Genomic DNA, 53,898 nt, shown 5'->3' on the forward strand with positions numbered 1-53,898 from the left:
GAACGCAAAGCCGATCTCGACCAGTCGAAAGCCATCGAGTTGATGCTCGCCCAACCCTCGATGATCAAGCGCCCGGTGCTTGATCTCGGTGACCGAACCCTGATTGGCTTCAAGCCAGATATCTACGCGGCCGCCCTCAAGTAAGCAGCCCGTTCAATTTGTTAGAGGTATTCACATGTCCACTACCCTGTTCAGCCTGGCCTTTGGTGTCGGCACGCAAAACCGTCAAGGCGCATGGCTGGAAGTGTTTTACGCGCAGCCACTGCTCAATCCGTCGGCCGAATTGGTTGCGGCCGTAGCGCCTGTTCTGGGTTACAGCGAAGGCAACCAGGCCATCACGTTCACCACCACCCAGGCCTCGCAAATGGCTGACGCGCTGAAAGGCGTCGACTCCGTTCAGGCCGCGCTGCTGACCCGTCTGGCCGAAAGCCACAAGCCGCTGGTCGCGACTTTGCTGGCTGATGACGCGCAATTGTCGTCGACCCCAGAGGCTTACCTCAAACTGCACCTGCTGTCCCATCGTCTGGTCAAGCCGCACGGCCTGAACCTCGCCGGGATTTTCCCTTTGCTGCCGAACGTCGCCTGGACCAGCCAGGGTGCGATAGACCTGGCCGAGGTCGCCGAGCGTCAACTGGAAGCTCGTCTGCGTGGCGATCTGCTGGAAGTGTTCTCGGTCGACAAATTCCCGAAAATGACCGACTACGTGGTCCCGGCCGGCGTGCGTATCGCCGATGCTGCCCGTCTGCGCCTGGGCGCTTACGTGGGTGAAGGCACCACCGTGATGCACGAAGGTTTCGTCAACTTCAACGCCGGCACCGAAGGCCCTGGCATGATCGAAGGCCGTGTGTCTGCGGGCGTGTTCGTCGGCAAGGGTTCGGACCTGGGCGGCGGCTGCTCGACCATGGGCACCCTGTCGGGCGGCGGCAACATTGTGATCAAGGTCGGCGAAGGCTGCCTGATCGGTGCCAACGCGGGTATCGGCATCCCATTGGGCGACCGCAACACCGTCGAGTCGGGCCTGTACGTCACCGCCGGCACCAAAGTCGCGCTGCTGGACGAAAACAATGCGCTGGTCAAAGTGGTCAAGGCTCGTGAGCTGGCCGGTCAGCCGGACCTGCTGTTCCGTCGCAATTCGGAGACCGGTGCGGTGGAATGCAAAACCCACAAATCGGCTATCGAACTGAACGAAGCGCTGCACGCTCACAACTAAGCACAGCATCACAACCGATCACCTGACCCGTGTAGGAGCGAAGCTTGCTCGCGATGGGGCCCTTGAGGCCACCAAAAGCTTCGCGAGCAAGCTTTGCTCCTACAAGGTTTGGCATACCTGCCCATGTTCACCAGGGCCGCATTCCATGATGATTCCCTCCCCCTGGCGCGCCGATTTTCCAGCTATCGCCGCGCTGCAACGGCAAGACCAGACCTATCTGGACAACGCCGCCACCACGCAAAAACCGCAAGCCCTGATAGATGCGCTCACGCACTACTACGCCAATGGCGCAGCCAACGTGCACCGGGCGCAGCACTTGCCCGGCGCCCATGCGACTCAAGCGTTCGAGAACAGCCGGAGCAAAGTCGCACAATGGTTGAATGCAGGCGAAAGCGGGCAGATCATCTTTACCCACGGCGCGACCTCTGCACTGAATCTCCTCGCCTATGGCCTGGAGCATTTATTCAATCCGGGCGATGAAATCGCCATCAGCGCCCTGGAGCATCACGCCAACCTGCTGCCATGGCAGCAACTGGCCCACCGTCGCGACGTGAAACTGGTGATTCTGCCGCTGGATCCCGACGGCTTGATCGACCTTGATGCTGCCGCAGCGTTGATCGGGCCGTGCACCCGTTTACTGGCGGTCAGTCAGCTGTCCAACGTGCTCGGCGCGTGGCAACCTCTGCCGGCACTGCTGGCGATGGCCAAAGCCCATGACGCACTGAGCGTGGTTGATGGCGCGCAAGGAGTGGTCCACGGGCGGCACGACGTGCAGGCGCTGGGGTGCGACTTCTATGTGTTTTCCAGTCACAAGCTGTACGGGCCGGATGGGCTGGGCGTGGTGTTCGCACGCAATGATGCGCTGCCTCAAGTGCGCCATTGGCAGTTCGGCGGCGAAATGGTGCTGGACGCGGATTATCACAGCGCTCGCTTCCGTCCGGCACCGCTGGGATTCGAGGCCGGCACGCCGCCTATCGCCAGTGTGATCGGGCTTGGCGCGACGCTGGATTATCTGGCGGGACTGGATCAGGACGCCGTGTCCGCCCATGAAGCGGCGTTGCACGACTATTTGCTGAAAGGCCTGGAAGCGCGCAACGGTATTCGACTCCTTGGCAAACCGCGCCTGGCGTTGGCCAGTTTTGTCGTCGAGGGTGTGCATAACTCCGATCTTGCACACTTGCTGACCGAACAAGGCATCGCCGTGCGTGCCGGTCATCACTGCGCCATGCCATTACTGAAAAGCTTCGAACTGGCGGGAGCGATTCGGGTGTCGCTGGCGTTGTACAACGATTCGCAAGACCTCGAACGATTTTTTGAAGCGCTGGATCAGGCCCTGGAGCTGTTGCGATGAGTTTGCCTGCCGAGGCGGTTGCGGCACTGGATGTATTTCAGAATGCGGCGGGTTGGGAACAACGCGCGCGCCTGCTGATGCAGTGGGGGGATCGGCTGTCAGCGTTAAGCGACGCCGACAAGGTTGAAGCCAATCGCGTGCATGGCTGTGAAAGTCAGGTGTGGTTGGTCGGATCGTTGGTGGACGGTCATTGGCAATTCACCGCGGACAGCGACGCACGGTTGATACGCGGATTGGTGGCGTTGCTGCTGGCGCGGGTCAACGGGTTGTCGGCGAGTGAGTTGCGGACGGTGGATTTGCCGGAGTGGTTTGCGCAACTCGGCTTGTCGCGACAACTGTCACCTTCGCGCAGTAATGGCCTCAACGCGGTGCTTCAGCGGATGAATGAGTTGGCTGGTTAATCGCTTTCGCGAGCAGGCTCGCTCCCACAGTTGATCGGTCCGCGGAGAGAACCCGGCCCAATGTGGGAGTGAGCCTGCTCGCGATGGCGTCTGCTGCCACTACCCTTAGATCATCGGTTTGACCCGATCTGCCGGCCGCCGCACGCCTGCCACAATCTTATCCACAGCCTTGGTCGCCGCGACCATGCCGAAGGTCGCCGTCACCATCATCACCGCGCCAAACCCGCCGGCGCAGTCAAGCTTCACACCATCACCGACAAAACTCTTCTGCAAACAAATGCTGCCATCCGGTTTCGGGTAGCGCAGTTGTTCGGTGGAAAAAACGCAGGGCACACTGTAGTGGCGAGTCACGGTGCGAGAGAAGTTGTAATCGCGGCGCAAGGTCGAGCGCACTTTCGAGGCCAGCGGATCGTTGAACGTTCGGTTCAGATCGCAGACCTGGATCAGTGTCGGGTCGATCTGGCCGCCCGCGCCGCCGGTGGTGATGATCTGAATCTTGCGGCGTTTGCACCAGGCGATCAGCGCGGCCTTGGCATTGACGCTGTCGATGCAGTCAATCACGCAATCAATGTTCGTCGTGATGTACTCGGCCATGGTCTCGCGCGTGACGAAATCCGCCACCGCGTGCACCGTGCAGTCTGGATTGATGCCGCGCAAGCGCTCGGCCATGACTTCGACCTTGGGTTTGCCGACGGTGCTGTCCAACGCGTGCAACTGACGGTTGGCGTTACTGACGCAGACATCGTCCAGATCGAATAGCGAAATTTCGCCCACACCACACCGTGCGATGGCTTCCGCCGCCCAGGAACCAACGCCGCCGACACCGACGATCGCCACGTGCGCGGCGCGCAAGCGTTCTAGACCTTCGATGCCGTACAACCGGGCGATGCCTGCAAACCGCGGATCTTCTGTGCTCATGACCATTACCTAAAAAACCGGCGCGCATTATAGGGCCGTCAGCGGCCAAGAGCATCTTTGGTCTATGAACGGCTTTATTCAGGCAAGACAGAACCAAGAATTGTCCTACAAGGTCCAAGCTAAGAACTTACGGTAAGTTCGAGTGCCCAATGTCGGGCTTTTCCCTGTCCGCTGTACGGTCAGTGAACGCCCAGTGTAGGATGCGCGCCCCATGCCCCTAGGCAGTCAGCCGCCGACCGTTCCTTCGTTCAGCAGCCCCTGGAACCCGAAAAAGTTATGTCATCGCGTAAATTTGGACTCAACCTGGTCGTGGTGCTCGCCATCGCTGCCTTGTTTACCGGCTTCTGGGCGCTGATCAATCGCCCGGTCACCGCCCCCAATTGGCCTGAACAAATCTCCGGCTTTTCCTATTCGCCTTTTCAGCAAGGCCAATACCCGCAAAAAGATCAGTACCCGAGTGACGATGAAATGCGTCGCGACCTGGAGATCATGAGCAAGCTCACGGACAACATCCGGACTTACTCGGTCGACGGCCCGTTGGGCAACATCCCCAAACTGGCTGAAGAATTCGGTCTGCGGGTAACACTGGGCATCTGGATCAGCCCGGACGAGGAGCGCAACGAACGGGAAATCCTCAAAGCCATCGAAATTGCCAACAGCTCACGTAGTGTGGTTCGCGTGGTTGTAGGCAACGAGGCGATTTTCCGTAAGGAAATTACCGCTGCCGAGCTCAGCATCATTCTCGACCGCGTTCGCGCCGCCGTGAAAGTGCCGGTGACCACGTCCGAGCAGTGGCACATCTGGGAAGAGAACCCGAGCCTGGCCAAGCACGTTGACCTGATCGCTGCCCACGTGCTGCCTTACTGGGAACACGTGCCCATGGAGCAATCGGGCCAATTCGTCCTCGATCGCGCTCGCGATCTGAAGAAAATGTTCCCGAAAAAGCCCCTGCTGCTGTCGGAGGTCGGCTGGCCGAGCAACGGTCGCATGCGCGGTGGTGCGGATGCGTCGCCTGCCGATCAGGCGATCTACCTGCGCACGCTGGTCAACAAGCTCAATCGCCAAGGCTTCAACTACTTCGTGATCGAAGCGTTTGACCAGCCGTGGAAGGCCAGCGATGAAGGTTCGGTGGGCGCTTATTGGGGCGTGTTCAACGCTGCACGCCAGCAGAAATTCAATTTCGAAGGGCCAGTCGTGGCCATTCCGCAATGGCGCGTACTGGCGGTCGGTTCTGTGGTGCTGGCGCTGCTGTCGCTGACCCTGCTGATGATCGACGGCTCTGCCCTGCGTCAACGTGGCCGCACCTTCCTGACCTTTATCGCGTTTCTTTGCGGTTCGGTCCTGGTGTGGATCGGTTATGACTACAGCCTGCAATACAGCACCTGGTTCAGCCTGACTGTAGGAATACTGCTGGCCCTTGGTGCACTCGGGGTATTTATCGTCCTGCTGACCGAGGCACATGAACTGGCCGAAGCGGTCTGGACCCACAAGCGGCGTCGGGAATTCCTGCCCGTGGAGGGCGATTCAGACTACAGGCCAAAAGTATCGATTCACGTGCCTTGTTACAACGAGCCGCCGGAGATGGTTAAACAGACTCTCAACGCGCTGGCCAAGCTCGACTATCCGGACTTCGAAGTCCTGATCATCGACAACAACACCAAGGACCCGGCTGTCTGGGAACCGGTGCGCGATTATTGCGAAACCCTCGGCCCGCGCTTCAAGTTTTTCCACGTCGCACCGCTGGCAGGTTTCAAGGGTGGCGCGTTGAATTACCTGATTCCGCACACCGCCAAGGATGCCGAAGTCATTGCCGTGATCGACTCGGACTACTGCGTCGACCCAAACTGGCTGAAACACATGGTGCCGCACTTCGCCGATCCGAAAATCGCCGTGGTGCAGTCGCCGCAGGATTATCGCGACCAGAACGAAAGCACCTTCAAAAAGCTCTGCTATGCGGAATACAAAGGCTTCTTCCACATCGGCATGGTTACCCGCAACGACCGCGACGCAATCATCCAGCACGGCACCATGACGATGACCCGTCGCTCGGTGCTTGAGGAACTCGGCTGGGCTGACTGGTGCATCTGTGAAGATGCCGAACTGGGTTTGCGTGTGTTCGAGAAAGGTTTGTCGGCGGCGTACTACCACACCAGCTATGGCAAAGGCCTGATGCCGGATACGTTTATCGACTTCAAGAAACAGCGATTCCGCTGGGCCTATGGGGCGATTCAGATCATCAAGCGTCACACCGCGAGCCTGTTGCGCGGCAAGGGTTCGGAGCTCACCCGTGGCCAGCGCTATCACTTCCTCGCGGGCTGGTTGCCGTGGGTCGCCGATGGCATGAACATCTTCTTTACCGTCGGCGCACTGTTGTGGTCGGCGGCGATGATCATCGTGCCGCAGCGGGTCGATCCGCCGTTGCTGATCTTCGCAATCCCGCCGCTGGCGCTGTTCGTGTTCAAGGTCGGCAAGATCATCTTCCTGTACCGTCGCGCGGTGGGCGTCAATCTGAAAGATGCTTTCTGCGCCGCACTCGCCGGTCTGGCGTTGTCGCACACCATCGCCAAAGCGGTGCTGTACGGTTTCTTCACCACGAGCATTCCGTTTTTCCGCACACCGAAGAACGCCGATAACCACGGTTTCTGGGTGGCGATCTCGGAGGCCCGCGAGGAAGTGTTCATCATGCTGCTGCTGTGGGGCGCGGCGCTGGGGATTTATCTGGTGAACGGCATGCCAAGCAATGACATGCGCTTCTGGGTCATTATGTTGCTGGTGCAGTCGCTGCCGTATCTGGCGGCGCTGATCATGGCGTTCCTGTCTTCGCTGCCGAAACCGGCACTCGAAGCGCAGACGGCACCGGCAGTCTAAATCTGTACAGATGCACTAAACGGCGGCCAATGGTCGCCGTTTTGCTTTAAGATAACCGCCATTTTGCAGGGCTTGGCGTGATATCCATCCCTGTGGGGGCGAGCCTGCTCGCGATGGCAATGTAACAATCCCGGTTTATGTTGACTGCCTCACCGCCATGGCCAGCAGGCTGGCTCCCACAATTAGTCCGCGCCCACATTCATGATTTCCGGAGTTTTCCATGACGGCCCACGCCGACCTTTCGCCGACCCTTCAACTCGCCATCGACCTGATCCGCCGTCCCTCCGTGACGCCGGTCGACGCCGATTGCCAGAAGCAGATGATGCAGCGCCTGGGCGATGCCGGTTTTCAGCTCGAGCCGATGCGCATCGAAGATGTGGATAACTTCTGGGCGACCCACGGCAAACATGACGGTCCGGTGCTGTGCTTCGCCGGTCACACCGATGTGGTCCCGACCGGTCCCGTTACGGCCTGGCAAATCGACCCGTTCAACGCAGTCATCGACGAACACGGCATGCTCTGCGGCCGTGGCGCCGCGGACATGAAAGGCAGTCTCGCGTCGATGACCGTGGCCGCCGAACGCTTCGTCACCGACTACCCGGACCACAAGGGCAAGGTCGCTTTCCTGATCACCAGCGACGAAGAAGGCCCGGCGCACCACGGCACCAAAGCGGTGATCGAACGTCTCGCTGCGCGCAAGGAACGTCTGGACTGGTGCATCGTCGGCGAGCCGTCGAGCACCACCCTGGTGGGCGATGTGGTCAAGAACGGCCGTCGCGGATCGCTCGGGGCCAAACTGACCGTGCGCGGTATCCAGGGCCATGTGGCCTACCCGCACCTGGCGAAAAACCCGATCCACCTTGCCGCCCCGGCGCTGGCCGAACTCGCCGCCGAACACTGGGACCACGGCAACGATTTCTTCCCGCCGACCAGTTTCCAGATCTCCAACGTCAATTCCGGCACCGGCGCAACCAACGTGATCCCGGGTGATCTGGTGGCGGTGTTCAACTTCCGTTTCTCCACTGAATCCACGGTGGAAGGTCTGCAGAAACGCGTCGCCGACATCCTCGATAAACATGGTTTGGACTGGCACATCGACTGGGCGCTGTCCGGGCTGCCGTTTCTGACCGAGCCGGGCGCCTTGCTGGACGCCGTGGCGTCGAGCATCAAGGACATCACCGGGCGGGAAACCAAAGCATCCACCAGCGGCGGCACGTCTGACGGACGCTTCATCGCGACCATGGGCACGCAAGTGGTCGAACTGGGCCCGGTCAACGCGACGATCCATCAGGTCAACGAACGCGTCCTCGCTGCAGACCTCGATGTGCTGACCGAAATCTACTACCAGACCCTGATCAAGTTGCTCGCCTGATGCTCGCTTGCCCGATCTGCAGTGAACCGCTGAATGCGGTCGACAATGGCGTGGCCTGCCCCGCCGGGCATCGTTTCGACCGCGCGCGTCAGGGTTATCTGAACCTGCTGCCGGTGCAGCACAAAAACAGCCGCGACCCTGGGGATAACCTGGCGATGGTCGAAGCCCGCCGTGACTTTCTGAACGCCGGGCATTACGCACCGGTGGCCAAACGTCTCGCCGAACTGGCGGCCGGATACGCACCGCAACGCTGGCTCGACATCGGTTGTGGCGAGGGTTATTACACGGCGCAAATCGCCCAAGCCTTGCCAACTGCCGATGGCTACGCGCTGGACATCTCGCGGGAAGCGGTCAAACGCGCCTGCAAACGTGATCCGCAGCTGACCTGGTTGATCGCCAGCATGGCGCGCGTGCCATTGGCGTCCGGCAGTTGCCAGTTTCTCGCCAGCGTCTTCAGCCCTCTGGACTGGGAAGAAGCCAAACGTCTGCTCAGCCCCGGTGGCGGCCTGATGAAAGTCGGTCCCACCAGCGGCCATTTGATGGAACTGCGCGAACGTCTTTACGACGAAGTGCGTGAGTACACGGATGACAAGCATTTGGCGCTGGTGCCCGAAGGCATGGCGTTGCAACACAGCGAGACGCTTGAATTCAAACTGACGCTGGCAAGCGGCCAGGATCGCGCCAACCTGCTGGCGATGACGCCTCACGGCTGGCGCGCCAGTGCTGAACGACGGGCGGCGGTGATCGAGCAGGCGGAGCCGTTCGAGGTCACCGTGTCGATGCGTTACGATTACTTCGTACTTCAATAATTTTGGCGTTGAGCGACAGCTTGAAGCCGGCTAAATCCGCGAATGGATTTTTCAGACCCGCAGTGAGGACATCCATGCGCCAACCCGATATCGAGATTTACCTGAAAGACGCCGACGCCGACTACAAGGCCGTCGCAGCCTGGCTCAGCACCGCGTTGGGCCCTTGCACTGACTGGGTGCAGAAAGGCCAAACGTACAAATGCAAGGCGGGTAGCGTGCCGGTGACCTGGCTGCCCAAGGCTGTAGGAAAATGGAACAGCCTGTACCTGGAAAGCGACCAGACACCGTGGGAAGACGACATTGCCTGCGCCCGCGCCGCGTTTGCCGCACTGAATGTCGAAGTGCGTTGCGCGCCGGGGAGTTGGGTCGAGGAAGAAGGTGAAGAAACAGCCGATCGCTGGATGCGGATCAGTGCTGATGGAGAAGAAGAGATCACCTGGAAAACTGCATAAAGGCTGTACCCCGATCAACTGTAGGAGTGAGCCTGCTCGCGATAGCGCCCTTTCAGTCAACATCAATGTTGAATGCCGGTCAGTCATCGCGAGCAGGCTCGCTCCTACAGGTGTTATGGGTGATCTGAGGAGTGAGTTACAAACCCACAACATCCTCAGCCTGCAACCCCTTCTCCCCCGTCACCACGGCGTACTCCACCTGCTGACCCTCAGCCAGCGAGCGATGTCCTTCACCGCGGATCGCGCGGTAATGCACAAACACGTCCACTCCGTCATCACGCTGAATGAAGCCATAGCCCTTGGCATCGTTGAACCACTTCACATTGCCGGTTACGCGCGTAGCCATAAGTTGCTGCCCCTTGTTTTTATTGTTGAGCGGGCGAGTATAGGTCAGCCGTGTAATCTCTCAACTCAACTTTACTTAGCCGCTTTTTTGCCGATTTTCGGCTAATACGGCACACTGTCGCACCCCGAGCAAACGCTCGGTTTTATTCACTCACGCAGAAGCCGTATGACCCGCTCCCCGTTCCGTCGTCTTGTGTTTGGCACCCTGCGCCGGCTGTTGTACCTCTGGGTTCGCTCGGAGACGATCAATCAGTCGTCGTTCACCCTCAACCTCGACCGCAGCCGCCCGGTGTTCTACGTCCTGCAAAACCCTTCAATGACCGACCTTGCCGTGGTCGATACCGAATGCACCAAGGCCGGCCTGCCCCGGCCGGTATTGCCGGTGTCAGTGGGGACACTGCTCGAACCCGCTGCGTTTTTCTACCTGACGCCCGAGCCCGACTGGCTCGGTCGTCAGGACAAACGCGGCGCACCGCCGACCCTGACCCGTCTGGTCAGCGCCCTGAGCCAGAACGCCGCCGAAGATGCGCAGATCATCCCGGTCAGCGTGTTCTGGGGCCAGTCGCCCGACAGCGAATCGAGCCCGTGGAAACTGCTCTTCGCTGACAGCTGGGCGGTCACCGGGCGGTTGCGCCGGTTGCTCAGCATCATCGTGCTGGGGCGCAAGACCCGCGTGCAGTTCTCCGCGCCGATCCATCTGCGCGAGCTGATCGATCACAACAAGGGCCACGAGCGCACCGTGCGCATGGCCCAGCGCATCCTGCGCGTACACTTCCGCAACCTCAAAGCCGCCGTGATCGGCCCCGACATTTCTCACCGTCGCAACCTGGTCAAAGGTCTGCTCAATCAACCGCTGGTCAGGCAAGCGATCCTTGATGAGGCCGAGCGCGAGAACATTTCCCCCGAGAAAGCCAAGGCCCAGGCGCTGCGCTATGGCAACGAGATAGCATCGGATTACACCTACACCGCGATCCGCTTTCTCGAAGTGGTGTTGAGCTGGTTCTGGAACAAGATTTACGACGGGATCAAGGTCAACCACATCGAAGGCGTGCAGAAGGTCGCCCAGGGTCACGAGGTCATCTATGTACCGTGTCACCGCAGCCACATCGACTACCTGCTGCTGTCCTATCTGCTGTTCCGCAACGGCCTGACACCGCCGCACATTGCCGCCGGCATCAACCTCAACATGCCGGTGATCGGCAGCCTGCTGCGACGCGGCGGTGCGTTCTTCATGCGTCGCACCTTCAAGGGCAACCCGCTGTACACCTCGGTGTTCAACGAATACCTGCACACCCTGTTCACCAAAGGTTTTCCGGTCGAGTACTTCGTCGAGGGTGGCCGCTCGCGCACCGGGCGCATGCTGCAACCGAAAACCGGGATGCTGGCGATCACCCTGCGCAGCTTCTTGCGCTCCTCGCGGATGCCGATTGTGTTCATCCCGGTCTATATCGGTTATGAACGCGTGCTTGAAGGGCGGACTTATCTCGGCGAACTGCGCGGCGCCACCAAGAAGAAAGAATCGATCTTCGACATCTTCAAAGTCATCGGCGCGTTGAAGCAGCGTTTTGGTCAAGTCGCGGTGAACTTCGGCGAGCCGATCAAGCTGGCTGAATTCCTCGACAGCGAACAGCCGGACTGGCGCCAACAGGAACTCGGCCCGCAGTTCAAACCGGCCTGGCTCAACGAAACCACCAACCGCCTGGGCGAGAAAGTCGCGCAGCATCTGAACGAAGCGGCGGCGATCAACCCGGTCAATCTGGTCGCGCTGGCGCTGTTGTCCACCACGCGTCTGGCCCTGGATGATCGCGCCATGGCGCGGGTGCTCGATCTCTACCTGGCGCTGCTGCGCAAGGTGCCGTACTCGCCGCACACCACGCTGCCGGAGGGTGATGGCCGAGCGTTGATCGAACACGTCAAGGACATGGATCTGCTGTCTGAACAGAACGATGCCTTGGGCAAGATTTTGTATCTGGATGAGCAGAATGCGGTTCTGATGACGTATTACCGCAACAACGTGCTGCACATATTCGCCTTGCCGTCATTGCTTGCGAGCTTCTTCCAGAGCACGTCGCGCATGAGCCGTGAACAGATCCTGCGGTACACCCGGGCGCTGTATCCGTACCTGCAATCGGAGCTGTTCATCCGCTGGTCGCTGGACGAACTGGATGCGGTGGTCGATCAGTGGCTCGAAGCTTTCGTCGAACAGGGCCTGCTGCGGTTCGAAAACGATGTGTACTTGCGTCCGGCGCCAAGCTCGCGGCATTTCGTGTTGCTGACGCTGCTCTCGAAAAGCATTGCGCAAACCTTGCAGCGCTTCTACATGACCGTGTCGCTGCTGCTCAACAGCGGCCAGAACAGCCTCAGCGCCGAAGAACTGGAAGACTTGTGCACGGTCATGGCCCAGCGCCTGTCGATCCTGCATGGTCTGAACGCACCGGAATTTTTCGACAAGAGCCTGTTCCGCCACTTCATCCAGACGCTGCTCGACCTCGATGTGCTCCGGCGCGATGAAGCGGGCAAGTTGAGTTATCACCCGTTGCTTGGCGAACTCGCCGAGGGTGCGGCCAAACGGGTACTGCCGGCAGAAATTCGTTTGTCGATCCGTCAGGTGGCGCTGCATCGCAGTGAAGATGCGGCGGACCTGCCCGCCGTACCGCCCGAGGCCTGATTCAAAAGCAGCGGTGTACAACCGCTGCCCCATCCGTTTTTGTTGAGAGGAAGCCGCCATGCTCCGCCCTACCCTACGCTTTGCCGGCCTGTGCGCAGGCCTGATGATTTCCGCCAGCGCGCTTGCACTGTCGCTCAATGACCTGTCGCAAAAGGATGCTACCGGCGGATTGAAAGATGCACTGACGCAAAGTGCACAACTGGCCGTCAAACAACTCGGCGCACCGGGCGGCTTCAGCAACAATCCCGAGGTGAAAATCGAACTGCCGGGCAAACTGGGCAAAGTCGCCAGCAAGATGAAAGCGTTCGGCATGGGCGCTCAAGTCGATCAACTGGAAACCAGTATGAACAAGGCCGCCGAGGCCGCCGTGGTTCAGGCCCAGCCAATCCTCGTCGACGCTGTGAAAAAAATGACCGTAGAAGATGCCAAAGGCATCCTCAGCGGCGGCAACGACTCGGCTACGCAATACCTGAGCCAGACCAGCCGTGAACAGATCCGCCTGAAATTCCTGCCGATCGTCAAAAAAGCCACTGATCAGGTCGGTCTGGCCAGGCAGTACAACTCGTTTGCCGGACAGGCGGCCGCCTTTGGTGTCGTCGATACGAAGAGCGCCAATATTGAAGGTTATGTGACGGAACAGGCGCTGAATGGCCTGTTTGAAATGATCGGCAAACAGGAAGAAACCATCCGCCAGAACCCGGCGGCTGCAGCGACCAGTCTGGCGAAGAAAGTGTTCGGGACCCTCTGACATTCCCCGCGTAGGAGCAAGCTTGCTCGCGATGGCGGTGGGTCAGTCACCGTCTGAGTTAAATGACACACCGCCATCGCGGGCAAGCCCGGCTCCTACAGATTTTAGGCCAGCCGCAGATTTTGCATCCAGCACCAGCCCCGTAGGAGCAAGCTTGCTCGCGACGGCGGTGGGTCAGTCACCGTCTGAGTTAAATGACACACCGCCATCGCGGGCAAGCCCGGCTCCTACAGATTTTAGGGCCAGCCGCAGATTTTGCATCCAGCACCAGCCCCGTAGGAGCAAGCTCGCTCGCGATGGCGGTGGGTCAGTCACCGTCTGAGTTAAATGACACACCGCCATCGCGGGCAAGCCCGGCTCCTACAGATTTTAGGCCAGCCGCAGATTTTGCATCCAGCACCAGCCCCGTAGGAGCAAGCTTGCTCGCGATGGCGGTGGGTCAGTCACCGTCTGAGTTAAATGACACACCGCCATCGCGGGCAAGCCCGGCTCCTACAGATTTTAGGCCAGCCGCAGATTTTGCATCCAGCACCAGCCCCGTAGGAGCAAGCTCGCTCGCGACGGCGGTGGGTCAGTCACCGTCTGAGTTAAATGACACACCGCCATCGCGGGCAAGCCCGGCTCCTACAGATTTTAGGGCCAGCCGCAGATTTTGCATCCAGCACCAGCCCCGTAGGAGCAAGCTTGCTCGCGACGGCGGTGGGTCAGTCACCGTCTGAGTTAAATGACACACCGCCATCGCGGGCAAGCCCGGCTCCTACAGATTTTAGGGCCAGCCGCAGATTTTGCATTTATCACCAGATTTAGGCCAGCCGCAGACTTTGCATGTAGCACCAGTCCCGTCCAGATCAGGACGGTTCTTTCTTGATCCTGAACCAGGCCGCATACAACGCCGGCAAAAACAACAACGTCAACGCGGTGGCCACGATCAACCCGCCCATGATCGCCACCGCCATCGGCCCGAAAAACACGCTGCGTGACAGCGGAATCATCGCCAGCACAGCCGCCAGCGCCGTCAAAACGATCGGGCGGAAGCGTCGCACTGTCGCCTCGATAATCGCCTGCCAAGGCTTCAGCCCCGCCGCGATGTCCTGCTCGATCTGATCCACCAGAATCACCGAATTACGCATGATCATCCCCGACAGCGCAATCGTCCCCAGCATCGCCACGAACCCGAAAGGTTGACGAAACACCATCAGAAACAACGTCACCCCGATCAACCCCAGTGGCGCCGTCAGAAACACCATCACCGTGCGTGAGAAACTTCGCAGTTGCAGCATCAGCAACGTCAGCACCACCACGATAAAAAGCGGCACCCCGGCCTTTACCGAATTCTGCCCGCGCGCCGAGTCCTCTACCGTGCCGCCCACGTCCAGCAAATAGCCATCCGGCAATTGCGCGCGAATCGGATCGAGCGTCGGCATGATCTGCTGCACCAGCGTCGCCGGTTGCTGCTTGCCATAAATATCGGCGCGGACCGTCACGTTAGGCAGCCGATTGCGATGCCAGATAATGCCTTCTTCAAAACCGTATTCGAGCGTGGCGATCTGCGACAACGCTACGCTGCGACCGTTGTCAGTGGGCACCGCGAGACTCGGCAGCAACGATAATTCGGTGCGCTCATGCAGGGTGCCGCGCAGCAGAATCTCGATCAACTCGTTGTCTTCGCGATACTGACTGACGCTCGACCCCGTGAGCGAACTCTGCAGAAATTTCGCCAGGTTCGCCGTGCTCACCCCGAGCGCCCGGGCGCGGTCCTGATCGACATTCAGATAGACGACCTTGCTCGGTTCTTCCCAATCGAGGTGGACATTGACCACATGCGGATTCTCGCGAACCTTGGCGGCGACTTTTCTTGCCAGCGCGCGCACTTCCTCGATGTGCTCACCGGTCACCCGAAACTGCACCGGATACCCCACGGGCGGGCCGTTCTCTAGTCGAGTGACCCGCGAACGCAGGGTTGGGAATTGTTCATTCAGCGTTTCGATCAGCCACAGGCGCAAGGTCTCGCGCTCTTCGATGGTTTTGGCCAGGACGACAAACTGGGCGAAGCTCGCCGCAGGAAGTTGCTGATCGAGCGGTAGGTAAAATCGCGGAGAACCGGTGCCGACATAGGCCACATAGTTGTCGATGCCGGCATGGTCCTTGAGCAGCGCTTCCAGGCGCTTGACCTCAACAGCGGTGTTGCTCAGGGACGCGCCCTCGGCCAGTTTCAGGTCAACCATCAATTCAAGACGACCGGATGCCGGGAAGAACTGTTGTGGGACAAACCGGAACAGCACGACCGACGCAACGAACAACGCAACGGTCAGCACGATCACGGTTTTGCGGCGTCGCACGCACCACTCCACCAGTCGCCTGACACGTTGATAAAACGGCGTGCCATAAGGGTCGAATTCGCCGTTGGCGGTACCGTGTTTGGCGGCGTGAATTTTCGCCAGATCCGGCAGGAGTTTTTCCCCCAGATACGGTACAAAAACCACCGCCGCCACCCACGATGCCAGCAGCGCGATGGTCACCACCTGGAAGATCGAGCGGGTGTATTCACCGGTGCCCGACTGCGCGGTGGCGATCGGCAAGAAACCGGCGGCGGTGATCAGCGTACCGGTGAGCATCGGGAACGCGGTGCTGGTCCAGGCGTAACTCGCGGCCTTCACCCGGTCGAAGCCCTGCTCCATTTTGATCGCCATCATTTCCACGGCGATGATCGCGTCGTCCACCAGCAGCCCCAACGCCAGTACTAGCGCACCGAGGGAAATCTTGTGCAGGCCGATGCCAAGGTAATACATGCAGGCAAAGGTCATCGCCAACACCAGCGGAATCGCCAGCGCCACCACCATGCCGGTGCGCACACCGAGTGAGAAGAAGCTCACCAGCAGCACAATCGCCAAGGCTTCTACCAGCACCTGAACGAATTCTCCGACACCGGTTTTCACCGCTGCCGGCTGATCGGAGACTTTGCGCAGTTGCATGCCCGCCGGCAGGTTTTTCTGGATCCGCGCGAACTCGACTTCCAGCGCCTTGCCCAGTACCAGAATGTCGCCACCGTCCTTCATGGCGACGGCCAGACCGATCGCGTCCTCTGCCATGAAACGCATACGTGGCGCAGGGGGATCGTTGAAACCGCGCCGCACATTGGCGACATCGGAGATACGGAACGTGCGATCGCCGACGCGGATCGGGAAGTTTTTTATCTCTTCAACTGTCTGAAAATTCCCCGACACCCGTAGCTGCAATCGTTCACTGGTGGTTTCGAAAAAACCCGCCGTTGACACCGCATTCTGCTCCTGCAGCGCTTGCTGCACCGCTGCCAGTGGCAGACCAAGGGTGGCGAGTTTGACGTTGGACAGTTCGACCCAGATCTTCTCATCCTGCAGCCCCAACAGGTCGACCTTGCCGACATCCTTCACCCGTTGCAGCTGGATCTGCACCCGGTCGGCGTAGTCCTTGAGTACCGCGTAGTCAAAACCGTCGCCGCTCAACGCGTAGATATTGCCGAAGGTGGTACCGAATTCATCGTTGAAGAACGGCCCCTGAACCCCCGGAGGCAGAGTGTGACGAATGTCGCTGACCTTCTTGCGGACCTGATACCAGAGCTCTGGGATGTCCACCGAATGCATGGAATCGCGGGCAATAAACGTCACTTGCGATTCACCGGGGCGCGAGAACGAGACAATGCGTTCGTACTCGCCGGTTTCCATCAGCTTCTTTTCGATGCGTTCAGTGACCTGCCGCGAGACTTCTTCCGCGGTCGCGCCCGGCCAGATCGTGCGCACGACCATGGCTTTGAAGGTGAACGGCGGATCTTCGCTTTGCCCCAGCTTGGTGTAGGAAAGTGCGCCGACGACTGCGAGCAAGATCATCAGGAACAGTACGATCTGGCGATTACGCAGCGCCCATTCAGAAAGATTGAAACCCATGGGACTTACTCCTTTTCCGCCAGATTGACCACGCGGTTGGAGCGATCCACCGGTCGCACCTGTTGTCCCTCGAGAAGCACATGAACCCCGGCGGCCACCACCCAGTCACTGGCGTTCAGGCCTTCGAGCACCGGCACGGTTTTTTCGCCGAAGGCACCGACCCGAACCGGGACTTTCTTCAACGTGTTGTTGGCGCCGAGCACCCAGACATAGGTGGCACCGTTTTCGGCGGTGACCGCGGACAGCGGAACCGACAGTGAAATGACGTCGGCAGTCTGGATGAAAACCCGAGCGCTCTGACCGAGCTCGGCAGGCACCTTGCCAGCGGTGAAGGCGATACGCGCGGCGAACGTCCGCGATTTCGGATCGGCCGCGGGCGACAACTCGCGGATGCGCCCAGTGAAGCGCTGATCCGGTTGCGTCCACAATTCCACAGTAACTGGCTGGCCGACTTTGAAGCGACCGAAACTCTGCTCCGGCAAACTGATCAGCACTTCGCGTTCGCCGTCGGTGGCCAGGGTAAACACCGTTTGCCCGGCGGCCACTACTTGCCCGACTTCAACTGCACGTTTGGCCACCACACCGTCCTGAGGCGCACGCAGGACGGCGTAACTGGCCTGGTTGGTCGAGACGTTGAATTCAGCTTTGATTTGCTTGAGGCGTGCTTCACCGGAGCGGTAAAGGTTTTCGGAATTGTCGTACGCTGAACGGCTGACCATCTGACGGTCCATCAGCGTTTTATAACGGTCGCGCTCGGCCCGCACGAGGCTCAGGTTGGCTTCGGCAGCAGTGACCTGCGCACGGGTCGCTTCCAGTTGCAGGCGTACATCCTGCGGATCGAGCTCGGCCAGCGGCTGATCGGCCTTGACCCGTTGCCCCTCTTCGACCAGCCGTCGGCTCACTTTGCCACCAATGCGGAAGGCCAGTTCCGGCTCATAGCGCGCTCGCACTTCACCGGGGAAACTTTCCATTGCCTGGGCCGAAGGCTCTGGTTGCACCACCATCGCCGGTCGGACGCTGACCTGAGGCGCCTCTTCATGCCCGCACGCAGACAATAAAAACGCCAGACCGACTGGCAACGCGAGGGGCAAGGCATAGCGGAACATGGTGAAGGACCTTTCGCTAATGGTGCTTGGAATAATTATACTGGCCGGTATGTTATTAATAGCAAACTCACCAGTCCAGTATTAAAAGCGAATAATGTCGAACAATCTTCCAACCTCGAACGGTCCGGGACGCCCCAAGGATCTGGCCAAGCGCCAGGCGATCCTCGATGCGGCAAAAATTCTCTTTCTGACCAAGGGTTACGCGAGCACCAGCATGGATGCCGTAGCAGCCGAGGCTGGCGTGTCAAAGCTGACCGTCTACAGCCATTTCAACGACAAGGAGACCTTGTTCTCGGCTGCGGTTGTCGCCAAGTGCGAGGAGCAATTGCCTAAGCTGTTTTTTGAATTGCCCGACGGGATCAGCGTGGAAGCGGTGTTGATGAACATTGCGCGAGGCTTCCACCATCTGATCAACAGCGACGAATCGGTGAATCTGCATCGGTTGATGATGACGTTGGGTAGCCAGGATCCGAAGCTGTCGCAGATTTTTTTCGAGGCGGGGCCCCAGCGCATGCTGCAGGGCATGGAGCGGCTACTGAGCAAGGTTGATCAGATTGGCGCGCTGAGCATCGACAAGCCGCACAACGCTGCCGAACATTTCTTTTGCCTGCTCAAGGGTGCGGCGAATTTTCGGCTGTTGTATGGCTGCGGCGAGCCATTAACCGGCGACGCGGCGGAGAGCCATGTGCAGGAAGTGGTCGGGTTGTTTATGCGGGCGTATCGACCAGCGACAGCCTGACGACTTTCGGTCGTCCCGGCTGGCCCCTTCGCGAGCAGGCTCGCTCCCACATTTGATCTTCACTCGACACACATCCAGTGTGGGAGCGAGCCTGCTCCGGGCGGCGTTCCGACGAAGGAGGCGACGCGGTCTCAGGGCTTCAGCGCCTTCTTCGGATAAATATCATACCGACTGGATTTGCCATCCAGCGCATGGCTCGGTTTCGGCCCGGCAATGCACGGCGCCTTGCGCGGTCGCTTGACTACCACTCGGTGGCTGGCCAGCGCCAGCGCAGCTTCAAGCAAGGCCGGCGCGTCCGGGTCATCGCCCACCAGCGGTCGAAACAGGCGCATTTCCTTCTTCACCAGCGCAGTTTTCTCACGGTGCGGGAACATCGGATCGAGGTAGATCACCTGCGGCGGCTCCCCTTGCCAGTTGCGCATCACCTCGATCGAATTGCCCTTGAGCAAACGCATCCGCGCCACGATCGACGCCACCTCGAAATCTTCGGCGCCGCGCGCCAACCCGTCTTCGAGCAAAGCACCGATCAGTGGCTGACGCTCGATCAGGCTCATCTCGCAACCGAGACTGGCCAGCACGAACGCATCTTTGCCTAGCCCCGCCGTAGCATCCAGCACCCTTGGCCGCACGCCCTGCGCGATGCCGACAGCTTTTGCGATCATCTGCCCCGTGCCGCCACCGAACAACCGGCGATGCGCCGCGCCACCCTCGACGAAGTCCACCCGCACCGGCCCCGGTGCGTCCGGCCCCAGTTGCTGCAGTTGCAACCCGTGTTCACCCACCTGCAAGGCAAATTCACCATCGGCGACCTGCAGCGGCAGCTCCAGGCGCTCGGCCCACTGCTCGGCCTGGACCTGAAATGCCGTGCTCAGGGCTTCGACATGGATGCGGCAAGCCGCAGGTTGCTCAATCATGGGAAAACACGCTCAAAAAATTAATGATCGGCGAAAACGGCCGATAACAAAACTAACGAGCATTTTGCCAGAGCTGGGCGTCGACCGAGAAAAATGTCAGACATTCAACCTACATTCACAGGCTTCATTTCGCCCTACGGCGATTACAGCCTGCGAAATACCCAAGCGCTGAGCGGTGTCAGTCACCTGTGGCAGGATTTCTTTGCCCGGGCGCTGGCCGAGCAGTCGGGGGATGTGCTGCCGAAATCGCTGAACTTCCCGCCCGTAGATGTCGAAAGTCCGCAAGAACCCACCGTCGGCAGCGAGCTGCTCGCGCACATCGTCTCGCAGCGCGAATGCGATGTGACAGAAACCCGGGTCAAGCCGCCTGAGCCGTTATTCCTGCCGATTGCCGAGTTCGAGATGGAGCTGGCCGACAAGCCTTTCCCACCGTTCCCGGCCGACGAGATCGTTGCTCAACAGAAGCAACAGGACTTCGAAAGCAGCTGGGTTCGCCCGATCGTGCTCACTCACGGCCAGCCAATGCCAGTACCTGGCGCGGCACCGCAACCACGTTCGCTGCACCTGCCTATCGCAGAATTCGAAATGGACCTGCTCGACAAACCTTTCCCGCCGTTCTCGTCCGAAGAGCTGGTGGAACAACAGAAGAACTTCGATTTCGACATCGGCTGGGCGCGCCCGATCGTGCTGCAGAACCTGCGCATCGCCGCCTGAACCTCAACGACAGACCGACCACGGGCCGACATCGAGATGAAAGTGATTGCGATGGGCGGCGTTGTAATCCGGGCTCAGCACCACACTGAACGTGTCACAAGCGCCGTCGCGAACCTGGCGGAGAAATTTCGCGTCCTGATTATCCTTCGGCCAGTCCTTCAGCACATTGATGGCGCGGCCGTCGGCCAGACGAAATCCGGCGATGTCCAATGCATCGGCACTGGCATGCTGACTGCGCCGGCCGTTCTCGCGACCGTAAACGTTGCGACAGGCGAAGCTGCCCAGATGATCGACGCGGCTCACCGATTGGCCGTACATCGCCTGAGCCGCCGGTTGCAGGGCGTGGCGCTCGAACAGCGCAAACGACACCGCCAATTGGCAGCTGGCGAGGAAGCTGCTGCTCAGCGCCACCTCGCCACCCTGCACGCGTAACGTGTTGGTCAACGGGCATTTCGCGTCGGGACTGTCGGCCTGACGGGCCACGCGCAGGCCTGAAGTGCTCAGGACCTGATCGCACAGTTGCGGGTCACCGCGCAGTTGCATCAGTTTATAGCGCGTCAGAAAGTTGGGATCGGCCCTGACGTCCAGCGGTGCCCACGGATTCCACTGCGGCGGCAGCGTGAGCCAGCCTCGCCAGACGCTCAATGTGGCGCCGCCAATGATCAATACCATCAGCCATAGGCCCCAACGAAACCGCATCTTCAGCCCTTGAACAATTGATTGGCCTGCGCGAAAGGCATTGAGCGCGAGGTGAAGCCGAAGGTGCCGGACGTCTTGACCTCTTGAGCGGCGCGAAAGAACTCGCCATACGCGGCCAGCGCAAACGCAGACCCGACGCTGATTCGTTTGACGCCCATTTCACTCAACTGCTCGACCGTCAGTTTCAGCCCGCCGGACATCAGCACGTTGACCGGTTTGGGTGCCACGGCACGCACCACCGCCAAGACATCTTCAGCACTACGCAGCCCCGGCGCGTACAACACATCGGCGCCGGCGTCGGCAAATGCCAGCAAGCGGCGAATGGTGTCGTCCAGATCAGGATTGCCATGCAGGAAATTCTCGGCCCGCGCCGTGAGCGTAAAGGGGAATGGCAAGCTGCGGGCGGCGGCGACGGCGGCTTCGATGCGCGCAACGGCGTGCTCGAAACAGTAGATCGGTGCGTCTTCGCGGCCCGTGGCGTCTTCGATCGAACCGCCAACGGCCCCTGCATCCGCAACGCGCAAGATACTCTGTGCGCATTGCGCCGGGTCATCGGCGAAGCCGTTTTCCAGATCGACTGCCACCGGCAGATCGGTGGCGGCGACGATGGCCCGAACATTGGCCAACGTATCGTCCAGCGTCAGGCCACCATCCGGTCGGCCTTGAGAAAAGGCGTAGCCAGCGCTGGTGGTCGCCAATGCCTCGAAACCAAGGCTGGCGAGCATTTTTGCCGAGCCCGCGTCCCACGGGTTGGGAATGACAAACGCCCCGTCGCGCTCGTGCAGGGCTTTGAACGCTTGGGCTCGAAGGGTTTGCGCATCCATTGGCAGGCTCCTGAAGTAGGGATGAGGACGCCTCAGAGCAAGCCAAGTTGTTCGGCGGCGGGCTCTCTGTATAACTCAGGCAGCGGCGGCAGGCCAGGCAAACGCAGCATCAGTTGTGCGTGAAAACGTTGCGCGAGTTTCGCTGCTAACAGATTGTCGGAAGTGTGCAGGAAGATGTAGGGCGTGCGCCCCTCTTCAATCCATTCAGCGAATTTCTGGACCCAAGGCTCGAGGAATGGATCATTGGCGTCCAGCTGCGGATGGCCAATAAAGCGCACCTGCGGAAACTGCGTGAACGCGGCCGGCCGCGGCGGAACTCGGGGTTTCTGTGATTGCGCGTGCAGCACGGCGGGGTCGGTCGATGTGCAGCTGAACAGTGCGCGCGGGTCCAGGCAAATGCGTTCGACGCTACGCTCAAGCAACAGCCGATTGAGCGCGCGCTCGGCGTCACCCTTGGCGAAAAATTCATCGTGGCGTACTTCGACGGCCAGGGGTCGGTCAACGGCTTCGATGAACGCCGCCAGTTCGGGCAAGCGTTGCGGCGTGAAGCCTTTCGACAGCTGCAACCACAGCGGCGACACGCGAGCGCCCAACGGACTGAGCAAGTTAAGGAACGTTTCGGCGTTGGTGATTTGTTCGCGCAAATCTCCGCCGTGGCTGATGTCGCGAGGAAACTTGGCGGTGAAGCGAAAATGCTCCGGCATGACCTCGGCCCAGCGCTGCACCGTGGACGCAGCCGGGCTCGCGTAGAAGGTGGTATTGCCCTCTACGGCATTAAATATTTGCGAGTAGTAATTGAGGAATTCAGCAGGCTTTGCATCAGGCGGATAAAGGTAATCACGCCATGCGTTTTCACTCCACGACGGGCAGCCGAGGAAGTAAGGCAGCACCGTCAGATGTACAGGTCGAGACCCAGCACATCCGCATCCCAATCGACAAAACCGGCGGTGCTGAGGTAGCTGGCCAGTGCCATCGCGACACTTTTGCTCATGGCGCGGTGGTAAAGCATGTCTTGCTGACGGGCCGGGAGGTTGCTCAGGCGTTGCGCGGAAGCCTTGGCGGCACGAGCGGCCATTTGCTCTTCGGAGGGAAATTCCAGTTCGCCATCGATATCGATGGAGTCGTCCTCGACCACACGCCCTCTGGCAGGCTTGCGCTTGATGGGGTAGGACTGGGAGGAAAGGCCGTCTATACGCATAACGTCAAGGCTCGGTATCAATGATGGCAGTTTAGTGGCGCGCAGCACACTTCGCAAACAGCCGAGTGATAACTAGAACACAGAAATACGAAAAGGTTTAAAAACGGGGGGAGAAACTGACGATTGGCGTTGGATGTGAGTCCGCCATCGCGGGCAAGCCCGCTCCCACAAGGTCTGTGTCGTTCACCAATTTGCGGTCGACTCGAAACCTGTGGGAGCGGGCTTGCCCGCGATGGGGCCGACTCGGTCTGCCAGATCAACGCGCTTTCGGGGTTGCCACTTTATCGCGCAGATAAACCGGCTGAGCGTCATCTGCGACGATCGCTTCGCCGCGCTCCCAGGCAAATCGCGCCAGGGTCAGCAAGTCTTCGGCATGCGGCAACATCGCTGCATCCTGGCCACTCAGATTGACGGCGATGCGTTCGGCATACCCCCAACCGGTGCCCGCACCGAACCATTCGCCGCTGGTATCGGCGGGCAGTCCTGCCGCTTCCGGTGGCAACACTGCTTCATTGCCGACCAGACGCATTTCCCCGTTCGTTTCGCGGTAGCAGCCCCAATACACTTCATCCATGCGCGCATCGATGGCGGCAGCGACCTGGCTGACACCGTGTTCGCGATAAGCCCGCTGCGCCAGCACGGCGAGGTTTGATACCGGAAGAACCGGACGATCCAGCGCGAACGCCAGCCCTTGCACCACGCCAACCGCAATTCGCACCCCGGTAAACGCGCCCGGTCCACGGCCGAATGCAATCGCATCCACCGCCTGCAATGTGGTGCCAGCGTCGGCGAGCAGTTGCTGGATCATCGGCAACAACTTCTGCGCGTGCAGGCGCGGGATCACCTCGTAATGGCTCGTAACCTTGCCGTCATGCAGCAAGGCAACGGAGCAAGCTTCAGTCGCGGTGTCCAGGGCCAGCAAGGTGCTCATCGATGTTTCCACAAGAAAGGTCAGAAAAAGTGCGCCAGTATAAACAACTACGGCCCGCAAGCGGGCCGTAGAAGATCAAGCGATATTCAGCTCAGCGCTTCGAGCACCTTGCCGGTGATCGCTTCAACGGAGCCGACGCCTGCAATGTGGCTGTACTTCGGCTTGCCATCAGTCGCAGCGGAGAGCTTCTGGTAGAACTCAACCAGCGGTTTGGTCTGCGAGTGATAGACCGACAAGCGATGACGCACGGTTTCTTCAGTGTCGTCCTTGCGCTGCACCAGTGCTTCACCCGTGATGTCGTCTTTGCCGGCCAGTTTCGGCGGGTTGTAGACGGTGTGGTAAACGCGACCGCTGGCTTCGTGCACACGACGACCGGCGATGCGCTGAACGATTTCTTCGTCATCGACGGCGATTTCGACAACGTGGTCCAGCTCCACACCGGCATCAACCAGCGCTTCGGCCTGCGGAATGGTGCGCGGGAAACCGTCGAAGAGGAAACCGTTGGCGCAGTCGGACTGAGCGATACGGTCCTTGACCAGTGCAATGATCAGATCGTCGGAGACCAGACCACCGGCATCCATGATGCTCTTGGCCTTGATGCCCAGCTCGGTGCCGTTCTTGACCGCAGCACGCAGCATGTCGCCGGTGGAGATTTGCGGGATGCCGAACTTTTCGGTGATGAACTTTGCCTGAGTACCTTTTCCGGCCCCGGGAGCTCCCAGCAGAATGACGCGCATCGATGTGCTCCTCAAATTTTTATATAGATAACAACGGATTCGCCTCGTGGGGCGAATCTAAAAAAACAGGGTCGTGACCGCCCAAACGGCCAAAGGCTGATCAAGATACACAGCAGGCCCGGACCACACAAGCCGCCGAAAGTCGGAGAAACCCGCGCCTTGCGTGACCTTGCGAGGGGGTGCACCAAGTCGCAACCCCATCATTAACTGTCGCTTGGCAGTACTTCCCGCGCCAATTGAAAACGGCACTTGAGCCCATTACCGAGTGCCGCGCGCGCCCAGCGAAACCTTAGCCGGTATTTCGCAATCCAGCGGCAATCCCCGCCACAGACACCAGCAACGCCTGTTCCACGGGGCTGCCCTGCGCGACTTCCTGCTGCCGCGACCGCGCCAGCAACTCAGCCTGCAATAGATGAAGCGGGTCGAGGTAGGTGTTGCGCAGGCGGATGAATTCCAGGGTGTCGGGACTGTGCGCGAGCAGTTGCGACTGGCCAGTCAGCCCAAGCACGACAGCGCACGCCTGCGACAATAGGTCGCGTAAATGCGCACCTAAAGGCAGCAGTTCCGGCTCGACCAGACGCTCATCGTAGGACTGTGCGATATCGGCGTCGGCTTTGGCCAGGACCATTTCCAGCATGTCGATGCGCGTGCGGAAGAACGGCCACTGCTCGCGCATCTGCCCCAGCAGTTCGCCTTCACCGCGTTCCAGCGCCTTGCTCAGCGCCGCTTCCCAGCCGAGCCAGGCCGGCAGCATCAAGCGAGTCTGGGTCCAGCCGAAAATCCACGGGATCGCCCGCAAGCTCTCGATGCCGCCCGCGCGACGCTTCGCCGGACGACTGCCAAGTGGCAAGCGCCCCAACTCCTGCTCGGGCGTCGACTGGCGGAAATACTCGACGAATTGCGGATTTTCCCGCACCACGGCGCGGTAAGCGCTGACACCGTCTGCCGCCAATTCGTCCATCAGATGCCGCCATTCCGGCTCGGGTGGCGGCGGCGGCAAGAGCGTCGCTTCAAGGACGGCCGCCAGGTAAAGATTGAGGTTCTGCTCGGCGATGTCCGGCAGGCCAAATTTGAAACGAATCATTTCCCCTTGCTCGGTGGTGCGGAAACGCCCCGCGACCGAACCCGGTGGCTGCGACAGAATCGCCGCGTGTGCCGGACCGCCACCACGACCCACGGTGCCGCCGCGACCGTGGAACAGCAGCAGTTCGACTTGCTGCTCGCGGCAAATATCGACCAGACGCTCCTGCGCCCGGTACTGCGCCCACGCCGCCGCCGTGGTGCCGGCGTCCTTGGCCGAATCCGAGTAACCGATCATCACTTCCTGCGGCCCCTGCAGACGCGTGCGATACCCCGGCAGCAGCAACAGTTTCTCGATAACCGGGCCCGCGTTATCGAGGTCGGCGAGGGTCTCGAACAATGGCACCACGCGCATCGGTCGCAATACGCCGGACTCTTTGAGCAGCAGTTGCACGGCCAGCACATCGGAAGCGGCGCCCGCCATGGAAATCACGTAGGAACCCAGCGATGCAGCGGGTGCCGCTGCGATTTCGCGGCAGGTGGCGAGCACTTCCGCGGTATCGGCAGACGGTTTGAAATACGCCGGCAGCAATGGCCGACGGTTATTCAGTTCGCGCGATAGGAAGTCGATGCGCTGCTCTTCGCTCCAGTCTTCGTAGCGACCCAGCCCCAGGTAGTCGGTGATTTCGGTCATGGCGGCGCAGTGTCGAGTCGAATCCTGGCGCACATCGAGGCGCACCAGGAACAGGCCAAACGTCACAGCCCGACGCAAGCAATCGAGCAGCGGTCCGTCCGCGATCACGCCCATGCCGCATTCGTGCAGCGACTGGTAACACAGCTCGAGTGGATCAAGCAGGTCGCGATTGTCTTGCAGCACATCGGCGCTGACGGCGGTGGCTGTGCTCAGGGAGGCGTGAGCCCAGCTACGCGTGGCGCGCAGGCGTTCGCGCAGCTGTTTGAGTACCGCGCGGTAGGGCTCGGCGCTGTCCCCGGCCTTGGCTTTGAGCGCGTCGCTGGCCTGCTGCATCGATAATTCGGCCGCCAGGTGATCGATATCGCGCACGAACAAATCGGCGGACATCCACCGCGCCAGCAGCAGGACTTCACGGGTAACGGCAGCAGTCACGTTCGGGTTGCCGTCACGGTCGCCGCCCATCCACGAGGCAAAGCGAATCGGCGCCGCCTCCATGGGCAAGTGCAGACCGGTAGCGTCGTGCAGGGCCTTGTCGGCCTTGCGCAAATAGTTCGGGATCGCCTGCCACAACGAATGCTCGATCACCGCAAAACCCCATTTGGCTTCATCGACCGGAGTCGGCCGGGTGCGGCGGATTTCTTCGGTGTGCCACGCTTCTGCAATCAAGCGCTGCAGCTTTGTCTGGATCTGCTCGCGTTCGGCGCTGGTGAGGTCGCGATGATCCTGCGCGGCGAGTTGCGCGGCGATGGCGTCATATTTCTGGATCAGCGTGCGACGCGCCACTTCAGTCGGATGCGCAGTCAGCACCAGGTCGATTTCCAGTCGCCCCAATTGCCGGGCCAGCGACTCGGGTTTATGCCCCTCGGCCAGCAGACGCGCGAGCAGCTCCGGCAACACGCGCGTTTCGAACGGCGCCGGCTGCGACTCTTCGCGCCGGTGAATCAATTGATACTGCTCGGCGATATTGGCCAGGTTGAGGAACTGGTTGAACGCACGCGCGACCGGCAGCAATTCTTCCTCGCTCAGTTGATTGAGGCTGGCGCTCAGCTCCGCGTCCATCGAACCACGACGGTCCGCCTTGGCGCCCTTGCGGATCTGCTCGATCTTGTCGAGAAAGCCATCCCCGTACTGTTCACGAATGGTATTGCCCAACAGCTCACCCAGCAGGTGAACGTCCTCGCGCAAGCGTGCGTCAATATCGGTCATCAGCAGTTCTCCAGCGAAAAATCCGGTCAGCCAAGACCTCAAAGAGTGCCGTCCCGGGCCGCTTCTTACAAGCAAACGACGAAGGGACTTTAAACCCTTGGCGTTAAAGCTAGTCTCAAGGGTAAGCCACACAACGGCTTTAGCCGGCCAGATGCCGGACATTCACAGGGCCTGCCACGAGCAGGAGCGCCATGAGGTCATTATGAAAATCCGCGAACTTGCCCAGCATTGGGAAGAAAACGCCAAGGGTCGATTGACCGACACCGGGTACACGATTCATCTGGACATGGAAGCGGCTGCCCGGCTGGCGGCCATTACCGAGATGTACCCCAAGCGACACCCGGAAGAACTGCTCGGCGAATTGATCGGCGCGGCGCTGGAAGAGCTGGAAAAAAGCTTTCCGTATGTGAAGGGTTCGACGGTTGTAGCCACTGATGAGGAAGGCGATCCGCTGTACGAAGACGTCGGTCCGACGCCGCGTTTTCTCGCGCTGTCCCGTCGGCATCTGCATGATTTGGTGTCGGGGGACGATTAGAAGCACTGATTGCGTCCGACCTCAATTGTAGGAGCGAGCTTGCTCCTGCAGGGTGTGTGATCGCCCAAAAATCTCACTCGAATTTCCCCGCGCGTACCCCTTCCCATCGTCAAAGTTCCCGACATAGGGCCTTGTCCAGTTGGTCGGAATTTTTTTCAGGCGATTGGCCATACTTGCTGAACTTTTGAAAAACGTCTCGGGTCACAGCCATTAACCACGCCTGGGACGACCGTTTCAAAATACCCCGGAAAATAACGGTTGCGGCTCCACACCCAGGATGGATTTTTTGTTTTTCAGGAGTTATCACAATGGAGTTGAAAACCATGAAGACCCCAACTGCCAAATCCTCGTTTACTTCACTGCGCGGTTTGAAGCTGGCAGCCTTGGCACTCGGCAGCACCTTCGTACTGGCCGGTTGCGCCGGCAACCCGCCGAGCGAGCAATACGCTGTCACCCAATCGGCAGTCAACAGCGCCGTCAGCGCTGGCGGTACCGAGTTTGCAGCGGTGGAAATGAAATCCGCTCAGGACAAACTCAAGCAGGCCGAACTGGCCATGCACGACAAGGATTACGAACAAGCGCGCATTCTGGCCGAACAGGCTGAGTGGGACGCTCGCGTTGCCGAGCGCAAAGCTCAAGCGATGAAAGCCGAACAGGCTGTGAGGGATTCCCAGAAAGGGGTTCAGGAACTGCGTCAGGAAAGCCAGCGCACCGTGCAATAAGCGCTCTGCTGCGACGTACTTCTTATTCGACTTAAAAGGACGAAACCAACATGCGTAAACAATTGATGATCCCTGCCCTGCTGGCCGCAAGTGTTGCACTGGCTGCCTGCTCGACGCCGCCTAACCAGAATCTGGAACAGGCCCGTACCAACTACAGCGGTCTGCAAGCCAACCCGCAGGCGAGCAAAGTTGCGGCGCTGGAAACCAAAGATGCCAGCGATTATCTGGACAAGGCCGACAAGGCTTATCTGAACAAAGAAGACGAGTACAAAGTTGATCAACTGGCTTATCTGACCAATCAGCGCGTAGAAGTGGCGAAACAGACCATCGCCCTGCGCACCGCAGAAGCCAACTTGAAGGATGCATCGGCGCAACGTGCCCAGGCGCGTCTGGACGCTCGTGATCAGCAGATCAAGCAGCTGCAGGACAGTCTGAACGCCAAGCAGACCGATCGCGGTACAGTGGTGACTTTCGGTGACGTGTTGTTCGCCACCAACAAGGCTGACCTGAAATCCAGCGGTTTGGTGAATATCAACAAACTGGCGCAATTCCTTCAGGAAAACCCGGACCGCAAAGTGATTGTCGAAGGCTATACCGACAGCACCGGCGCGGCTTCGTACAACCAGTCGCTGTCTGAGCGCCGCGCAAACTCCGTGCGCATGGCTCTGGTGAAAATGGGCGTTGATCCAGCGCGCATCGTTGCTCAGGGTTACGGCAAGGAATACCCGGTTGCTGAAAACAGCAGCGTTTCGGGTCGTGCAATGAACCGTCGTGTGGAAGTGACCATTTCCAACGACAACCAGCCTGTGGCGCCGCGTTCGTCTGTTAGCTCGAACTAAGCTCCACGCTGGAACACAAAAGCCCCGCCTGAGTCGATCAGGCGGGGCTTTTTGTCATGATCAAAAGATCGCAGCCTCGTTTCACTCGACAGCTCCTACATTGGATTGCGTTCTCCTGTAGGAGCTGTCGAGTGAAACGAGGCTGCGATCTTTTCGGCCGCGCTACGGTTGCAACTTCTGCGGGGTTTCTTCGCCCATGCAGCGCACGGCTCTTTTCTTGTTGTTGATCAACACGCCGCTCAGCCCTTTCTGTTCAGTGTCGAACATCACCAGCACGCCATCGATGCATTGCGCCACTTGTGCCGCCGGCTCCACAGATACTTTGTAGTCTTCGCCCGGCACGGTCTTGAGCATGGTGAAGTCGCTGAGCAACAGCGCGTCTTCAGGCTTGGCAAAGTGCAGGTAACCGTAAAACCACAGGGCACCGACGGTGCCGAGGATGCTGCAGATACCGGTGATGATCAGCGGGATGGCGTTGCGTTCTTCAGTCATTGCGGACTCTCTGGTGATTCGTTTACAGGATTCGATGGTGCCGGATAATTGGGGATTTCACCCAGTCGGCGCAAACCGTCGAAGTGCTGCGGATCGTCGAGATAACGCAGCATGACTTTGCGCCAGACCGGGTCGGCGAATGTTTGCACATGACCGCCACGGGTCAGTTGCAGCACTCGCGGGGGCGGCGCAGCTTGATACAGACGGATGCCATTGGAAAGGGGCACGATCGGATCGTCGATGCTGTGGTAGATCAGTTTCGGCACGCCGTTAAGCTGCGCCATGGAATTGATCGCGCTGTCGCCGTCCGGCACCAGCCAGGACAGCGGCACTTGCAGCGGCCAGGTCAGCCAGGAATTGCTCAGGGCGAATCGACCGATGCTGCGGTAACTGGCCGGGACGCCATCGAGCACGAACGCCTTGAGTTGCTTTTGCCGTTGCGGGTGCTGCACCAGGTAATGCACGGCCATCGAACCGCCGAGGCTTTGACCGAGCAGGATCAGCGGTTTGCCTTTCACCTCTGGCGCCTCATCGAGCCATTGGAAGGCAGCATCGATGTCCTGATAAATCGCCGGCAAGCTTGGTTCGCCCTCGGACAGACCGTACCCGCGATAGTCGATCAGCAGGACCTGATAGCCTTCTTCCGGCAACCACCCACTGCCGCCCAGGTGCATCGGCAGATTACCGCCGTTGCCGTGCAGGTGCAGGACCGTGCCTTTGACGTCGACGCCTTGTTTGGCTGGCAGCCACCAGGCGTTGAGCTTGAGGCCGTCAGCGGTGATCAGGGTGACTTCGCGGTATTCGAGTTTGGCTTTCGCGGGAGTGAAGAGTTGGCCGGGCTCGGGGTAGAACAGCAGCGAGCTGCAGCCGCTCAAGGTCAGGAATAGGCAGAGGATGCCGAGGATTCTCATCCGGTGAAACCTCGCAAGAAGATGAACTGAAATACAACTCCCTGTAGGAGCGAGCCTGCTCGCGATAGCGGTGTATCAGGCAACATCAATATTGAATGTCAGTCCGCTATCGCGAGCAGGCTCGCTCCTACAGGGTGATTTGTGTTTTACAAAATGTTGGAATAATCCGCTTCGATCCGGTCCAGGCTCAGGTGGTTGAGGAAGTTGGAGAAGCACATCCAGGCTGACAGCGCATTCATGTCGCGGAACTGTTCCGGCAGGTACTTGGGCGCTACCACCAGACCTTCATCGACCAACTGACGCAACGTGCGCATGTCTTCCAGCGTGGTCTTGCCGCAGAACAGCAGCGGCACCTGCTCCAGCTTGCCCTTACGCACGGCCAACTGAATGTAGTTGTAAACCATGATGAAGCCCTTGAGGTAGGACAAGTCTTTGGTGAATGGCAGACCGGTCGGCACCGAACCGCGGAAAACCCGACTGGCGTTTCCGTAGCTTTCCGCCATTTCAAAACCCTGCTCGCGGAAGAACTCGAAGATCTGCAGGAAGTCTGCGCCCTCCTCGACCATGTGAATGGCGCGGGTGCGGTTGGTGAGTTTGCGCAAGCGACTCGGGTACGAGGCGAAGGTGATGATTTCCATCAGGATGGCCAGGCCTTCCTGAGTCACCGTCGACGATGGCGGCCCTTTGGACAGAAAGGTGCAGATAGGCTGGTTCAAACCGTTCAGCGTGGTGCCAACATGCACCAACCCCTCGTGCACCTCCAGCGCACGTACGTCACGCTCGTTGAACATCGCATCGGTGCGAATCTTGATGTAGTCGGCACCAGCTGCCGCGTCGGCGACGATACCGTCGGACTCGAACACGCGAATGGTTTCTTCTGCCTCGCCGAATACCCGGCTCAAGCGGGTCTGCAACATATTCACGGCGTCCTTGGCAGTAAGGATTTTCGGCTCATCCTTCAAATCGCCGCGACCGTCGATGTTATTGAGGTAATCGGAAAGCATCAGCCCCAGGTCGGACAGCGTCGGATCGCCGGCATGAAACGCATCGGAAGCAGCGCCGTACAACTCTTGAGAGATCAGGCCGAAATCTTCGGTGCCGCGCGCTTCGAGCATGCGCACCACCATCCGGTATTCCTTGCACATGCGCCGCATGATCTGGCCGACCGGGTTAAACTGGCCAAGCTGACGGGTGATGTCACGCTCGATGTTCTGAAATTCCAGTTTCACTTTGCTGGAGTCGAACGCCAGAGGACGGTTGAGGTAGTAATCGCGGTCGACAGCCGGCATTTCCTTGCCCTTGGCCTTGAGGAAACCCTTGCGGATGCTGTCATCCCATTTGACCGCGTCGAGGACGCGTATCGGCGTCTGTGCCAGCACAATGCGATCGGACAAAATGCGTATCGTCTGCTGGTAATCGTCCACCCGAAACTCCTGTAGAAAAACCGTTATTTGGCTTTGGTCTGGCGCTGATAGCGCACGGCTTCAACGAACACGTCGGAATTGGCCGGGTTGTCGAGGTACGCGAAAACCTGATCCATCGCGGTGTTGACCAGTACGCCGTCGCCGTCGTCGGTCTGAAAGCCTTCGCCGCTGAGGACGTTCTGCCCCATGGCCTGATTGATCTGCTCGAGGTCGAGGTTGTAGACCACCAGTTCCTGCTTGTCAGTGAGTTCGAAACCGGCAATCGTGAAGTGCCCGCCGAACTGCGCCGGAACCTTCGCCGACAGATACCAGCGATTGCCGTGGCGCGAAACGGTGAAGGGATAGGCTTCGCGCTCTTTGGGTTTGGCTCTGAAGTAACTGACGGCCTGGTAGCGATTGTCGCCAGTGCGCGTCAGTTCAAGATTCATCGGCTCGCCCCAGGCGTTGGTGCTGGTCCACTTGCCGAGCAGTCCTTTGGGCGCAGGGTCGCTGGCGGGCAACGGCTCGCGAAAGGTCACCAGACAGCCACTGAGCAGCAGGAACGACAGGGCGATCACAGCGACACGCCAGGTTTTCATTCAACACTCCTATGAAAAAGCTGCGTCCTCAAGCGAACACCCGCCCCTTGTAGGAGTGAGCCTGCTCGCGATAGCGGTAATCCAGCCAAACATCAATGTTGAATGTCAGACCGCAATCGCGAGCAGGCTCACTCCCACAGGGGTTGTGGCGCCCATTGGGGTTAAACCGACGCCAGCACCAGGTGCATATAACGCGTGAGAGTGCCGAGCATTTCCGCTTCGGCCCCAGGCTCGGCGTCATTGAGCAGGCCCTGATATTCCATCCGACCGATTATCGCCGTCAACACCTTGGCATCCTGTTGTGGCTCCCGGGAGCCCAATACCTGAAACAGCTGACACGTGCCCTGCAGCAAAATTTGCTGATGTGAACGCACCAACAGTGCCAGACGCGGGTTCAGCAGCGCTTCCTGACGGAACGCCTGTTCGGCCATCAAGTGCTCGCGCCGGCTGATCAACTGCCGGTGCACATAGTCCGCCATCAGCTGCGCAATGTCGTCCGCCAAACGCGACCGCGACTCGGGGCTGCCATCGCCGCTGACCACCATCTCGCGCAGCAGGCCTTCGTTGTTCACCCACAACTTGGCCATATAGGCTGCGCTGCGCTCAACATATTGGGCGAAGGTATCGGTGAGCAAATCATCGATATCCTTGAAATAGTAAGTCGTTGCCGACAGCGGCACAGCGGCTTCGGCAGCTACCGCACGGTGGCGCACGGCGCGCACGCCATCACGCACGACGATCCGCATGGCGGCATCGAGAATATCCTGTCGCCGCTGCTCGCTGCCCTGTCGGCTGGCCTTGCGACCCTGGTACTGAACACTTTCAGCGACCGCAGTGGCGATGCCTGCTGCACCTTCTTGAGCAATTGCAAGGTTCACGACCGCTATCCCTCTCTCAACTTCAAAAGTAACCAATTGATACGTTTGTACCAGACGCGCAATAAAAAGCCGCCTGTTATAGGCGGCTTTTTGTTTGAAACACTTACGCTTGCGGCCGCATGTGCGGGAACAGGATCACGTCGCGAATCGACGGGGAGTTGGTCAGCAGCATTACCAGACGGTCGATGCCGATGCCTTCACCGGCGGTTGGCGGCATGCCGTATTCGAGTGCGCGGACGAAATCGGCGTCGTAGTGCATCGCCTCGTCATCACCGGCATCCTTGTCGGCCACCTGCGCCATGAAGCGTTCTGCCTGATCTTCCGCGTCGTTCAACTCGGAGTAGGCGTTGGCGATTTCACGGCCGCCGATGAACAACTCGAAGCGGTCGGTGACGTTCGGGTTCTCGTCGTTGCGGCGCGCCAATGGCGACACTTCGAATGGGTACTGGGTGATGAAGTGCGGCTGCTCGAGTTTGTGCTCGACCAGTTCTTCGAAAATCATCACCTGCAATTTGCCCAGACCTTCGAAGCCCAGCACCTTGGCGCCGGCCTTCTTGGCGATGGCGCGAGCCTTGTCGATGTCAGTCAGGTCGTCGGCGGTAAGCTCAGGGTTGTACTTGAGGATCGAGTCGAACACCGACAGACGCACGAACGGCTCGCCGAAGTGGAACACTTTGTCGCCGTAAGGCACGTCGGTGCTGCCCAACACCAGCTGCGCCAGTTCACGGAACAGTTCTTCGGTGAGGTCCATGTTGTCTTCGTAATCGGCGTACGCCTGATAGAACTCCAACATGGTGAATTCAGGGTTGTGACGAGTCGAAACGCCTTCGTTACGGAAGTTGCGGTTGATCTCGAACACTTTTTCAAAACCGCCAACCACAAGCCGCTTGAGGTACAGCTCAGGCGCGATGCGCAGGAACATTTCCATGTCCAGCGCGTTGTGGTGAGTCTCGAACGGCTTGGCCGCCGCGCCACCGGGGATGGTCTGCAGCATCGGTGTTTCGACTTCGAGGAAGTCGCGCTGCATCAGGAAGCTGCGGATGTGGGCGATGACTTGCGAACGGACGCGGAAAGTCTGACGCACGTCTTCGTTGACGATCAGGTCGACGTAACGCTGGCGGTAGCGCTGTTCGGTGTCGGTCAGGCCGTGGTGCTTGTCCGGCAACGGGCGCAGGGATTTGGTCAGCAGGCGCACGTTGGTCATTTCAACGTACAGGTCGCCCTTGCCGGAGCGCGCCAGAGTGCCTTCGGCGGCAATGATGTCGCCCATGTCCCAGGTTTTCACCGAGGCCAGGGTTTCTTCGGACAGGGTCTTGCGGTTGACGTAAACCTGGATGCGCCCGGTCATGTCCTGGATCACCATGAACGAGCCACGGTTGAGCATGATGCGACCGGCAACCTTGACCGGGATTGCAGCTTCCGCAAGCTCTTCCTTGGTCTTGTCCGCGTACTGTTTCTGCAACTGACTGCAGTAGTTTTCGCGGCGGAAGTCGTTCGGGAAGGCATTGCCCTTGGCGCGCTCGGCAGCCAGCTTTTCCTTGCGCAGGGCGATCAGGGAGTTTTCTTCCTGTTGCAGGGCTTGCGGGTCGAGTTCTAGGTCGCTCATGTCTTTAAATATCCATCAGGTTCGTTGTCCCCGGCCTGTGGCCGGGGATCGCCAGCAAGCCGGCTCCTACAGGGGGGATCGATGTGTGGGTTACAGGCCTTGTTTCAGGCTTGCCACCAGGTATTCGTCGATATCGCCGTCGAGCACCTTGTCACAGTCGCTGCGTTCGATGTTGGTGCGCAGATCCTTGATCCGCGAGGCATCAAGCACGTACGAACGGATCTGGTGACCCCAGCCGATGTCCGACTTGGTGTCTTCCAGCGCTTGCGAGGCGGCGTTGCGTTTCTGCACTTCCTGCTCGTACAGGCGCGCCCGCAACATTTTCATCGCGGTGTCTTTGTTGGCGTGCTGGGAGCGTTCGTTCTGGCAGCTGACCACGGTGTTGGTCGGTACGTGGGTGATCCGTACGGCCGAGTCGGTGGTGTTTACGTGCTGACCACCGGCACCGGAGGAGCGGTAGGTGTCGATGCGCAGGTCCGACGGGTTGATGTCGATTTCGATGTTGTCATCGATTTCCGGCGACACGAACACGGCCGAGAACGAGGTGTGACGACGGTTGCCGGAGTCGAACGGACTCTTGCGCACCAGACGGTGCACGCCGATTTCGGTACGCAGCCAGCCAAAAGCGTATTCGCCTTTGATGTGCACGGTGGCGCCTTTGATACCGGCGACTTCACCGGCCGACAGTTCCATGATGGTCGCGTCGAAACCGCGTTTGTCAGCCCAGCGCAAATACATGCGCAACAGGATATTGGCCCAGTCCTGAGCCTCGGTACCGCCAGAGCCGGCCTGGATGTCCAGGTAGGCGTTGTTGGCGTCCATCTCGCCGCTGAACATGCGCCGGAATTCGAGTTTTTCCAGCGACTCGCGCAGACGTTCGACTTCAGCGGCGACGTCATCGACGGCGGCCTGGTCTTCTTCTTCGGCGGACATCAGCAGCAAATCTTTGGCGTCGGCCAGACCGCTGTGCATTTCGTCGAGGGTATCGACGATCTGAGCCAGCAGCGACCGCTCGCGGCCCAGTTCCTGAGCGTACGACGGGTTGTTCCAGACAGCCGGATCTTCAAGCTCGCGATTGACTTCAGTCAGACGCTCATGCTTTTGATCGTAGTCAAAGATACCCCCGAATAGTTTCGGAGCGCTCGGACAGGTCCTTGATACTGTTAAGGATCGGGTTGATTTCCATGGCGGGCAGCACTCGTTGGCGAACTTTTGAAAGCCGGCGAGTATACCGTAATCAAGCTGTCACGGCAGCCCGCCTGGCGGCTTTACCAGCGAATGGATTTGAGCGAGCGACGATGCTCTTGTAGCAGCTGCCGAGCCCGCGAGGCTGCGTCCGGCTGCGAAGCAGTCGTAAACCAGACACTACGGTGCCCCAGGCAAACCGCGTGCACAGGATTGGCGAGGACTGCGTCCTCGAACGCAGCCTCGCAGGCTCGGCAGCTGCTACATAAGGGCGCATTCACAAGGCCGCATTCCAAGTGCCTTACGCGATGCCCACCTGATTGCGCCCATTGTGCTTGGCCAGGTACAGCCCCTTGTCCGCCGCCGAAATCAGCTGCCGGCAGTCGCTGCCCTGTTGCGGGACGATCGTCGAGAGGCCGATGCTGATGGTCAGGCTGGATCCTTCAATCGGCGAAATATGCGGAATCTTCAGCGCCGCCACCGACTGGCGTAACTTCTCAGCCACCAACCGGGCGCCACCCGGCGAGGTATTGGGCAAGACCAGCGCAAACTCTTCGCCGCCATAACGCGCCGGCAAATCCGACGGCCGTGCGCTGGCGTCGCGAATGGCGGTCGCCACTTTACGTAACGCCTCATCGCCTTCGAGATGGCCAAAACTGTCGTTATAGGATTTGAAATAATCCACGTCGATCATCAGCAATGACAACTGACTCTGGTCGCGCAAGGCGCGGCGCCATTCCAGCTCCAGGTATTCGTCGAAATGCCGGCGGTTCGACAGCCCGGTCAGGCCATCCGAGTTCATCAGGCGTTGCAGCACCAGATTGGTGTCGAGCAACTGCTGCTGGCTGACCCGCAACGCGCGGTAAGCCGCATCTCGCTGCAAAAGGGTCATGTAGGAACGCGAGTGATAACGGATGCGCGCCACCAGCTCGATGTTGTCCGGCAGTTTAACCAGATAATCATTGGCCCCGGACGAGAACGCCGCGCTCTTGATCAGCGGGTCTTCCTTGGTCGACAGAACGATGATCGGAATGTCCTTGGTCGCCGGGTGGTTGCGGTACTCGCGCACCAGGCTCAGGCCATCGAGCCCGGGCATCACCAGGTCTTGCAGAATCACCGTCGGCTTGATGCGAATCGCCTGCGCCACCGCCTGATGCGGATCAGCGCAAAAATGGAAATCGATATTGGCTTCGCTCGCCAGCCCGCGGCGCACCGCTTCGCCGATCATGGCCTGGTCGTCCACCAGCAACACCATGGCGGCGTTTTCGTCAGTCTTGATGCCGTCGAATTGCAGATCATTCATGTGCGATCACCTGAGTGGTGCTTGGGCCAGGATTGCTGCCTAAAGTAGTCATTGGCCGAGAATCTCCAGCAATCGTGGTGCGATCTTGTCCAGTGGGCGAATCTCCATGGCGGCGTCGATGGCCGCAGCCGCTTTCGGCATGCCATACACCGCACTGCTTTGTTGATCCTGAGCGATGGTCAGGTAACCCCGTTGGCGCATGAGTTTGAGCCCCTGCGCACCGTCCCGGCCCATGCCCGTAAGCAAAACGCCAACGGCATCGCCGTTCCAGTGATGGGCTACGCTGTCGAAAAACACGTCGATCGACGGTCGATAAATTTCGTTGACCGGCTCGGCGGTGTAGGCCAGCGTGCCGTTCTTCAACAAACGGATGTGGTGATTGGTGCCAGCCAGCAGGACCGTGCCGGGTTGCGGCGGCTCGCCTTCCCGGGCCAGACGCACGTCGAGGCCGCTGGCGCTGGCGAGCCACTCGGCCATGCCGGCAGCGAACACCTGATCAACATGCTGCACCAACACGATGGCTGCGGAAAAATCCCGTGGCAAACCCTTGAGCAGGACTTCCAGCGCCGCCGGTCCGCCAGCGGACGAGCCGATGGCAATCAGCCGCTGACGCGAAGCGGAACTGCGCAGAGAGCTGGGCGCGGGCCGCTCGCGCTGAGCACGGTCGCCGATCAGCCAGCCGATGTTCATGATTTTGCGCAACAGCGGCGCGGCAGCTTCCTGAGCGTTGCCGGCACCCAGTGCCGGCGTGTCGACCACATCCAGCGCACCGTGGCCCATGGCCTCGAACACCCGGTGCACGTTCTGCTGACGGTCGACAGTGACGATGACGATGGCGCACGGAGTCTCAGCCATGATGCGCCGCGTCGCTTCGATGCCATCCATGACTGGCATGATCAGGTCCATCAGGATCAGATCCGGGGTGTTCTCGGCGCAACGCTGCACCGCCTCGGCGCCATTGACGGCGACCCAGACCACTTCGTGTGCCGGCTCGAATGCCACGGCGCGGCGCAAAGCCTCGACCGCCATGGGCATGTCGTTGACGATGGCGATTTTCATGAGCGCGGGCCTCCGATGAGCTCGACCACCGCATCAAGCAGGGCGTCATCATGAAAACTGGCTTTCGCCAGATAATAGTCGGCGCCGGCGTCCAGACCACGCCGCCGATCTTCCTCGCGGTCCTTGTAGGACACGACCATCACCGGCAGCGATTGCAGGCGGTTGTCGCGGCGCAATAGCGATACCAGCTCGATACCGTCCATGCGCGGCATATCAATGTCGGTGATCAACAGGTCGAAATCCTCCGAACGCAGCGCGTTCCAGCCATCCATACCGTCCACCGCGACGGCCACGTCATAACCGCGATTGAGCAACAGCTTGCGCTGCAATTCGCGCACAGTGAGCGAATCGTCCACCACCAGAATCCGTTTGCGCGCCGCTTCCACCGCTTGATTGCTGTGCCGTGCGATCCGTTCGAGGCGCCCGGTATTGAGTAGCTTATCGACCGAACGCAGCATGTCTTCAACATCGACGATCAACACCACCGAGCCGTCGTCGAGCAGCGCACCGGCGGAGATGTCCTGCACTTTGCCCAGACGCTCGTCCAACGGCAAGACTACCAGCGTGCGTTCGCCAATGAAGCGCTCCACCGCCACACCGTAAATCGCCTCGCGCTCGCGGATCACCACGACTTTGAGCGTGGGCTGGTTATGCTGGCTCGCCGGGCGTTGCAGCAGCTGGCTCGCGGCCACCAGGCCAACATGCCGGCCTTCGTACCAGAAATGCTGCCGGCCCTCGAGCTGAACAATGTCTGCAGGTTCGAGATCGCACATGCGTTCGATGTGCGCCAGCGGAAAGGCATACGCCTCGTCGCCGACCTCTACCACCAGGCTGCGCACCACCGACAGTGTCAGCGGTACTTCGAGATGGAAGCGGCTGCCCTCGCCCGCCGTCTGTTCCAGCACCACCGCGCCGCGCAGTTGCCGCACCATGTGCTGGACTGCGTCCAGGCCGACGCCGCGACCGGACACTTCTGTGACCTTGTCGCGCAGGCTGAAACCCGGCAGAAACAGAAACGTCAGGAGTTCATCTTCGCTCAACTGCGCAGCTGTTTCGGCGGGGGACAGCTGACGTTCGATGACGCTGCGGCGCACCTTCTCCAGATCGACACCCTGGCCGTCATCGCTCAATTCCAGCACCAGCAGGCCTGCCTGATGTGAGGCACGCAGGCGAATCACGCCCTCGGCGGGTTTGCCGGCCAGCAGCCGTTGCTCGGAAGATTCGATGCCGTGATCCACTGCATTGCGCAACAGGTGCGTGAGCGGCGCTTCGAGCTTTTCAAGGACGTCGCGATCAACCTGGGTTTTCTCGCCCTCAACCTCCAGGCGCACCTGTTTGCCGAGACTGCGACCGAGGTCGCGAACCATGCGCACCTGTCCGCTCAACACATCGGCAAACGGGCGCATGCGACAGGCCAGCGCCGTATCGTAGAGCACCTGCGCGCGCTGGCTGGCCTGCCAGGCAAACTCATCCAGCTCGGCATTTTTCTCCACCAGCAACTGCTGGGATTCCGTCAGCAGACGGCGCGCATCTTCGAGGGCTTCCCGCGCCTCCAGGCTCAAGGTCATTTCCTTGAGCTGCACGTTGAGATTTTCCAGTGCGCGCAGGCCGTTGCCCTGCATGCGCTTCAAACGCTGCATGGTCGCCAGGTGCGGTTTGAGCCGCAGGGTTTCCACCAGCGACTTGCTCGACAGATCGAGCAGGCTGTTCAAGCGCTCGGCCGTAACGCGCAATACACGCTCGCCATTTTCGGTAGTGCGTCTGGTTTTGCGCGGCGGATCGACAGGAACGACCGGCGCGACAGTCGGCGGCTCGACCACGGGCACCGGCACTTCGATCACCGCCTCTTGCGACTCGGCCATAAATGGCGCGATCGGCGTGCTGATCGGCGCCGCCAGTGCCAGAGGGTCCAGCAACTTTGCCATCAGCGCCACATAGTGTTCGATATCGGCAGGCGTCGGCGCAGCGTTCGGCGTGGCGATGCGCATCAACATATCGGTGCCCTGCAGCAACGCGTCGATGTGCTCGGGCCGCAGGTACAGGCGCCCTTCCTGCGCACTGACCAGGCAATCTTCCATCACATGGGCGACGCTGACACCGGCCTCGACCCCGACGATCCGCGCGGCGCCTTTGAGTGAATGGGCTGCGCGCATACACGATTCAAGATGATTGGCTTGAGTCGGATCGCGCTCCAGCGCCAGCAGACCAGCACTGAGCACCTGTGTCTGGGCCTCGGCTTCCAGGCTGAACAGCTCGAACAACGAGGCGTCGCGCATTTGCTCGGGGGTCATGTGAGGCTCCGGGACACGGCGGACAACAGTTGTTCTTCATCCAGCCAACGCAGGCTGCGGCCCTTGAATGACAACACGCCCCGGGTGAATCTGGCGCTGGCGTGGCTGCCCGAGCGGGACGCCGCGTCGAGCAGGCGTTCGTCGATGGCGTGAATGCCATCCACCTCGTCCACCGGCACCATCACCGGCCCGCCCTGCGCGGCGATGATCAGCATGCGTGGCGTCACGCGCGCTCCGGGTGTGACGCTGCTCGCACTGTCCAAGCCCAGAAGATCGGCCAATGACAGGCACGCCACCAGCGCGCCGCGCACGTTCGCCACGCCGAGCAAGGCTCGCGAGCGCTGATGCGGCAGCGAGTGAATGGCCTGCAGGGGTGCCACTTCGACCAGGCTGCGCGTGGCCAGAGCGAGCCATTCTTCGCCGAGACGAAACATCAACAGTGAACGGGTTTTGACGTCGCTTTGCAGTTCGACCGCGATCTGCCCGCGGTCCTCCTGCTGCAAGGCGTAGCGATCGAGCAGGCGCGTGGCCGCGGCGCCGTACACCGCGCAATTGCGGCAATGAATGTGCTCGCCCAGCAACGGGCAGGATTTGTCGCCATGGATGCCGATGCGGTTCCAGCAATCGTCGATGGCCTGGGCATCTTCATGAATCAGGCTAAAGCTGTCGGCCCCAGTCATCGTTTACGCTCGCTGTCGGCGGTGCGCGCTGCGCGCTCTTGCAAACGTCGGGCTCCGGCCGCGTTGCCCTGCGACTGCAACAAAGCCGCCAAATGCATCAGTGCTTCGCCATGTTGCGGGTCGAGGTACAACGCCTTGCGGTAAAAGCCCTGGGCTTCGAGGGTGCTGCCGGCGACATCGCTGAGCAATCCCAGCCAGTAAAACACTTGGGCCACGGGTTCGTGGCTACGCAAGTATTGCTCACACGCCACACGGGCCTCGGCACTTTTGCCTTCGTTGGCCAGCGCGGCAATGTTCGCCAGTAACGTGGCCGCGTCCGGGCTGGCGGCTTTTTTCGCCCGCGGCAGCGGCGTGACCGGTGCGAAGGGTCGGCGCACGGCAGGTGGCGCACTGCTGGCGAAAGGTTTTGCCGGCAACGGCTGGCGCACCGGCAGCGGCGTTGCAGCGAACGCCGCAACAGGTTCGGGCGCACGCTGCCGACTGAACGCGAAAGACTGCGCGATGCCGATTGAACGCATGCCCAGAAGCCCAAGCAAACTGCCCTCCGCCGGACCGATAAACAGCACACCGTCGACATGGGTCAGGCGCTTGAGCACTGCGAAAACTTGCTGCTGGGTTGGCTGATCGAAATAGATCAGCAGGTTTCGGCAGAACACAAAGTCGTACGGTGGCTCGTTCGCAAGCAAGGTCGGATCGAGCAGATTGCCGACCTGCAATCGCACTTGCTCAAGCACGCGTTCGCTGAGCCGATAGCCGTCACCTTCGGCGCTGAAGTAACGCTCGCGAAAGCTGAGGTCCTGACCGCGAAATGAATTCTTGCCGTACAGCGCTCGCCTGGCCTTTTCCACCGAGAGCGGGCTGACGTCCATGCCGTCGACCTTGAACTGATGCGGTTTGAAACCGCCATCGAGCAACGCCATCGCTATCGAATAGGGTTCTTCACCGGTGGAACACGGCAGGCTGAGGATGCGCAGCGCGCGCAAGTGGTTGATGTCGTCGAGGCGCTTTGCAGCCAGTTTCGTCAGGGTGGCGAACGACTCCGGGTAGCGAAAAAACCAGGTCTCGGGAACGATCACCGCTTCGATTAGCGCCTGCTGCTCATCGGACGAACCTTGCAGCGTATGCCAGTACTCATCCGCCGTTTGTGCCTGTGATGCGGTCGAGCGCTGGCGCACGGCGCGCTCAATGATCGCCGGGCCGACCGACGTCACGTCCAGGCCAATGCGCTCTTTGAGGAAATCGAAAAAACGCTGATCACTGCTCATGGGCGCTCCTCGAGCGACGCAGGATCCCGTGGCGGTGAGGGGAACAACAGCACGCGAACCTGCTCATCGAGCAAATCGGCTACGCGCACCCATTGCAGCAGCCCATGGGCATCTTCACGCACGGGACCGAGGTAACGTGCCTGGCGATTGTCCAGGCCATACGGCTGAAATTCCGAAGGATTGCAGCGCAGCGTGTCGGTGGCCTGTTCAAGAATCAGCCCGAGCAATTGCGCCTTCCCGGTGGGGGCCGGACGGTAATGCACCAACACCAGACGCGTGCTGGTGCGCGCCTGCGCCGGCTCGCCAAAGGTCAATGCGCCGAGGTCGATGACGGGCACCACGACGCCTCGGTAGGCGAACACCCCCGCGACCCAATCCGGTGCGTGGGCGATCGGTTTCAGCGGTAACCGCGGCAGCACTTCCGCCACTTCGGTGGCCGGCAGGGCGTAGCGCTCTTTGCCGATGCGAAACAGCAGAAACAACACCTGCATAGCCGACTTCACGGCACTGCGCTTGAGGGTGATCTCGCTCATCAGACTTTGAATCGCGAAACGCCGCCACGCAGCCCTACGGCGACCTGGCTCAATTCGTCGATGGCAAAACTGGCCTGGCGCAAGGATTCGACGGTCTGGCTGCTGGCATCACCCAACTGCACCAGCGCATGGTTGATCTGCTCGGCGCCGGTAGCCTGCGCCTGCATGCCTTCGTTGACCATCAACACGCGCGGTGCCAGCGCCTGGACCTGGTGAATGATCTGCGACAGCTGCTCGCCGACCTGCTGCACTTCCGACATGCCACGACGCACTTCTTCGGAGAACTTGTCCATGCCCATGACCCCGGCGGACACGGCCGACTGGATCTCGCGCACCATCTGCTCAATGTCGTAAGTGGCGACGGCGGTCTGATCGGCCAGACGTCGCACTTCGGTGGCGACCACGGCAAAACCGCGACCGTATTCACCGGCCTTCTCGGCCTCGATGGCGGCGTTCAGTGACAACAGATTGGTCTGGTCGGCAACTTTGACGATGGTCACCACCACCTGATTAATGTTGCCGGCCTTTTCGTTGAGGATCGCCAGTTTGGCGTTGACCAGGTCCGCTGCGCCCATCACCGAATGCATGGTCTCTTCCATCCGCGCAAGGCCCTGTTGCCCTGAGCCGGCGGCGACCGAGGCCTGGTCGGCAGCGGTGGAGACTTCAATCATGGTGCGCACAAGGTCACGGGAAGTGGCGGCGATCTCACGGGACGTCGCGCCGATTTCCGTGGTGGTGGCAGCGGTTTCGGTAGCGGTGGCCTGCTGCTGTTTGGAGGTGGCGGCGATTTCGGTGACGGAGGTGGTGACCTGCACCGAGGAGCGCTGCGCTTGCGAAACCAGTGAAGTCAACTCGGCCATCATGTCGTTGAAGCCGGTTTCAACGGCGCCAAATTCGTCCTTGCGCTCCAGATTCAAGCGACCGCTGAGGTCGCCGGTGCGCATGATCTCGAGGATTTCCACTATGCGGTTCATCGGCGCCATGATCGCGCGCATCAGTAGCAGACCACAGAGACCTGCGGCCAGCACCGCAACCAGCAGAGACACGCCCATGACGGCTTTGGCGGAGATGACTGCGTCAAAGATGGCCGTGACATCCTGATCCGCGACTGCTTTATTTACTCGCGTGATGTCATTGAGCTTCATGCGCCCGGCGGTCCAGGCCGGCGTGAGTTGTTCATGGAACAACTTGATCGCTTCGGCGTCCTGATTCTGTTTGCGCAGGTCGAGCACCGACGCGAGGACCTTGTTGTATTGCTCGTGAATCTTCTCGAAGAGCGCGTATTCGACCCGATCTTCTTCGGTGGTCACCGTGTGCTGGTAGTTGGCCATCTGCTCTTGCACGCGCTGGGCATACCCTTTGAAGCTTTCGGCCTCTTCGGCGCTGAACCCTTGCCCTTCTTTCAGTCCGAGCATTTCCTGAGTGTGCAGGTAAGTGTCAACCCAGGCGCTGCGAAGCATTGAGCTGTAATAAAGCCCCGGCAACGCATCTTCACGAACGCTGGTTTCGTTTTCTTCTATCTTCAACAGCCGCGAATAAGACGCAACGACCATCAGCAGCATGATGGCGATGATCACCGCAAAGCTCGCCAAAATCCGTTGGCGCAACGTCCAGTTCCTCACAGTCAATCCTCGGGGCTGTTTCAAATGCCGGGGAGTATAGCCGAGGGGCGTGTTTCAAATTTAGAGCGGATGTGGGGCAGGTCTCATCTTTGGCGGAAAATTTGGGCTGGCCTGAAGATGGGTGGTGTGAGGGATGGTGCCATCGCAAGCAAGCTCGGCGCCTACAGGAGTGGATCACGAAATGTGTGATCGACTCAAAATCGTAGGAGCAAGCTTGCTCGCGATAGCGATTTCCTGCCTTAAACGGAGGCCTGACGAACCTGCTTCTCCAGCTCGGCCTTCAACCCTGGCTCGAGCTTCAACTGGCGCGCCAGCTCATCCAGATAGGACTTTTCCATGAAGTTCTCTTCGTCCACCAGCATCACGCTGGCGATGTACATTTCGGCAGCCATTTCCGGGGTGCTGGCGGCGCGCGCGACATCGGCAGGGTCGAGCGGCTTGTTGAGTTCAGCGTGCAGCCATTGCTTCAATTCCTGATCGTTGTCGAGTTTGGTGAACTCGCCTTCGATCAATTCGCGCTCGCGCTCATCGACGTGGCCATCAGCCTTGGCCGCTGCGACCAGCGCCTTGAGAATCGCCTGACTGTGCTCTTCAACCTGGGCCGGTGGCAGACGGTCGACAGTTTGAGGTTCGATGTTCGAGACGTTGCCTTGCTGAGCCTGCCAGTTGCCGTACGCCTTGTAGGCAATCACGCCCAGCGCCGCGAGGCCGCCGTAGATGGCGACCTTGCCGCCCATCTTGCGCGCCTTTTTGTTGCCCAGTAGCAGACCGATAGCACCGGCCGACAGCGCACCCCCACCCGCGCCGGAAAGCAGTCCGCCCAAGCCACCGGATTTGCCGACGCCGCCGAGCAACCCGCCGAGGCCGCTGCTGGAGGATTTGTTCTGTGAGCCGCCGGCCTTGTTCTGCAACAGGTCCTGGCCGGATTTAAGCAGTTGATCAAGCAAGCCACGCGTATTCATTTTGCTGTCTCCACGAAAGGTAACTGGATCATCAGGCCATCAGCCTAGTGCGAAGTGCCCTGACGCTGCCGTCGAGTGTGCTTCCAGATGTTGCTCGTTCCTTGATAGCTAATAAAGGTGGGGCCAGTCGTTCGAATAAAAAGATATACACTTGAGCGAATCTATCGTCGGAACAAACCCCGCTGACCGCCCTGCGTCTTTGGTTTCTACAACGCCGGGCAGGATTGCACCGCCGCGTGCCGCATTTACGCGCAGGCTGGCATCTATGAAAAATTCGTCGAGAAACTCGGGGAAGCGGTCAGCAGCATCAAATACGGTTTGCAGGACGACCCGACCACCGAGCTTGGTCCGTTGATCACCGCGCAGCACCGCGACCGTGTGGCCGGGTTTGTCGAACGCGCCGTGGCGCAGTCTCACATCCGTCTGGTAACTGGCGGCAAAGCGGTCGAAGGCAACGGGTTTTTCTTCGAACCAACCGTGCTGGCGGATGCGCAGCAGGACGACGAAATCGTTCGCCGCGAAGTGTTCGGTCCGGTGGTGTCGGTGACCAGGTTCAACGATGAAGCGCAGGTGCTGGGCTGGGCCAACGATTCCGATTACGGCCTGGCGTCGTCGGTGTGGACCGCCGATGTCGGTCGCGCGCATCGCCTGTCGGCGCGGCTGCAGTATGGTTGCACGTGGGTGAATACGCATTTCATGCTGGTCAGCGAAATGCCCCACGGCGGTCAGAAATCTTCCGGGTACGGGAAGGACATGTCGATGTATGGGCTGGAGGATTACACCGTGGTTCGGCATGTGATGTTCAAGCATTGAAGAAAGCTGCAAGCGGCAAGTGTTGAGCTGCAAGAAAGCAACAGCATCGTCGGAACGCCGCCCGGAGCAAGCTCAGCTCCCACAGCAAGCTCGCTCCCACAGGGTTGGTGTCGTTCAGATGATTGCTATTCGACTCCGCACCTGTAGGAGCCGGCTTGCCGGCGATGGCGTCCCTCCGGCACCAAAGCGACCCAAGACACCCACAAGGATTGAACATGGATATCACCCGCCGCGACTTCCTCAACGGCGTTGCAGTCACCATCGCTGCGGGCATGACCCCGCTGCAGATTCTTCAGGCCGCGCCCGATGGGCGTTATTACCCACCCGCGCTCACCGGCTTGCGTGGCAGCCACGTCGGCTCGTTCGAAATCTCTCACCAGCTCGGCTGGGAAAAGAAGGTCTTTGATACCGACAAGCTGCCAATCAGCGATGAATATGACCTGGTGGTGGTCGGCGGCGGTCTCAGCGGTTTGTCAGCCGCGTGGTTTTACCGTGAGAAACACCCGAAAGCGCGCATTCTGATTCTGGAAAACCATGACGATTTCGGCGGTCATGCCAAGCGCAACGAATTCTCTGCCGGTGGCCGCACGATCATAGGTTACGGCGGCAGTGAAGCCTTTCAGTCACCGACTCATCTTTTCAGCAAAGAAGTGAACGGCCTGCTGAAAAAACTCGGCGTCAACATCAAACGCTTCGAGACGGCCTTCGACCGCCAGTTCTATCCGGACCTTGGCCTGTCGCGCGCAGTGTTTTTCGACAAGGAAAACTTCGGCGAAGACAAACTGGTCAGCGGCGACCCCACGCTGATGGTGGCTGACGACATCGCACCCGATCAATTACACGCACGCTCCATTGCCGATTTCATCAACGATTTCCCGTTGCCGCCAAGCGATCGCGCGGCCCTGATCGCTCTGCACACGACGCCCAAGGATTACCTCGCCGGCAAAACCATCGAGAAAAAAAACACTCACCTGGAGTCCACCAGTTACCAGGACTTCCTGCTCAAGGACGTAGGACTTTCGGCTCAGGCCGTGAAGTATTTTCAAAGCCGTACCAATGACTTCATGGCGCTGAGCATTGATGCCGTCGCCGCGGCCGACGCTTATTCGTTCGGTTTCCCAGGCTTCAGTGCGATGAATCTGGAGCCGATCAGTGAAGAAGCCCGGGCAGAAATGGAAGAGCCCTACATCTACCACTTCCCCGACGGCAATGCCTCGCTCGCTCGCCTGTTGGTGCGCAGCCTGATCCCGTCGGTGGCACCGGGGCACACGATGGACGATGTCGTGCTCGCTGCATTCGATTACGCCAGGCTGGATCAGCCGAATGCGCCCGTGCGTATCCGCCTTAACAGCACCGCGGTCAGCGTGCGCAACGTCGGCAGCGGCGTAAACGTCGGCTACAGCCGTGGCGGCCAGCTCAGCCAAGTGCGCGGCAAACACTGCATCATGGCTTGCTACAACATGATCATCCCGTACCTGCTGCGCGACCTGTCCGCCGAGCAGTCCCATGCTCTGAGCCAGAACGTGAAATTCCCGCTGGTGTACACCAAAGTGGTGATCCGTAACTGGGAGTCGTTTCAGAAACTGGGCGTTCACGAGATCTACGCGGCGACCCAGCCGTACAGCCGCATCAAGCTCGACTATCCGGTGAGCATGGGCGGTTACGATCACCCGCGTGATCCGAAACAGCCAATCGGCTTGCACATGGTTTACGTGCCGACCAGCCCCAACAGCGGCATGAACGCGCGCGATCAGGCTCGTGCCGGACGTGGCCGCCTGTACGGTCAGTCCTTTGAACAGCTGGAAGCGCAACTGCGCGACCAGTTGCAACGGATGCTCGGCCCTGGCGGCTTCAAACACGAGACCGACATTCTGGCGATCACGGTCAACCGCTGGTCGCACGGCTATGCGTACTTTTCCAACAGCTTGTACGACGATTCTGATGAAAGCGAAAGATTGATGATCCTGGCGCGTAAGCCGGTTGGGCGCGTGAGCATTGCCAACTCGGATGCCGCGTGGAGCGCGTATGCGCATGCAGCAATCGATGAAGCGTATCGCGCGGTCGGAGAGATCGGCTGACGCAGCAAGCGCCATTTCAAGTGTTGGCCGCGACGCTCGTCGCGGCCAGTGCCCTTTACGCCTCAGAAGCGCGAAACACTGCGCATTGCGTCGACCAGATAGCGCATCGCTATCTGGTCGCTCTCCGATAACTCGCGATAGCGCTCAAGCAGCTTCGCTTCCTCTGAATTCAAACGACGCCTTCGCCGAGCGGTCGCCAGGCATGGAAAAAGCCCTAACATCTGGGTGAAGCCTTGTACTTTCGACATGGACGATGTCCTTCTATCCGTTAAAGATGACTTCCAATACCGCATCGCCCTTCCATTTTTCAGCAGCGACCTCGTGCCAACTGAACCCCACCGGCCTGAGGGCAGAAACCGGTCATGCCCATAGAATAGAAACTATCCGGGCGGTGAAAAGGAGTTTTTAGAGTAATTAGTCGAAAAAAGCAGAAATGCCCTTGAAATCAGAAGAGACTGTCAGAAACGTTACCCAGAAATGTCTTGTTTCATTGCTACGCTATCATCCAGCCATCAACCAATTTTTCTCCCCAAGCGAACGGTTTAAGCTATTTGGCATCTGTTTAAAGTCCGTTGCGTTTGGCCGAAGGCATGTCCGAACCTCCATTTCTGATCCAGCACGTGCCAGGAACGGCGCGGGATTGTTCACGACAGGTTGTACTTATGCACCGCAGGAATTTGCTCAAAGCTTCCATGGCCATCGCTGCCTACACCGGTTTGTCGGCCTCCGGCCTGTTAGCTGCTCGCGCCTGGGCCGGTGATAAAACCGCTGATGGCGAGGCGCATTTGTTTGACTTCGAAACGCTTAAGTCCCAGGCCAAAGCACTTGCCGGCAAAGGGTATCTGAACACCAAGCAAGTGTTGCCGCCGACCCTGGCGACCATGACGCCGCAGAATTTCAACGCGATCCGCTATGACGGCAATCACTCCCTGTGGAAGGATTTGAAAGGTCAGCTGGATGTGCAGTTTTTCCACGTCGGCATGGGCTTCAAGCAGCCGGTGCGCATGTACAGCGTCGATCCGAAGACGCGTCAGTCTCGCGAAGTGCACTTTCGCCCTTCCCTGTTCAATTATGAAAAAACCACAGTCGACACCAAACAGCTCAAGGGTGACCTGGGTTTTGCCGGGTTCAAGCTGTTCAAGGCCCCGGAGCTGGACCGGCATGATGTGCTGTCCTTCCTCGGCGCGAGTTATTTCCGGGCAGTCGATGCCACTGGCCAATATGGCCTGTCGGCCCGTGGTCTGGCGATCGACACGTACGCCAAAAAGCGTGAGGAATTCCCCGACTTCACCAAGTTCTGGTTCGAGACCCCGGACAAGGACAGCACCCGTTTTGTCGTATATGCCCTGCTCGATTCACCGAGCGCAACCGGCGCCTACCGTTTCGATATCGATTGCCAGGCCAGCCAGGTGGTCATGGCCATCGACGCCCACATCAATGCGCGTACCGCGATTGATCAATTGGGCATTGCGCCGATGACCAGTATGTTCAGTTGCGGCACGCACGAACGGCGCATGTGCGACACGATTCACCCGCAGATCCACGACTCGGATCGTCTGGCGATGTGGCGCGGCAACGGTGAGTGGATCTGCCGCCCGCTGAACAACCCGGCCACCCTGCAATTCAACGCCTTCGCCGACACCGACCCTAAAGGTTTCGGCCTGGTGCAGACCGATCACGAATTCGCCAGTTATCAGGACACGGTCGACTGGTACAGCAAACGTCCGAGCCTGTGGGTAGAACCTACAACCGCGTGGGGCGAAGGCTCTATCGATTTGCTGGAAATTCCTACAACCGGCGAGACGATGGATAACATCGTCGCGTTCTGGACGCCGAAGAAACCGGTCGCCGCAGGCGATTCCCTGAACTACGGTTACAAGCTTTACTGGAGCGCGTTGCCGCCGGTCAGTACACCGCTGGCCCGAGTCAACGCTACCCGTTCCGGGATGGGCGGCTTTATCGAAGGTTGGGCCCCGGGCGAGCATTATCCGCCGGTCTGGGCGCGCCGCTTTGCCGTCGATTTCAATGGTGGTGGTCTGGACCGCCTGCCCGAGGGTACGGGCATTGAACCGGTGGTGACCTGCTCCCACGGTGAGGTCAAGGATTTCAGCGTGCTGGTGCTCGATGACATCAAGGGCTACCGGATTCTGTTCGACTGGTACCCGACCAGCGACAGCGTCGAGCCGGTGGAAATGCGCCTGTTCATCCGCACCAATGACCGGACGCTGAGCGAAACCTGGTTGTATCAGTATTTTCCGCCGGCGCCGGACAAGCGTAAGTACACCTGATAGAGGTGCGTCGACAGATCTTGCTCCATCGTCGGAACGCCGCCAGAAACACAAAAGCCCCGATCACAACGACCGGGGCTTTTCGCATTTCAACACTTCAATTTAGGAAGCCGAACGCACCGCACCTTGCGCAACATTGGTCGGCTGCAACTTGAACACGTAAAACAACACCGTCAGCAACACCAGGAAACCGGGGCCGACATACAGCGCCACACGGGTGTCCGGGAAGTACGCCATCAGACCGACCACTACCACCAGGAACGCCAGCGCCAGATACGAGCTGACCGGGTAGAGCCACATCTTGTAGGTGAGGCCGGCACGTTCACTGGCGCTAAGGCCTTTGCGGAATTTGAGCTGGGCGAGCAGGATCATCACCCAGGTCCAGATCGCGCCGAAGGTGGCAATTGCAGTGACCCAGACGAAGACTTTTTCCGGGACCAGATAGTTGAGCAACACGCCCAGCAGCAACGCGCCAATCGACAGCAGCAACGCGCGACGTGGCACGCCATTGCTGGAAGTCGTGGCAAAGCCGGCTGGGGCCTGGCCGTTTTGCGCCAGGCTGTAAAGCATGCGCCCGGTGCTGAAAATGCCGCCGTTGCAGGAAGACAGTGCAGCCGTGATCACCACGAAGTTGATGATGCCGGCCGCGGTCTTGATGCCGAGACGTTCAAAGGTCATCACGAACGGACTGCCGGACGTGCCGATCTCGTTCCACGGATAGATCGAAAGAATGACAAACAGTGCGCCGACATAGAACAGCAGAATCCGCCAGAACACCGAGCCGATCGCATTTGGAATGGTTTTCTGCGGGTTCTTCGCTTCGCCGGCAGTCAGGCCGATCATCTCGACGCCGAGGTAGGCGAACATGACCATCTGCAGCGACATCAACACGCCTTGCACGCCATTGGGCATGAAGCCGCCGTGGGCCCAGAGATTGGAAATCCCCAAGGCAACACCGTCGTTGCCGAAGCCGAATGCGATCACGCCGATACCACCGATGACCATCGCAATGATAGTGACGATTTTGATCAGGGCGAACCAGAATTCGAACTCACCGAAGGCCTTTACCGCGATCAGGTTGATCGAGCCCATGCTGATCAAGGCGGCGAGTGCCCAGATCCAGCGCGGCACATCGGGGAACCACACGCCCATGTACACCGCGACGGCCGTGATCTCGGCGACACAGGTCACCAGCCACAGGAACCAGTAATTCCAGCCGGTGAGGAAACCGGCCAAGGGGCCGAGGTAGTCTTGAGCGTAACGGCTGAACGAGCCGGCGACCGGGTTGTGCACGGCCATTTCGCCGAGGGCGCGCATGATCACCAGGATCGCCAGACCGCCAATGATGTAGGACAGCATGATGGCCGGGCCGGCCATTTCGATGGCCTTGGCCGAACCAAGAAACAGACCGACGCCGATACAGGCACCAAGCGCCATCAAGCGTATATGCCGTTCGCCGAGTTCGCGTTTAAGCGGGCCGCCCTGAGCGGTCTCGCCTTGGGGCAGATGATTGCCGACTGGCATAGGGGTACAACCTCGTCTTGTTATTGGATATGACCACCGAGTGTCCAGGTGCAGGCCGGTAAGCCATGTGCCTGTGTGAAACCGGTGCTGCTTCGTGGGCAGCACCGTCTTGTAGGACAAACCTGCAAGATCAGCGGGGCGAGCAGTATAAAAAGCTTCGCACAGGGTTTTTCACTCTATAAACCACAACATTTAGCGAGAACTCTCGGGAAAACAGCGGTTTGCGGAGGGGCATTACCTGTGACGCGTAGGATTTTTCGCAGTTGAAACGGCGCGGATTATTGCACAGCATTGGTGCATCGTCATGTCCGTGAGGGTTCAGGCCCGGCAGATCGGCATGCGTCCTGTGGCGAGGGAGCTTGCTCCCGCTGGGCTGCGCAGCAGCCCCAAAACCCTTCAACTACGACGCCGGACAATTACACACGAAAAAGGGCCGCTTCGCAGCCCTGCGGGAGCAAGCTCCCTC

General features: G+C 59.8%; 46 protein-coding genes and 1 pseudogene (1 of these 47 running past the window's edge). 18 read left to right on the forward strand and 29 right to left on the reverse strand.

The annotated features are described in order from the left end of the window. The 4 genes from DU29_RS0115955 to DU29_RS0115970 form a co-directional block, all read left to right on the forward strand. Positions 1-144, forward strand: the 3' end of a protein-coding gene (locus DU29_RS0115955) for an arsenate reductase (protein WP_236645616.1). Its footprint begins 165 nt before the window's first position; the window shows 144 of its 309 coding nt (coding positions 166-309); its start codon lies off the left edge, out of view; it ends in the stop codon at positions 142-144. Between the two features lie 31 nt (positions 145-175). Beyond that, positions 176-1,210, forward strand: a complete 1,035-nt coding sequence (gene dapD / locus DU29_RS0115960) for a 2,3,4,5-tetrahydropyridine-2,6-dicarboxylate N-succinyltransferase (RefSeq protein ID WP_028622563.1) — start codon at positions 176-178, stop codon at positions 1,208-1,210. A gap of 145 nt (positions 1,211-1,355) precedes the next feature. Further along, positions 1,356-2,561 carry an aminotransferase class V-fold PLP-dependent enzyme gene (locus DU29_RS0115965; protein ID WP_028622564.1) on the forward strand — a complete coding sequence of 402 codons (1,206 nt, stop codon included), beginning with the start codon at positions 1,356-1,358 and terminating at the stop codon, positions 2,559-2,561. Beyond that, complete coding sequence (locus tag DU29_RS0115970; RefSeq protein ID WP_028622565.1) at positions 2,558-2,962, forward strand: SufE family protein; 405 nt, start codon at positions 2,558-2,560, stop codon at positions 2,960-2,962. The genes DU29_RS0115965 and DU29_RS0115970 overlap by 4 nt, the downstream gene beginning before the upstream one ends. Before the next feature lie 105 nt (positions 2,963-3,067). On the opposite strand, the gene tcdA is transcribed toward DU29_RS0115970, so the two are convergent. Further along, complete coding sequence (gene tcdA / locus DU29_RS0115975; RefSeq protein ID WP_161781293.1) at positions 3,068-3,880, reverse strand: tRNA cyclic N6-threonylcarbamoyladenosine(37) synthase TcdA; 813 nt, start codon at positions 3,878-3,880, stop codon at positions 3,068-3,070. A gap of 276 nt (positions 3,881-4,156) precedes the next feature. On the opposite strand from tcdA, the gene DU29_RS0115980 reads away from it, so the two are divergent. The 4 genes from DU29_RS0115980 (at position 4,157) to DU29_RS0115995 (ending at position 9,381) form a co-directional block, all read left to right on the forward strand. Further along, on the forward strand, positions 4,157-6,748 hold the full coding sequence (locus DU29_RS0115980; protein WP_028622567.1) for a glycosyltransferase: 2,592 nt from the start codon (positions 4,157-4,159) through the stop codon (positions 6,746-6,748). A gap of 220 nt (positions 6,749-6,968) precedes the next feature. Then, positions 6,969-8,120, forward strand: coding sequence for a succinyl-diaminopimelate desuccinylase (dapE, locus tag DU29_RS0115985; protein WP_028622568.1), 1,152 nt, complete (start codon positions 6,969-6,971; stop codon positions 8,118-8,120). Further along, complete coding sequence (locus tag DU29_RS0115990) at positions 8,120-8,929, forward strand: putative RNA methyltransferase (protein WP_028622569.1); 810 nt, start codon at positions 8,120-8,122, stop codon at positions 8,927-8,929. The genes dapE and DU29_RS0115990 overlap by 1 nt, the downstream gene beginning before the upstream one ends. Positions 8,930-9,003: 74 nt before the next feature. Continuing rightward, positions 9,004-9,381: a hypothetical protein gene (locus DU29_RS0115995; protein ID WP_028622570.1), complete on the forward strand. Its 378-nt coding sequence runs from the start codon at positions 9,004-9,006 to the stop codon at positions 9,379-9,381. 136 nt (positions 9,382-9,517) lie between these two features. Here the strand turns inward: DU29_RS0115995 and DU29_RS0116000 are convergent, their stop codons facing one another. Next, positions 9,518-9,727: a cold-shock protein gene (locus DU29_RS0116000; protein WP_028622571.1), complete on the reverse strand. Its 210-nt coding sequence runs from the start codon at positions 9,725-9,727 to the stop codon at positions 9,518-9,520. Positions 9,728-9,892: 165 nt separating this feature from the next. On the opposite strand from DU29_RS0116000, the gene plsB reads away from it, so the two are divergent. Together plsB and DU29_RS0116010 are read left to right on the forward strand one after the other, a co-directional pair. Beyond that, positions 9,893-12,394, forward strand: a complete 2,502-nt coding sequence (plsB, locus tag DU29_RS0116005) for a glycerol-3-phosphate 1-O-acyltransferase PlsB (RefSeq protein ID WP_028622572.1) — start codon at positions 9,893-9,895, stop codon at positions 12,392-12,394. Between the two features lie 58 nt (positions 12,395-12,452). Then, positions 12,453-13,142: a DUF4197 domain-containing protein gene (locus DU29_RS0116010; protein ID WP_028622573.1), complete on the forward strand. Its 690-nt coding sequence runs from the start codon at positions 12,453-12,455 to the stop codon at positions 13,140-13,142. A gap of 848 nt (positions 13,143-13,990) precedes the next feature. Here DU29_RS0116010 and DU29_RS0116015 read toward each other — a convergent pair. Together DU29_RS0116015 and DU29_RS0116020 are read right to left on the reverse strand one after the other, a co-directional pair. Continuing rightward, positions 13,991-17,062, reverse strand: coding sequence for an efflux RND transporter permease subunit (locus tag DU29_RS0116015; RefSeq protein WP_028622574.1), 3,072 nt, complete (start codon positions 17,060-17,062; stop codon positions 13,991-13,993). Between the two features lie 5 nt (positions 17,063-17,067). After that, positions 17,068-18,168, reverse strand: a complete 1,101-nt coding sequence (locus DU29_RS0116020; RefSeq protein WP_028622575.1) for an efflux RND transporter periplasmic adaptor subunit — start codon at positions 18,166-18,168, stop codon at positions 17,068-17,070. A gap of 94 nt (positions 18,169-18,262) precedes the next feature. Here DU29_RS0116020 and DU29_RS0116025 point away from each other — a divergent pair, with 94 nt between their 5' ends. Next, positions 18,263-18,907, forward strand: a complete 645-nt coding sequence (locus tag DU29_RS0116025) for a TetR/AcrR family transcriptional regulator (RefSeq protein WP_028622576.1) — start codon at positions 18,263-18,265, stop codon at positions 18,905-18,907. 131 nt (positions 18,908-19,038) lie between these two features. On the opposite strand, the gene DU29_RS0116030 is transcribed toward DU29_RS0116025, so the two are convergent. After that, on the reverse strand, positions 19,039-19,821 hold the full coding sequence (locus DU29_RS0116030; RefSeq protein ID WP_028622577.1) for a class I SAM-dependent methyltransferase: 783 nt from the start codon (positions 19,819-19,821) through the stop codon (positions 19,039-19,041). A 93-nt stretch (positions 19,822-19,914) separates the two neighbouring features. On the opposite strand from DU29_RS0116030, the gene DU29_RS0116035 reads away from it, so the two are divergent. Continuing rightward, positions 19,915-20,535: a hypothetical protein gene (locus DU29_RS0116035; protein WP_028622578.1), complete on the forward strand. Its 621-nt coding sequence runs from the start codon at positions 19,915-19,917 to the stop codon at positions 20,533-20,535. Positions 20,536-20,538: 3 nt separating this feature from the next. On the opposite strand, the gene DU29_RS0116040 is transcribed toward DU29_RS0116035, so the two are convergent. The 7 genes from DU29_RS0116040 to ppc all read right to left on the reverse strand — a co-directional run bounded on the left by DU29_RS0116040 (position 20,539) and on the right by ppc (position 27,844). Continuing rightward, entirely contained in the window at positions 20,539-21,234 is a 696-nt protein-coding gene (locus DU29_RS0116040; RefSeq protein WP_028622579.1) for an extensin-like domain-containing protein, read from the reverse strand. A gap of 2 nt (positions 21,235-21,236) precedes the next feature. Further along, complete coding sequence (locus tag DU29_RS0116045) at positions 21,237-22,058, reverse strand: isocitrate lyase/PEP mutase family protein (RefSeq protein ID WP_028622580.1); 822 nt, start codon at positions 22,056-22,058, stop codon at positions 21,237-21,239. Between the two features lie 32 nt (positions 22,059-22,090). Further along, on the reverse strand, positions 22,091-22,948 hold the full coding sequence (locus DU29_RS0116050) for a DUF72 domain-containing protein (RefSeq protein WP_028622581.1): 858 nt from the start codon (positions 22,946-22,948) through the stop codon (positions 22,091-22,093). A 2-nt stretch (positions 22,949-22,950) separates the two neighbouring features. Next, positions 22,951-23,256, reverse strand: coding sequence for a hypothetical protein (locus DU29_RS0116055; RefSeq protein WP_028622582.1), 306 nt, complete (start codon positions 23,254-23,256; stop codon positions 22,951-22,953). 256 nt (positions 23,257-23,512) lie between these two features. Then, on the reverse strand, positions 23,513-24,187 hold the full coding sequence (gene tsaB, locus DU29_RS0116060; RefSeq protein WP_028622583.1) for a tRNA (adenosine(37)-N6)-threonylcarbamoyltransferase complex dimerization subunit type 1 TsaB: 675 nt from the start codon (positions 24,185-24,187) through the stop codon (positions 23,513-23,515). An 86-nt stretch (positions 24,188-24,273) separates the two neighbouring features. Next, on the reverse strand, positions 24,274-24,924 hold the full coding sequence (gene adk, locus DU29_RS0116065; RefSeq protein ID WP_028622584.1) for an adenylate kinase: 651 nt from the start codon (positions 24,922-24,924) through the stop codon (positions 24,274-24,276). Between the two features lie 289 nt (positions 24,925-25,213). Then, positions 25,214-27,844, reverse strand: coding sequence for a phosphoenolpyruvate carboxylase (ppc, locus tag DU29_RS0116070; protein ID WP_028622585.1), 2,631 nt, complete (start codon positions 27,842-27,844; stop codon positions 25,214-25,216). A gap of 202 nt (positions 27,845-28,046) precedes the next feature. On the opposite strand from ppc, the gene DU29_RS0116075 reads away from it, so the two are divergent. From DU29_RS0116075 to DU29_RS0116085, 3 genes are all read left to right on the forward strand, one after another. Next, positions 28,047-28,379, forward strand: a complete 333-nt coding sequence (locus DU29_RS0116075; RefSeq protein ID WP_028622586.1) for a hypothetical protein — start codon at positions 28,047-28,049, stop codon at positions 28,377-28,379. Between the two features lie 308 nt (positions 28,380-28,687). Next, positions 28,688-29,101, forward strand: a complete 414-nt coding sequence (locus DU29_RS0116080; RefSeq protein ID WP_028622587.1) for a DUF4398 domain-containing protein — start codon at positions 28,688-28,690, stop codon at positions 29,099-29,101. Between the two features lie 50 nt (positions 29,102-29,151). Next, positions 29,152-29,940 (forward strand): OmpA family protein, encoded by a 789-nt coding sequence (locus DU29_RS0116085; RefSeq protein ID WP_028622588.1) that lies wholly within the window; start codon positions 29,152-29,154, stop codon positions 29,938-29,940. Positions 29,941-30,102: 162 nt separating this feature from the next. Here the strand turns inward: DU29_RS0116085 and DU29_RS0116090 are convergent, their stop codons facing one another. From DU29_RS0116090 to DU29_RS0116165, 15 genes are all read right to left on the reverse strand, one after another. Further along, on the reverse strand, positions 30,103-30,432 hold the full coding sequence (locus DU29_RS0116090; protein ID WP_028622589.1) for a hypothetical protein: 330 nt from the start codon (positions 30,430-30,432) through the stop codon (positions 30,103-30,105). After that, entirely contained in the window at positions 30,429-31,343 is a 915-nt protein-coding gene (locus tag DU29_RS0116095; RefSeq protein ID WP_028622590.1) for an alpha/beta hydrolase, read from the reverse strand. Before DU29_RS0116095 ends, DU29_RS0116090 begins: the two co-directional genes overlap by 4 nt. Before the next feature lie 146 nt (positions 31,344-31,489). Then, positions 31,490-32,767, reverse strand: a complete 1,278-nt coding sequence (locus tag DU29_RS0116100) for a flavohemoglobin expression-modulating QEGLA motif protein (RefSeq protein WP_028622591.1) — start codon at positions 32,765-32,767, stop codon at positions 31,490-31,492. A 23-nt stretch (positions 32,768-32,790) separates the two neighbouring features. Next, positions 32,791-33,345 (reverse strand): hypothetical protein, encoded by a 555-nt coding sequence (locus DU29_RS0116105; protein ID WP_028622592.1) that lies wholly within the window; start codon positions 33,343-33,345, stop codon positions 32,791-32,793. Positions 33,346-33,506: 161 nt separating this feature from the next. Further along, a complete protein-coding gene (locus DU29_RS0116110) occupies positions 33,507-34,211 on the reverse strand; it encodes a TetR/AcrR family transcriptional regulator (RefSeq protein WP_081832500.1) in 705 nt (234 codons plus the stop codon). A gap of 115 nt (positions 34,212-34,326) precedes the next feature. Beyond that, positions 34,327-35,829: a lysine--tRNA ligase gene (gene lysS, locus DU29_RS0116115; RefSeq protein ID WP_028622594.1), complete on the reverse strand. Its 1,503-nt coding sequence runs from the start codon at positions 35,827-35,829 to the stop codon at positions 34,327-34,329. A 90-nt stretch (positions 35,830-35,919) separates the two neighbouring features. Further along, a protein-coding gene (prfB, locus tag DU29_RS0116120; protein ID WP_150580134.1) for a peptide chain release factor 2 occupies positions 35,920-37,015 on the reverse strand; the annotation gives its coding sequence in 2 pieces (ribosomal slippage) (positions 35,920-36,942 and positions 36,944-37,015; 1,095 coding nt in all). A 300-nt stretch (positions 37,016-37,315) separates the two neighbouring features. Next, positions 37,316-38,317 (reverse strand): response regulator, encoded by a 1,002-nt coding sequence (locus DU29_RS0116130; protein ID WP_028622596.1) that lies wholly within the window; start codon positions 38,315-38,317, stop codon positions 37,316-37,318. A gap of 48 nt (positions 38,318-38,365) precedes the next feature. Further along, complete coding sequence (locus DU29_RS0116135) at positions 38,366-39,376, reverse strand: chemotaxis response regulator protein-glutamate methylesterase (protein WP_028622597.1); 1,011 nt, start codon at positions 39,374-39,376, stop codon at positions 38,366-38,368. Further along, entirely contained in the window at positions 39,373-41,667 is a 2,295-nt protein-coding gene (locus DU29_RS0116140; protein ID WP_028622598.1) for a hybrid sensor histidine kinase/response regulator, read from the reverse strand. The genes DU29_RS0116135 and DU29_RS0116140 overlap by 4 nt, the downstream gene beginning before the upstream one ends. After that, the gene (locus tag DU29_RS0116145; RefSeq protein ID WP_028622599.1) at positions 41,664-42,347 is read right to left on the reverse strand and encodes a chemotaxis protein CheW; all 684 of its coding nucleotides are present in this window, start codon (positions 42,345-42,347) and stop codon (positions 41,664-41,666) included. Before DU29_RS0116145 ends, DU29_RS0116140 begins: the two co-directional genes overlap by 4 nt. Further along, positions 42,344-43,612 carry a CheR family methyltransferase gene (locus tag DU29_RS0116150; RefSeq protein WP_028622600.1) on the reverse strand — a complete coding sequence of 423 codons (1,269 nt, stop codon included), beginning with the start codon at positions 43,610-43,612 and terminating at the stop codon, positions 42,344-42,346. Before DU29_RS0116150 ends, DU29_RS0116145 begins: the two co-directional genes overlap by 4 nt. Continuing rightward, the gene (locus tag DU29_RS0116155; protein WP_028622601.1) at positions 43,609-44,145 is read right to left on the reverse strand and encodes a chemotaxis protein CheW; all 537 of its coding nucleotides are present in this window, start codon (positions 44,143-44,145) and stop codon (positions 43,609-43,611) included. Before DU29_RS0116155 ends, DU29_RS0116150 begins: the two co-directional genes overlap by 4 nt. After that, positions 44,145-45,767: a methyl-accepting chemotaxis protein gene (locus DU29_RS0116160; protein WP_028622602.1), complete on the reverse strand. Its 1,623-nt coding sequence runs from the start codon at positions 45,765-45,767 to the stop codon at positions 44,145-44,147. The genes DU29_RS0116155 and DU29_RS0116160 overlap by 1 nt, the downstream gene beginning before the upstream one ends. A 239-nt stretch (positions 45,768-46,006) precedes the next feature. Continuing rightward, positions 46,007-46,729: a tellurite resistance TerB family protein gene (locus tag DU29_RS0116165; RefSeq protein ID WP_028622603.1), complete on the reverse strand. Its 723-nt coding sequence runs from the start codon at positions 46,727-46,729 to the stop codon at positions 46,007-46,009. Positions 46,730-46,927: 198 nt separating this feature from the next. Between DU29_RS0116165 and DU29_RS01000000130020 the strand changes: the two are divergent. Further along, positions 46,928-47,542 (forward strand): annotated as a pseudogene (locus tag DU29_RS01000000130020) (aldehyde dehydrogenase family protein); the annotation flags it as partial. A gap of 215 nt (positions 47,543-47,757) precedes the next feature. Further along, positions 47,758-49,620, forward strand: a complete 1,863-nt coding sequence (locus DU29_RS0116175; protein ID WP_028622605.1) for an NAD(P)/FAD-dependent oxidoreductase — start codon at positions 47,758-47,760, stop codon at positions 49,618-49,620. A gap of 62 nt (positions 49,621-49,682) precedes the next feature. Here the strand turns inward: DU29_RS0116175 and DU29_RS0116180 are convergent, their stop codons facing one another. Then, positions 49,683-49,868: a hypothetical protein gene (locus DU29_RS0116180; RefSeq protein WP_028622606.1), complete on the reverse strand. Its 186-nt coding sequence runs from the start codon at positions 49,866-49,868 to the stop codon at positions 49,683-49,685. A gap of 414 nt (positions 49,869-50,282) precedes the next feature. Between DU29_RS0116180 and DU29_RS0116185 the strand changes: the two genes are divergently transcribed. Further along, on the forward strand, positions 50,283-51,908 hold the full coding sequence (locus tag DU29_RS0116185; protein ID WP_028622607.1) for a glucan biosynthesis protein D: 1,626 nt from the start codon (positions 50,283-50,285) through the stop codon (positions 51,906-51,908). Between the two features lie 102 nt (positions 51,909-52,010). Here the strand turns inward: DU29_RS0116185 and DU29_RS0116190 are convergent, their stop codons facing one another. Beyond that, positions 52,011-53,432: an amino acid permease gene (locus tag DU29_RS0116190; RefSeq protein ID WP_028622608.1), complete on the reverse strand. Its 1,422-nt coding sequence runs from the start codon at positions 53,430-53,432 to the stop codon at positions 52,011-52,013. Positions 53,433-53,898: the final 466 nt, after the last annotated feature.

It is taken from the genome of Pseudomonas sp. Ant30-3 (assembly GCF_000690905.1).
Classification (GTDB): domain Bacteria; phylum Pseudomonadota; class Gammaproteobacteria; order Pseudomonadales; family Pseudomonadaceae; genus Aquipseudomonas.

Bases quoted from the DNA above. Each gene is read 5' to 3' on its own strand.
- DU29_RS0116155 (WP_028622601.1), bottom strand. From the start codon at position 44,145: ATGAGCGAGATCACCCTCAAGCGCAGTGCCGTGAAGTCGGCTATGCAG.
- DU29_RS0116140 (WP_028622598.1), bottom strand. From the start codon at position 41,667: ATGACCCCCGAGCAAATGCGCGACGCCTCGTTGTTCGAGCTGTTCAGC.
- DU29_RS0115990 (WP_028622569.1), top strand. From the start codon at position 8,120: ATGCTCGCTTGCCCGATCTGCAGTGAACCGCTGAATGCGGTCGACAAT.
- dapE (WP_028622568.1), top strand. From the start codon at position 6,969: ATGACGGCCCACGCCGACCTTTCGCCGACCCTTCAACTCGCCATCGAC.
- plsB (WP_028622572.1), top strand. From the start codon at position 9,893: ATGACCCGCTCCCCGTTCCGTCGTCTTGTGTTTGGCACCCTGCGCCGG.
- DU29_RS0116035 (WP_028622578.1), top strand. From the start codon at position 19,915: ATGTCAGACATTCAACCTACATTCACAGGCTTCATTTCGCCCTACGGC.
- DU29_RS0116020 (WP_028622575.1), bottom strand. From the start codon at position 18,168: ATGTTCCGCTATGCCTTGCCCCTCGCGTTGCCAGTCGGTCTGGCGTTT.
- dapD (WP_028622563.1), top strand. From the start codon at position 176: ATGTCCACTACCCTGTTCAGCCTGGCCTTTGGTGTCGGCACGCAAAAC.
- DU29_RS0116190 (WP_028622608.1), bottom strand. From the start codon at position 53,432: ATGCCAGTCGGCAATCATCTGCCCCAAGGCGAGACCGCTCAGGGCGGC.
- DU29_RS0116105 (WP_028622592.1), bottom strand. From the start codon at position 33,345: ATGAAAACCTGGCGTGTCGCTGTGATCGCCCTGTCGTTCCTGCTGCTC.
- DU29_RS0116185 (WP_028622607.1), top strand. From the start codon at position 50,283: ATGCACCGCAGGAATTTGCTCAAAGCTTCCATGGCCATCGCTGCCTAC.
- DU29_RS0116180 (WP_028622606.1), bottom strand. From the start codon at position 49,868: ATGTCGAAAGTACAAGGCTTCACCCAGATGTTAGGGCTTTTTCCATGC.
- DU29_RS0116045 (WP_028622580.1), bottom strand. From the start codon at position 22,058: ATGGATGCGCAAACCCTTCGAGCCCAAGCGTTCAAAGCCCTGCACGAG.
- DU29_RS0116040 (WP_028622579.1), bottom strand. From the start codon at position 21,234: ATGCGGTTTCGTTGGGGCCTATGGCTGATGGTATTGATCATTGGCGGC.
- DU29_RS0115965 (WP_028622564.1), top strand. From the start codon at position 1,356: ATGATGATTCCCTCCCCCTGGCGCGCCGATTTTCCAGCTATCGCCGCG.
- DU29_RS0116145 (WP_028622599.1), bottom strand. From the start codon at position 42,347: ATGACTGGGGCCGACAGCTTTAGCCTGATTCATGAAGATGCCCAGGCC.
- DU29_RS0116175 (WP_028622605.1), top strand. From the start codon at position 47,758: ATGGATATCACCCGCCGCGACTTCCTCAACGGCGTTGCAGTCACCATC.
- ppc (WP_028622585.1), bottom strand. From the start codon at position 27,844: ATGACCGATATTGACGCACGCTTGCGCGAGGACGTTCACCTGCTGGGT.
- DU29_RS0116095 (WP_028622590.1), bottom strand. From the start codon at position 31,343: ATGAGAATCCTCGGCATCCTCTGCCTATTCCTGACCTTGAGCGGCTGC.
- DU29_RS0115970 (WP_028622565.1), top strand. From the start codon at position 2,558: ATGAGTTTGCCTGCCGAGGCGGTTGCGGCACTGGATGTATTTCAGAAT.
- DU29_RS0116030 (WP_028622577.1), bottom strand. From the start codon at position 19,821: ATGATTGAGCAACCTGCGGCTTGCCGCATCCATGTCGAAGCCCTGAGC.
- DU29_RS0116075 (WP_028622586.1), top strand. From the start codon at position 28,047: ATGAAAATCCGCGAACTTGCCCAGCATTGGGAAGAAAACGCCAAGGGT.
- DU29_RS0116000 (WP_028622571.1), bottom strand. From the start codon at position 9,727: ATGGCTACGCGCGTAACCGGCAATGTGAAGTGGTTCAACGATGCCAAG.
- tcdA (WP_161781293.1), bottom strand. From the start codon at position 3,880: ATGAGCACAGAAGATCCGCGGTTTGCAGGCATCGCCCGGTTGTACGGC.
- DU29_RS0116165 (WP_028622603.1), bottom strand. From the start codon at position 46,729: ATGAATACGCGTGGCTTGCTTGATCAACTGCTTAAATCCGGCCAGGAC.
- adk (WP_028622584.1), bottom strand. From the start codon at position 24,924: ATGCGCGTCATTCTGCTGGGAGCTCCCGGGGCCGGAAAAGGTACTCAG.
- DU29_RS0116010 (WP_028622573.1), top strand. From the start codon at position 12,453: ATGCTCCGCCCTACCCTACGCTTTGCCGGCCTGTGCGCAGGCCTGATG.
- DU29_RS0116130 (WP_028622596.1), bottom strand. From the start codon at position 38,317: ATGAATGATCTGCAATTCGACGGCATCAAGACTGACGAAAACGCCGCC.
- DU29_RS0116025 (WP_028622576.1), top strand. From the start codon at position 18,263: ATGTCGAACAATCTTCCAACCTCGAACGGTCCGGGACGCCCCAAGGAT.
- DU29_RS0116085 (WP_028622588.1), top strand. From the start codon at position 29,152: ATGCGTAAACAATTGATGATCCCTGCCCTGCTGGCCGCAAGTGTTGCA.
- DU29_RS0115980 (WP_028622567.1), top strand. From the start codon at position 4,157: ATGTCATCGCGTAAATTTGGACTCAACCTGGTCGTGGTGCTCGCCATC.
- tsaB (WP_028622583.1), bottom strand. From the start codon at position 24,187: ATGAGCACCTTGCTGGCCCTGGACACCGCGACTGAAGCTTGCTCCGTT.
- DU29_RS0115995 (WP_028622570.1), top strand. From the start codon at position 9,004: ATGCGCCAACCCGATATCGAGATTTACCTGAAAGACGCCGACGCCGAC.
- DU29_RS0116090 (WP_028622589.1), bottom strand. From the start codon at position 30,432: ATGACTGAAGAACGCAACGCCATCCCGCTGATCATCACCGGTATCTGC.
- DU29_RS0116080 (WP_028622587.1), top strand. From the start codon at position 28,688: ATGGAGTTGAAAACCATGAAGACCCCAACTGCCAAATCCTCGTTTACT.
- DU29_RS0116150 (WP_028622600.1), bottom strand. From the start codon at position 43,612: ATGAGCAGTGATCAGCGTTTTTTCGATTTCCTCAAAGAGCGCATTGGC.
- DU29_RS0116135 (WP_028622597.1), bottom strand. From the start codon at position 39,376: ATGAAAATCGCCATCGTCAACGACATGCCCATGGCGGTCGAGGCTTTG.
- DU29_RS0116055 (WP_028622582.1), bottom strand. From the start codon at position 23,256: ATGCGTATAGACGGCCTTTCCTCCCAGTCCTACCCCATCAAGCGCAAG.
- DU29_RS0116015 (WP_028622574.1), bottom strand. From the start codon at position 17,062: ATGGGTTTCAATCTTTCTGAATGGGCGCTGCGTAATCGCCAGATCGTA.
- lysS (WP_028622594.1), bottom strand. From the start codon at position 35,829: ATGAGCGACCTAGAACTCGACCCGCAAGCCCTGCAACAGGAAGAAAAC.